The following is a 57,671-nucleotide window of genomic DNA, read 5'->3' on the forward strand; positions in this document are numbered from 1 at the left end:
ACGCGGCCGCTGACACGGGCCGCCGCGGCGACGCGAGCGTCCACCTCAGAGATAGGGCCGCTGGTCACGCTTGGCCTCGTCGTAGCGCTCGCGCGCGGCGCGCGCCTCGGCGATCCCGGACACCTCGGCCACCGGCACGTCCCACCACGCCTCGGCGGCGGGTGCGGGACCGGGGACCGTCTCGACGTGGACCACGGTCGTGCGGAAAGACGCGACCGCCTTGGCGAGAGCGGCCCGCAGGGTCCGCGGGTCGGCCGCCGTCAGGACGTCGGCGCCGAGGCTGGCCGCGTTGGCGGCGAGGTCCACCGGGAGCCGCTCCCCGTCGAGCCGGCCGCCGGGGCCGCGCCTCCGGTAGGCGGTGCCGAGCCGGAGCGCGCCGACCGACTCGCTCAGCGCGCCGATCGAGGCGAAGCCATGGTTGTCCACCAGGACGATGACGAGCTTGACGCCCTCCTGCACGGCGGTGGCGATCTCCTGGGCCATCATCAGGTAGGAACCGTCGCCGACGAGCACGAACACCTCGCGCTCGGGGGCGGCGAGCTTCGCCCCCAGGCCCCCGGCGATCTCGTAGCCCATGCAGGAGTAGCCGTACTCGACGTGGTACTGCCCGGGGTCGGAGGCCCGCCAGAGCCGGTGCAGGTCGCCCGGCATCGACCCGGCGGCGTTGACCACCACCCCGCCCGCAGCGACCTCGTTCAGCACGCCCAGCACGACCGGCTGGGTCAGCTCGGTCCCGCCGTAGAACCGGTCGATCTCGGCCTGCCACGCGGCGGCCAGCCCGGCCGCCCGGCCCGTCCAGCCGGGGTCGGCCCGCCAGTCCACGTCGCCGAAGGCCGCGCCGAGCGCCTTCAGGGCCTCCCGCGCGTCGGCGACGAGCGTCTCGGCCGCGTGCTTGGCCGCGTCGAACGCCGCCACGTTGACGTTGAGGAACCCGGCCTGCCGGAACAGCGTCCGCGACGCGGTGGTGAAGTCGCCGAAGCGGGTGCCGATCCCGACGACCAGGTCGGCCTCGCGGGCCAGGGTGTCGGCCGCGCGGGTCCCGGTGTGCCCGATCGCGCCCACCGCGCACGGATGGTCGTACGGCAGCGCGCCCTTGCCGGCCTGCGTCTCGGCCACCGGCACGCCGTGGCGTTCGGCGAAGCGGGCCAGCTCGGCGCAGGCGCCGCTGTACCTGACCCCGCCCCCGGCGACGATCAGCGGGCGGCGCGAGCCGCGCAGCAGTTCGACGGCCCTGGCCAGGGCGGCGGGTTCGGGGACCGGCCGGGCCACGTGCCAGACCCGGCGGGCGAACAGCTCCCCGGGCCAGTCGTACGCCTCGGCCTGCACGTCCTGCGGCAGCGCCAGCGTCACCGCGCCGGTCTCGGCGGGGTCGGTGAGCACCCGCATGGCCCCCAGCAGCGCCGCGGGAAGCTGCTCGGGCCGGTTGACCCGGTCCCAGAAGCGGCTGACGGGCCTGAGGCAGTCGTTGACGCTGACGTCGTACGACCGGGGGTCCTCCAGCTCCTGCAGCACCGGTGAGGCGACCCGGGTGGCGAACAGGTCGCCGGGCAGCAGCAGCACCGGCAGCCGGTTGATCGTGGCCAGCGCGGCCCCGGTGACCATGTTGGTCGCGCCCGGCCCGATCGAGCTGGTGCAGGCGAGCGTGGACAGCCGGTCGGACTGCCGGGCGTAGCCGGCGGCCGTGTGCACCATCGCCTGCTCGTTGCGGGCCGGGTAGTAGGGCAGCGGGTCGCGGGTGCCCGCGCCCTGCTCCGCCAGGGCCTGGCCGATGCCCGCGACGTTGCCGTGCCCGAAGATGCCCATGCACCCGGCGATCAGCCGGTGCTCGACGCCGTCGCGTTCGGTCCACTGCCGCGCGAGGAACCGCACCAGTGCCTGCGCCACCGTGAGCCTCGTCGTGTTCGTCATGCGACACCTCCCAGGCGGGGATCGACGGGCCGGCCGGCCCACGTGTCGCGCCTCAACGCGTGCCCCGGGTCGTCGGAGAAGGCCGAGGACCGCTTGTCCGCCGGTCCGGCCAGGACGTTCAGCGGCGTCCCCCCTTCCCGTCTCTCCATCAGGGGCGTTCCCCGGATCCGAGGGCAGTCCCCGTGCCGGCCTGGACGGCCGCCGTGATCCGCTCGGCCCGGTTGCGTGTCCCGGTCCCCGGTGGCACAGTCGCACGCCGGAGGGGAAGGAGCCGGGGCGTGGGACCTCAGCAGGGACTGTTCACCGAGGCGATGGGGCAGCTCGCCGCGGGCGTGGCGGTCGTGACGGTCAAGGACGACCGCGACGACCTGGGCACGACGGTCGCGACCCTGATGTCGGTGTCGCTCGACCCGCCGCTCGTGCTGATCAGCCTGGACTCGGCCGGATACCTCGCCGAGGTGCTGCTGCGCAGGGATCGCTGGGCCGCGAGCGTCCTCGCGGACGGCCAGCAGGCGGTCGCCTCCAGGTTCGCCGCGGCCGGACGGCCGGGCGCCCGGCTCCTGCTGGCCGGGGTCGCCCATCATCGCGGCGCGCGCAGCGAGGCGCTCGTCGTGGAGCGCGGGGTGGCGGCGATCGAGGCCGAGACGACCCGGGTCGTCCCGGCCGGCGATCACACCCTGTTCATCGGGGAGGTCCTCAGGGTCGACTACGTCGACGCGTCCAAGGCCCCGCTCGTACGGCTGCGCTCCCGCTACCGTCCGGTCATCTGATCGTCCACCAGCCCGGCAGCACCAGCGGGCCGTACGCCGGGAGGCCGAGCTGCCCGGCCATCCGGGCGAGCGGCCCCCACGCCTCCAGGCGCACCCGGGCGAGCGCGGCCGACTTGTCCTCGCTGGACTCCGGCGGGCGCAGCCGCTCCAGGGGGTGCATGCGGGGATAGGTCCGCACGGGGGCGTCGCCGGGCAGCCCGGCCCGGCGGCGGGCCAGGGCGAGGGCCTCCTCCAGGCCGCCGAGCTCGTCGGCGAGACCGGCCTGCCTGGCGTCGGCGCCGGTCCACACGCGGCCCCTGGCCAGCTCGTGCGCCCGCTCCTCGGTCAGGCCGCGGCCCTGCGCCACCTTGCCCACGAAGTCGCCGTAGATGCGGTCGAGCCAGGCGTTCACCCGCTCCCACTGCTCGTCGGAGAACGCGGTGGACGGCGAGAACATCCCGGCGTTGGCGCCCTCGGAGACCGACTCGGTCACCACGCCGAGCTTGCCGAGCAGCTCGCCGACCACGGGCTTGCCGCCGAACACTCCGATCGAGCCGGTCAGCGTGCCCGGCTGGGCCACGATCACGTCGGCGGCCATCGACACGAAGTAGCCGCCGGAGGCCGCCAGGTCGCCCATCGACACGATGACCGGCTTGCCCGCCCGGCGCGCCAGCACGACCTCCCGCCAGATCGCGTCGGAGGCGACGTACGATCCGCCGGGGCTGTCCACGCGGAACACGATGGCCTTGACCTTCTCGTCCCGGCGGGCCGAGCGCAGGGCGGCGCAGATGGTGTCGGAGCCCATGGCGCCCCCGCCGCCCAGGGGCGAGCGGCCGCTGCGCCCGAGACGGATCATGCCGGTGCCGTGGACCAGGGCCACCGTGGCCGCGCCGGGGTGGGGGACCCTGCGGGACAGCGCGCTCTTGGCGTACCGCGACACGTAGAGGAGGTGCGCGCCCTCGTCGACGGTCTCGGCGTAGACCTCGTCGCGATACTTCAACCCGTCCACGAGCCCGGCCTCGACGGCCTCCGGCCCGATGAACGGCCCTTGGTCGATCAGCTCGCGCACCCGCTTGGGGTCGAGGCCGCGCCCCTCGGCGACGCCCGCGACGACCTGCTCGGTGACCGACTCGGCGATGCGCCCGGCGGACTCGCGGTGGGCGTCGGTCATGTGGTTCTGGGTGAAGGTGTTGGCCGCGGTCTTGTACTCGTGCCGCTGGCCGAGCTGATACTCCACCCCGGCCTTGGCGAGCGCGTCGCGCAGGAACCGCTGCTCCAGCGCCACCCCGGTCAGGCCCACGTCGCCGGAGGGCTGGAGGTAGACCCGTTCGAAGGCGCTGGCCAGGTAGTAGGGGACGGTGCCCGCGCCGAACTCGCCGAAGGTCTCGGCGAACGCGACGGTCCGCTTGCCCGCGGCCCGCAGCTTCACCACGGCCGTGCGCAGCTCCTGCACCATGCCGAGGCCGAGAGGGTTACCACCGATCTTGACGATCAGCGCGGTGACACGAGGGTCCTTGCGGGCGCGGCGCAGGCCCGACAGCACCTCGGCGAGGCGCGCCTTGCGCATGGACAGCAGAGCGGTGATGGGGTCGGCGGGCGGGCCTTCCGACAGCCCCTCGGTCAGGTCCAGTTCCAGCACGAGCGGCGCGGTGCGGCGCTGCCGCAGCTTGCCGACCGTTTCTACGATCGTCCTCGTCGCGTCCATGAATGCCACCATAAGCGAAGGTTTCGGCAGGGTGGTCGGACGATCAGGGCCCCCGCACGAGACGTGCGAGGGCCCGTATCGGTACGAAGCGGTTACTTCAGTCCGGTGGGCCGCGTCACCTGAGGCCGCCGGCCATGGCCGTGATCAGCTCGCCGTTGGAGGTGTCGCCGCTGAACTCCCAGAAGAACGCTCCGCCGAGACCCTGGTTCTTGGCGTAGGTCATCTTGCCGCCGATGGTGGCGGGGGTGTCGTAGCTCCACCAGTTCGAGCCGCACTTGGCGTAGGCGGTGCCGGCGACCGTGCCGGTGGCCGGGCAGCTGGTCTTGAGGACCTTGTAGTCCTCGATGCCCGCCTCGTACGTGCCGGGCGCGGCGCCGGTGGCGGTGCCGCCGGGCGCGGCCTGGGTGACGCCGGTCCAGCCGCGGCCGTAGAAGCCGATGCCCAGCAGGAGCTTGCTCGCCGGGACGCCCTTGCTCTTGAGCTTCTGGATGGCCGCGTCGGAGTAGAACCCGGCGGTGGGGATGCCGGAGTAGGAGGTGAGCGGCGAGTGCGGCGCTGTCGGGCCCTGCGCGGCCCAGGCGCCGAAGTAGTCGTAGGTCATCACGTTGTACCAGTCGACGTACTGCGCCGCGCCGCCGTAGTCGGCGGCGTCGATCTTGCCGCCGTTCGTGCCGTCCGCGGTGATCGCGGCGGTGACGAGGTAGCTGGGGCCGAACTTGGCCCGCAGGGCCGCCATCAGGTTCTTGAACGCCGCCGCACCGCTGGTGTCACAGCTCAGGCCGCAGGCGTTCGGGTACTCCCAGTCGATGTCGATGCCGTCGAACACGTCGGCCCAGCGCGGGTCCTTCAGCAGGTTGTAACAGGAGTTCGCGAACGCGGCGGGGTTGGCCGCCGCCTGCCCGAAGCCGCCCGACCAGGTCCACCCGCCGAAGGAGTAGAGGACCTTGATGTTCGGGTACATCGCCTTGAGCTTGCGCAGCTGGTTGAACGCGCCGCGCAGCGCGTTGGGGTTGTCCCAGGTGTCGGCCTTGCCGTCCACGCTGTTGGCCGCGGTGTAGGCCATGTCGTAGTCGGCGTAGGAGTCGCCGATCGCGCACTGGCCGTTGGTCACGTTGCCGAAGGCGTAGTTGATGTGGGTGAGCTTGGCGGCCGAGCCGCTGCTCACGATGTTCTTCACGAAGTACTGCCGGCCGTAGACGCCCCAGTCGGCGAAGTAGCCCAGCACCTTCTTGCCGCCGGGCGGCGGGGGCGTGCTCGGGCTCGCCGAGGGCGATGCGGAGGGCGACGCCGAGGGGGACGCGGACGGCGAGGCCGAGGGCGAGGCGGACGGGCTGGGGCTCGGGCTCTTGCTCGGGCTGGCCGAGGGGGAGCTGCCCGACAGGAGCCTCCACAGGGCCGGGACGTTCGGCGGCTCCCACCCGGTCAGGGACGTGTGCGCCTGGATGGCCTCGTAGTCCTTGCCGGAGTACGTGACCCGGGCGCCTACGGCGTACCAGGTGTTGGGAGCCCAGGCCGTGTATGCCAGGACGGCCGACTGGCTCTGGGGGGCGGTGGCGGAGGTGGCGGCGGTCGCGGTCCCGATCGCGAGCGGCACGAGTAACGCCGCGCCGGCGATCACGGACCCGAGGAGGATCTTTCGCAACGGAGCTCCTGCTCTTGGGGGGTAAAGGACAGGAAAGTTTCCTATTAGTTAGGAGAGTAAGCACAGACAGGGAGAGGGTCAACGCCCTCGTCGCCCTCTAAGTGTCGTTTAAGCCTGCGCTAAGGTCGGCCCGGCCCGGGGGCGACAGGACAGTCTCCACACGGGGGCGGCGCGGCGGGCGCCGGCTCTCGTACCATGATTCGGTGCACGGCTTCGTCCGCTCCGTGTGGTCCGAGCCCCGTCCCCCCGATCCACCCGTACGCGTGTGGCGGGACTGGGCGCTCGTCGGGGTGCTCGTGCCGCTCGCGGTGCTCGAAGGCGTGCTGCGGCCGGACCTTCCGTGGCGGCTCTTCGAGGTCGCCGTCACCGCCGGGCTGGTCCCCATCCTGCTGTGGCGGCGGACCCGGCCGCTGGCGATGCTCGCGATCTGCTTCGTCGCGACGGATGTGATCCCGGTCCTCGTGACCGGCGCGACCCTCGACATGTACACGCTGGGATACATGCTGATCCTGCCGTACGCCATGTTCCGGTGGGGGTCGGGCAGGGAGATCGCGGCCGGCCTGGGGCTCATGCTGGCCGCCGCCGGTCTGTCCGTGCTCGTCGACCACGCCGCTCTGCCCGACGTGATCGGGCCGTTCGCCGTCATGCTCGCGACCACCAGCCTGGGCGGCGCGTTCCGCTATCGGGCCGGGGCGCGGATGCGCGAGCTCGACCAGGTCAAGCTGCTGATGCGCGAGCAGCTCGCGCGCGACCTGCACGACACCGTCGCACACCACGTCTCCGCCATGGCCATCCGCGCACAGGCCGGGCTCGCCACGGCGGCGTCGCGTCCGGACGCCGCGGCCGACGCGCTCCGCGTGATCGAGGCCGAGGCGGCACGGGCCCTCGACGAGATGCGCGCCATCGTCCGCGTCCTGCGCCGGGACCGGCCGGCGGAGCTGACTCCCGGCCGGCGCATCGCCGAGCTCGAACGGCTCGCCAGCCGGGGCGGCTCCCACCACCCGGCGGTCGAGGTGGAGATAGCGGGTGACCTGGACGGCCTGTCGCCGTCGGTCGAGTCCGCCGTCTACCGCATCGCCCAGGAGGCGGTGACCAACGCCGTACGGCACGCGCGCCGCGCCACCCGGGTCGAGGTGCGCGTCGCCGCGGACGAGACGGCGGTGCGCCTGTGCGTGCGCGACGACGGCGACGGGAGCTCCGGCCGTCCGGCCGTGCCGCCGGGATACGGGATCATCGGCATGGGCGAGCGGGCGAACCTGCTCGGCGGCACGTGCGTGGCCGGCCCGGACCACGATGGGGGGTGGACGGTGACCGCGGTGCTTCCCCGGGCCGGGGCCGCGACATGAGCGAGCGAGCCGATGGGCACGGCGTCCGGGTGCTGATCGCCGACGACCAGGAGATCGTCCGCACCGGGCTATCGATGATCCTCGACGCCCAGCCGGACATCGAGGTCGTCGGCACGGCCCCCGACGGGCGGCGGGCCGTCGAGCTCGCGCGACGGCTGCGCCCCGACGTGTGCCTGTTCGACATCCGCATGCCGGGGACCGACGGCATCGAGGCGACCCGGTCCCTCGCCGGGCCGGACGTCGCCGACCCCCTCGCCGTCGTCGTGATCACCACGTTCGACCTCGACGAGTACGTCTACGCCGCGCTGAGAGCGGGGGCCCGCGGTTTCCTGCTGAAGAACGCCGGCGCCGACATGCTCGCACAGGCCGTGCACGCCGCCGCCGGCGGAGACGCGCTGATCGCCCCCAGCGTCACCGCGCGGCTGCTCGGGACCTTCGCCCGCACCGGTCCCGCCGCCTCACCCGCGCAGCCTATCGAGGCGCTCACCTACCGGGAGGAGGAGATCCTCGCCGCGGTGGCGCGCGGCCGGACCAACGGCGAGATCTCCGCCGAGCTGCACATCTCGCTCAGCACGGTCAAGACGCACGTCGCCAGCCTGATGGCCAAGCTCGGCGCCCGCAACCGCGTGGAGATCGCCATCTGGGCCTACGAGACCGGCCGCGTCAGGAGCTGACCGGGGGCCGGGCTCGGGGCTGCGGCGTTCAGCGGGGGATCGCCCACCGCGGCGTCCAGGTCCCGGCCGCGTCGCGGCCCGTCGTGGCGGCGGCGAGATGGGCGCGGAGGGTGGCCAGCGCGGGGTGGGGGTCGTCGCGGCGCCACAGGAGCGAGTGCGGATAGACGGGCACGGGGTCGGTCACCGGGATCCGGCGCAGGTCGTATCCGGCGGGCCAGACGAGGCGGGTGTGCCCGCCCATGAAGGTGGCCAGGGCCGGGGTGTCGGCGATGGTGTCGAGGAGCGCGTCGGAGCCGAAGTTGGGGCCGGTCGCCTCGATCGTGAGGCCGAACTCGGCGACGAGGTCGTCATAGTAGGCGGCCCACTCGGTGCCGGGGACGATGCCGGGCATCCAGATGCGGTGCCCGGCGAGCCGGGCGACCGTCACCGACCGGGCGCCCGCCAGCGCGTGGGCGGGGCCGGTGAGGAGCTGGAGCGGCTCGTCGAGCACCCGGACGGCCTCGATGTCCTCGGGCAGGGGCCGGCCGGGCATGGCGACGGCGCGGAAGGACGCGTCGATGGCGCCGGACCGGATGGCGGCGACGGCCTTCTCGATGTCGAACAGCATCACCACGTCGAGGTCGATGTCGGGGTGCGCGCGGTGGAAGCCGCGCATCAGGCCCGAGGCCGCGCTGCGCGAGGCGATCATGTCGACGCGTAGCGGGCGGCGGCCGGTGCGCACGGACGCGACCGCGCGCTCCGCGCCGCGCAGCAGCTCACGGGCGTGGGGCAGGAACGCTTGCCCGTCGATGGTGAGCTCGGCGCCGCGCGGCGTGCGGGTGAACAGCCGAACGCCGAGGTCGCGCTCCAGCGCGGCGATGCGCTTGGAGACGGCCTGCTGGGTGACCGCCAGATCGGCGGCGGCCTCCTGGAACTGCCCCGCGTCGGCGGCGGCGACGAAGGTCCGGACGGTCTCGATGTCCATGCGGACACCCTAGGGATACAACCGCCGGTTGTGGCCCGGTGGCTCTGCCGTTGTTTGATCCCCGGTCATGGTGCTCGATTTGATGCTTCCCGTCGCGGATCGGTTGTGCGGGTGAGTGACGGGGGTCGGACATGCGGAACGGGCACCGGCTGGGGCGGCGGTTCGGGTGGCTCTGGGCAGCGTACGGGACCAGCGCGCTCGGCACCTGGCTCGCCTTCGGCGCGTTCCCGCTGATCGCGATCCAGGTGCTGCACGCCGGCCCGGCAGAGGTTGCGGCGCTGTCGTCCGTCGGGGCGGCGGTGGGCGCGGCCGTGGCGGTGCCGCTGGGCCCGTGGGTGGAGTTCCGCCGCAAGCGGCCGGTGCTGATCGGGATGGACCTGGCGCGGTTCGCGGCGCTGCTGACGATCCCCGCCGCGTTCGCGCTCGGCGTGCTCTCCTTCGTCCAGCTCCTGCTGGTCTCGGTCGTCGCCGCCGCGGCCGACATCACCTTCCGCGCCGCCTCCGGCGCGTACCTGAAGACGCTGGTGCCGGCCGGGGACCTGCTCGTCGCCAACGCCCGGTTCGAGTCCACGGCCTGGACGACCACGATCATCGGACCTCCGCTGGGCGGTGCCCTGATCGGGCTCCTCGGCCCGGTCGCGACGGTGGTGGCCGACGCGGTCAGCTACCTGCTCTCGGCCCTGGGCATCCGGGCGACGGGCGGCGGGGAGCCGCGGCCCGAGCGCCGGGAGGCCACGCGCCCGCGGGCCGGGGACCTGCTCGACGGGTGGCGGTACATCCTCGCCGATCCGGCGCTGCGGCCCCTGTTCTTCAACACCGCCGTGTTCAACGGCCTGGTGATGGCCACCAGCCCGCTGCTGGCCGTCCTGATGCTCGGCCCGCTCGGATTCGCGCCGTGGCAGTACGGCCTCGCCTTCGCCGCGCCCTCGATCGGCGGGCTGCTGGGTGCGCGGCTGGCCCGGCCGCTCGTCACCCGGTTCGGGCAGCACCGGGTCCTGGTCGTGTCCGGGGTGCTGCGCGCGCTCTGGCCCGTCGGCCTGGCCTTCGTGGGAGCGGGCACCGGAGGGCTGCTGCTGGTGATGGGCGTCGAGCTCGGGCTCATCTTCTGCTGCGGCGTCTTCAACCCCGTCTACGCCACCTACCGCCTCGATCGCACCGCGACCGGCCGGGTCACCCGCACCCTGTCCGCCTGGGCCGTGACGACCAAGGCCTCGACCGCGCTCCTGACGGCGGTCTGGGGCGTGCTGGGCGGCCTGCTCGGCCCGCGTACGGCCATCGGCCTGGCCGGCGTGCTCCTGCTGGCGACCCCGCTGCTGCTTCCCCGGCGCGCCGCGGCGAGTATGAGCCGCCTACCTCGCCCTGCGGGACGGAGCCGGGAGCCGGGGGCCTCTGCGGACGGCCCACTCGGCGACGACGAGGTTGATCACCCATCCGGCGCCCATCAGCAGCGCCCGGGGGAGCGGGCCGGGCTCGCCGGCCAGCGCCATCCACGGACCGACGGTCAGCAACTGGGTGCCCGCTCCCATGCCGATCGCGTAGCCCCGCGTCATCCACGCGCGGTGACGGGCGACGTTCCGGCGCCGGATCGCCGCGAAGCCGAGGACGAGAGACACGATCATGAGGGTGCCGAACACCAGTCGCAGGCCCACGAGGAGGGCGCTGTCGTTCTGCAACGGGGGATAGAACAGCGTCATCCACAGACCTGAGAACGCGCTGACGAGCCCGGACGGAACCACGAGCCGGCCGGCGGCGCGATGCCAGGCGGGCCTGCGCCGGCGCAGTCCGTGGGCGAACTGGAGGGCCCCCAGGACGCTGAACAGTGTGACGGAGACGATGTGCGCGACGACGGGCGCGGGCGTCGCGAAATAGCGGACGCTGTCGTGGGTGATCGGCCCGCCGCCGGCCAGTTGCCCCAGCCGGGTGGAACCGGCGATCACCGGGACGGCGCTGAGCGCGATCAGCGCGGCGGGCACGAGCCATCCCGCCCTGCGATTCCCGCCTGCTGCGGTGCTCCGGGCGAGTGCGGGCCGTTCCATCGATTCGGTCATGCGCCGATCGTGGTCCGCGAGGGGGCTGCGGTTCATCGGCGCAACGGCCTGATCTGTGCCGTCCGATCGGCCGCCGATCGGGCGTACTTTCGGCTGATACGCCCTGCGCGCGGCGCTTCTTACGCTGGCACTCCCCACCGCCGAGGTGATGAGGAGAATCCCATGAAGGCCTACGTCCTGCGCTCGTACGGTCCCCCCGACGTCCTGGAGCTCACCGACGTCGGCACGCCCGTGCCCGGCCCCGGTGAGGTGCTGGTCCGGGTGCGCGCCACCTCCGTCCAGCCGTACGACTGGCACCACATGCGAGGCGAGCCGTACGCCGCGCGGCTGATGGGCGGCACGCTCGGCCCTCGCGGGCCGCGAATCGGCATCCTGGGCGCCGACGTGGCGGGACAGGTCGAGGCTATCGGCGCGGGCGTCACGGGGTTCCGCCCGGGCGACGAGGTGTTCGCGCTGCTCACCCAGGGCGGCTTCGCCGAGTACGTGTGCGTGCCGGAGAGCGCGCTGGCCCGCAAGCCGGAGACCCTGTCGTTCGAGCAGGCGGCCGCGGTGCCGCTGGCGGCCGTCACCGCGCTGATGGCACTCGACCAGGGAGGGGTCCAGGCGGGCCACGCCGTTCTCGTGAACGGGGCCTCGGGCGGCGTCGGGACGTTCGCCGTGCAGCTCGCCAAGGCGTTCGGCGCCGAGGTCACCGGGGTGTGCAGCGGGCGGAACGCCGAGCTGGTGCGGTCGATCGGCGCGGACGAGGTCGTCGACTACACGAAGGAGGACTTCACCCGGCGCGGGCCGCGCCACGACGTGCTGCTCGACATCGCGGGCACCCGCTCGCTGCGGGCCTGCGCGCGGGTGCTGAAGCCCCGGGGGACGCACGTCGTCGTCGGCGGGCCGGCCGGACGGTGGCTGCAACCCGTCGGCCACACTCTCGCGACGCTCGCGGTGTCGCCGTTCGTGTCCCAGCGCGTGGTCATGACCCAGGTGGTCGGCGCCCGGAACATCCGGGGCGACCTGATGCGGCTGACCGAACTCATCGAGGACGGCAAGGTCACCCCGGTGGTCCACCGCAGCTACCCGTTCGGCGAGATCCCGGCGGCCATCGCGTACGTGGAGCAGGGGCACGCCCCCGGAAAGGTCGTCGTCACGGTATGAGCCGCCCGTCACTTCGCGGGGGCGAGGGCGGCGAAGGTCTCCTTCGCCGCGAGGCGCATCTGCGGAACGAACTGCTGGAGCGGCTCGGGCAGCCGGGACAACAGGATCTCGACCTCCTCCGCGGTGCCGACCTGGTCAAGGAAGCCGACCATGAGGTGGGCGCCGACGGGCGGCGTGGTGGCGATCACCTGCTCGGAGAACGAGTCCCAGGTCTCGGGGGACAGCTCGCGCAGCGCCGGGAACAGGAGGGGCTCCTCATGGGCGAGGTGGCGATCAACGATGTCACGCACCGCGATCGCGGCCTTCGCCAGGGCGTCCCGGCCGGCGCCGTCCTCGACCGGCATGGAACCGAGGGCGTCGAGGGCCGCGTCGAGCTCCTCGTGCTCGGTGCTGAGCGCGGCCAGTCCCGCGGCGCGCTCCGAGGAGGCGGCGATGACCAGGGGCCACAGCTCCCGGTCTTCGCTCTCGTGGTGGTGGTGCAGGTTGGCCACCAGGAAGTCGCGCAACTCGGTGAGGGCCGCGCCGGGGACCGAGGGCCGCTTCGCGGCGTCGGCCAACAGTGCCGAGGCGGCGCGGTGGGTGTCGTGGGCGAGGCGGGTTTCGATGACCGCTACGGGCTCATTAGTTGAATTTTGCACGAGCGGCACACTATTGATTAGAGACACATCTAGTCAACAGACACTTCTACTATTGCCGGGTGAACAGGTATCACTCTCCGCGTCGCGCCGACGCCGCCGCCGACACCCGCCGTGCCATCATCGGCGCCGCCCGCGAGCTCTTCACCGCGCACGGGTACACCGCCGTGACGGTGTCGCAGATCGCCAAAGCGGCGCAGGTGGCGGTGCAGACGGTGTACAGCAGCGCGGGCGGCAAGGCGGCCATCCTGGCGGAGATCCTGGCCCCGGCGGTACACGACCGGCGCGTTACCGAGACCCTCAAGGCGGCGGTCGCGGCGACGGATCCCCGTGAGATCGTCGACATCACCGCGGCCGGCACCCGCGCCACCCACGAACGGCACTGGGACGTCCTGTTCCGGCTGCTCCACGGCGGTCTGGGAGAGGCGTCCGGCGTCGAGGTGACCGAGGAGGCCAACGGCGAATATCTGAACGCGCTCGCCGTGGTGGCCGACCGGCTGGTGACGCTGGACGCTCTGCGTCCTGAACTGGACCGCGCCTCGGCCCTCGACGTCCTCTGGTTCTACCTGGGGCAGCGCTCCTGGTTCCTTCTCGTCGGCGAACGCGGCTGGGACTTCGAACGCGCGGAGAGATGGCTCGCCGCCTCGGCCAAGGAGGCGCTGCTGAAAGAGCCGTGAGCCTCACCTCCGGCCGTGCGAACGGCCGCTCGGCCCGCGAATTGGCGGTGGTCAGCACGGTCTGACCGGCCTTTCCCGGGCCCGCCTTGTCCACTGCGGCCGGGCGTCAGAGCTCGGCGACCAGGCCCTCGGGCTCGATGTCCGTTCGCTCGGTGTCCGCCGCCTCGGTGGCCGTCTCCTCCATCTCCGGGCTCACGGCCGTCGGGCTCTCCACCGGGCGCAGCCACACGACGCCGAGCGGCGGCAGGCTCAGCCGGGTCGAGCACGGCAGCCCGTGCCACGGCGCCTCCACCGACTCGACCGCGCCCATGTTGCCGACGCCGCTCCCGGCGTACTCGTACGCGTCGGTGTTGAGGATCTCCTCCCACCGCCCGGGAGTGGGCAGGCCGAGGTGGTAGTCCTCGTGCGGGCTGCCGGAGAAGTTGGCGACGCAGGCCAGCACCGAGCCGTCCGCGCCATAGCGCAGGAACGACAGCACGTTGCCCGAGGCGTCGTCGGCGTCGATCCAGCGGAAGCCCTCGTGGGTGTTGTCGCGCGAGTACAGCGCGGGCGACTCCCGGTAGACGCGGTTCAGGTCCTTCACCAGGCGGCGTACGCCCTGGTGGTAGTCGAAGTCCAGCACCCACCAGTCGAGGCCGTTCGCCTCCGACCACTCGGCCCCCTGGCCGAACTCGCCGCCCATGAACAGCAGCTGCTTGCCGGGGTGGGCCCACATGAAGCCGTACAGCGCGCGGAGGTTGGCGAAGCGCTGCCACTCGTCGCCCGGCATCTTGCCCAGCAGCGACCCCTTGAGGTGGACGACCTCGTCGTGCGACAGCGGCAGCACGAAGTTCTCCGAGAAGGCGTACATCAGGGAGAACGTCATCTGGTGGTGGTGATACTGCCGGTAGATCGGCTCGCGGGACATGTAGTTGAGCGAGTCGTGCATCCAGCCCATGTTCCACTTGAAGCCGAAGCCGAGTCCGCCGAGGTGGACGGGCCGCGACACGCCGGGCCAGGCGGTCGACTCCTCCGCGATCGTCACGATTCCCGGTTCCTCGCGGTAGACGACGGCGTTCATCTCCTTGAGGAACTCGATCGCGTCGAGGTTCTCCCTGCCGCCGTACTCGTTGGGCGTCCACTCGCCCTCACGCCGCGAGTAGTCGAGGTAGAGCATCGAGGCCACGGCGTCGACCCGCAGACCGTCGATGTGGAACTCCTTGAGCCAGTAGAGCGCGTTGGCCACGAGGAAGTTGCGCACCTCGTTGCGGCCGAAGTCGAAGACGTACGTGCCCCAGTCGGGGTGGGTGCCGCGGTCGGGGTCGGCGTGCTCGTAGAGCGGCGTGCCGTCGAAGCGGGCCAGCGCCCACTCGTCCATCGGGAAGTGGGCGGGGACCCAGTCCACGATCACGCCGACGCCGGCCCGGTGCAGCTCGTCGACCAGGTGGCGGAAGTCGTCGGGGGAGCCGAATCGCGAGGTCGGGGCGTAGTAGGAGGTCACCTGGTAGCCCCACGAGCCGCCGAACGGGTGCTCGGCGACCGGCAGGAACTCCACGTGGGTGAAGCCCATGTCCGTGACGTACGCGACCAGCTCGCGGGCGAGGTCGCGGTAGGACAGACCGGGCCGCCAGGAGCCCAGGTGCACCTCGTAGGTGCTCATCGGCTCGGCGAGGGCGTCGTGCGACGGCCGGGCCGTCATCCACTCCTCGTCGCGCCACTCGTAGGCGGACCTCTCGACGATGCTGGCCGTCGCCGGGGGCACCTCGGTGCGGCGGGCCATCGGGTCGGCCTTCTCCCGCCAGATCCCGTCGAGGCCGAGGATCTGGAACTTGTAGCGCGTGCCCTCGCCGATCTCCGGGAGGAACAGCTCCCACACGCCCGACCGGCCGAGCGAGCGCATGGGGTGGGCGGCGCCGTTCCAGTGGTTGAAGTCGCCGATCACCCGCACGCCCTGGGCGTTGGGCGCCCAGACCGAGAAGGCCGTCCCGTCCACGTCCTCGTGACGTATCACGCGCGCCCCGAGCACCTCCCACAGCCGCTCGTGCCGGCCCTCACCGATCAGGTGGAGGTCCAGCTCGCCCAGCGTCGGCCAGTGCCGGTAGGGGTCGTCCGTCTCGTACGGCGGGGCGTCGGGATAGGTGATGCGCAGGTGATAGTCGGGGACCTTGTCGACGCCGGGCAGCGTCACCTCGAACACCCCGAACGCGAGATGGCTCATCGCGTGCGCCGACCCGTCGGCCAGCACCTCGACCCTCTCCGCGAAGGGGCGCAGGGCCCTGATCGTGACGCCGTCGGGCCCGGGATGGGCCCCCAAGATGGAGTGGGGGTCGTGATGCGCGCCACCCGCCAGCCGGTCCAAGTCCATGTCGCCCAACCTGCCCTAGATATATCCCTCCGAACACCCCGATCTTGTCAGCGAAAGGCCGCGAGCGGGATGGGCAGCCACGAGGGGCGGTTGCGCGCCTCGTAGACCACCTCGTAGACCGCCTTGCTCAGTTCGAGCGCGCGCAGCAGCACCGCGTCGTCGCCGCGGATGCGCCCGCCGCCCTCGGAGTAGCCGGCCAGGAACGCGGCCCGGTTGCGCTCGGACCACTCCCTGGCCCGGCCCTCCAGCGCGGCGGCGTTGGGATGCCCGGCCAACAGGTGCCGTGCGGCGTACTCGAAGGAGCGCAGCATGCCCGCCACGTCGCGCAACGGCGAGTCGAGCGCCCGCCGTTCCGCCAGCGGCTGACCCGGCTCGCCCTCGAAGTCGAGCACCACCCAGTCGGTCATCGTGCGCATGACCTGGCCGAGGTGGTAGTCGCCGTGCACCCGTTGCACCGGGATCTCGTGACCGAGGTCGGCCAGCCGGTCGAACGCCTCGGCGGCCACGTCGGCGTGCTCGCCGAGGCGCGGCACCTCGGAGACCGCCTTGTCCACGCGGCGGCGGAACCGCTCGGTCATCCGCTTGATCTCGGGCGGCTCGATCGTCCCCGTGGGGAAGGCCCGTGCGAGCTCCCGGTGCACCTGCGCGGTGGCCACCCCGAGTCGCTGCGCCTCGGCGGCGAAGTCGCCTCCGGCGTCCTCCGCCGGCATGTCCTCCGGGCACGCGTAGAGGTCGCGCACGCTGGTCAGCGCCATCGACCAGCCCTCGTTGGCGTTCTGCAGGTACTCCTGCATGATCGCCAAGGTGGTGGGCTCGCCCTGGAGCTCGGTCTCGATCCAGCCGTACGGCTTGGCCACGTGGGCCGAGCCCGCGTCCGCCAGCGCCGTGATGATCTCCAGCTCGGGGTTGACCCCCGGGTTGAGCTGGCGGAACAGCTTGAAAATGTACGTGTCGCCGTACACCAGCGAGGTGTTCGACTGCTCGGCGGTCAGCACCAGGCTGCGTTGCGAGGTGTCGATCTCCACCCCGTGCGCGGGGTGGAAGCCGAGGCCGTCGAACCGGCGGTCGGCGGCCATCCCCTCCAGCAGATGCCCCGTCAGGGCGGAGTCGTGCAGCGCGTCGTACACCTCGACCTCGCGGCCGTCGTCGCGGCGCCAGGTGCCGATCCGGACGTGCCCGAGCCGGTCGGGCAGGTGCTCGCGCAGCCCGACCGGGATCTGGTAGCGCGTGCGGCGCTCCCCCTGCCGCACACACGCGATCAGATGGAGCAACGCCGGGTCGCCGGAGGCGATCTCGATCTCGGAGTCGATGGACAGGTCGTCGATGGCGCGCCCCTTGCCGGCGAACCACCGTTGTCCGGTGATCCAGCCGGCCAGGAGTCCCTGAAGTGAAGTCGTCACTCCTCCTTCGTGCCGGCCGTCCTATGCGTGACGGGCAGTGTGAACCAATAGAACCCATGCCCGGGGAGCGTCAAAAGATACGGAAGCTCGCCGATCGGAGGGAAGGGAACTCCGCCCATGCACTCGACCGGCGTGGATCCCTCGAACCTGCGCAGGTCGAGCTCGACCGGCTGGGGGAAGCGCGACAGGTTGTTGACGCACAGGACCCGGTCGTCGCCCAGCTCGCGCACGAACGCGAGCACGCTCGGGTTGGACGAGTTGAGCTCGGTGAACTCGCCGAGGCCGAACACCGGGTGACGCTTGCGGATCTCGATCATCCGCTTGGTGAAGTGGAGCAGCGAGCTGGCGCTCTTCTGCTGCGCCTCGACGTTGATCGCCTGGTATCCGTAGATCGGGTCCATGATCACCGGCAGGTAGAGCCGGCCGGGGTCGCAGCTGGAGAAGCCCGCGTTGCGGTCGGGCGTCCACTGCATGGGCGTGCGGACGCCGTCCCGGTCGCCGAGCCAGATGTTGTCGCCCATGCCGATCTCGTCGCCGTAGTACATGACCGGCGAGCCGGGCAGGCTGAGCAGCAGCGCGGTGAACAGCTCGATCTGGTTGCGGTCGTTGTCCAGCAGCGTCGCCAGCCGGCGGCGGATGCCGACGTTGGCCCGCATGCGGGGGTCCTTGGCGTACTCGGAGTACATGTAGTCGCGCTCTTCGTCGGTGACCATCTCGAGCGTGAGCTCGTCGTGGTTGCGCAGGAAGATGCCCCACTGGCAGTTCTCGGGGATCTTCGGCGTCTGGGCCAGGATCTCCGAGATCGGGTAGCGCGACTCCCGCCGCACCGCCATGAAGATGCGCGGCATCAGCGGGAAGTGGAAGGCCATGTGGCACTCGTCGCCGCCGGTGACCGGGTCGCCGAAATACTCCACCACGTCGGCGGGCCACTGGTTGGCCTCGGCCAGCAGCACCCGGTCGGGGTAGAGGCGGTCCACATCGGCCCGCACCCGCTTCAGGTACGCGTGGGTCGCGGGCAGGTTCTCGCAGTTGGTGTCCTCCTGCTCGAACAGGTAGGGGATCGCGTCGAGCCGGAACCCGTCGATGCCCAGGTCGAGCCAGAAGCGGATGACCTCCAGCATCGCGTCCTGCACGTCCGGGTTCTCGAAGTTGAGGTCCGGCTGGTGGTGGAAGAACCGGTGCCAGTAGTACTGCCCGCGGACCGGGTCGAAGGTCCAGTTGGACGCCTCGGTGTCGATGAAGATGATCCGGGCGTCCTTGTACTGCTCGTCGGTGTCGCTCCAGACGTAGAAGTCGCCGTACGGGCCCTCGGGGTCGTGGCGGGACGCCTGGAACCACGGGTGCTGGTCGCTGGTGTGGTTCATGACCAGGTCGGCGATGACCCGGATGCCCCGTTTGTGGGCTTCGTCCACAAGCCTGATGAAGTCTCCCAGATCACCGAAGTCCGGGAGGATCTTCATGTAGTCCGAGATGTCGTACCCGCCGTCCTTGAGGGGGGACTCGTACAGCGGGAGCAGCCAAAGACAGTCGATGCCGAGCCACTGGAGATAGTCCAGCTTCTCGATGAGGCCACGGATGTCGCCGGTGCCGTCGCCGTTCGAGTCGGCGAAGCCCCGGATCAGCACCTCGTAGAAGACAGCCCGCTTGTACCAGTACTTGTCCCGTGGCTCCTCCTCGGTGAAGGTGTTGGGGACCGGTTGCGTGTGGCTGGGCTGGGTGTGACTGGGCTGAGGTGTCGTCGAGCTCACCTTTTGACTCCCCGGATGTGCCGAGCTGCGCTCACGGGCGGTGCGCTGACCCGTGGCGGAGCGTGAGAATGTGTGCGGGATGGACGTGCGGGTCGAGGCGCACGTAGTTCGCCTGCCCCCAGCGGTACGACTCGCCCGACAGTTGGTCGTCCACGACGAACTCGGCATGCCAGTCGAGACCGAGGGCCGGCATGTCGAGCCAGACCGTCGCCTCGTGTGTGTTGTGTGGATCCAGATTGACGACGGCCAGCACGACATCGCCTAGTCCGTGCCGTCGTGAGGCCGTGTCATAGGCGCCGGGCAGCCGCTTGGAGAAGCAGATCACGTTCGGCTGGTCGACGTTGTGAAACCGTAGGTTACGCAATTCCTGGAGTGCCGGGTGCGCTCTTCGCAACAAATTGAGCTGGGTAATGAGCGGGGCAAGGCTGCGGCCCTCACGCTCCGCTTCGGCCCAGTCACGCGGCCTGTACTGGTACTTCTCGCTGTCGAGGTACTCCTCGCTGCCCGGACGGACCGGGACGTTCTCGGCCAGCTCGTACCCGGAGTACACACCCCACGTAGGCGCCATCAACGCGGCCAGAACGGCGCGGATCTTGAACGCCGGAAGGCCTCCGTGCTGGAGGTACTCATGCAGGATGTCGGGCGTGTTGACGAACAGGTTCGGCCGCAGGTAGTGCGAGGTCTCGTGGGACAGCTCCCGCAGGTACTCCTCCACCTCGGGCTTGGAGTTGCGCCAGGTGAAGTACGTGTACGACTGGTGGAACCCGACCTTGGCGAGCGTGCGCAGCATCGCCGGGCGGGTGAACGCCTCGGCGAGGAACAGCACGTCGGGGTCGGTCGCGCCGATGTCGGACAGCAGCCGCTCCCAGAACCGGACCGGCTTGGTGTGCGGGTTGTCCACCCGGAAGATCCGCACGCCGTGGTCCATCCAGTGCCGGACCACCCGCTTGATCTCCGCGTAGATCCCCTCGGGGTCCTTGTCGAAGTTCAGGGGGTAGATGTCCTGGTATTTCTTCGGCGGGTTCTCGGCGTACGCGATCGAGCCGTCGGCCCGGATATTGAACCATTCCGGGTGTTCCTTTACCCAGGGATGGTCGGGGGAGCATTGGAGCGCGAGGTCGAGGGCGACCTCCATGCCCAGCTCGCGCGCCTTGGCGACGAACTCGTCGAAGTCCTCGATCGTGCCCAGGTCGGAGTGGATCGCGTCGTGCCCGCCCTCCTGTGAGCCGATGGCCCAGGGCGACCCGGGATCGTACTGGTCGGGGGTCAGGGTGTTGTTGCGGCCCTTGCGGAACTGCGTCCCGATCGGGTGGATCGGCGGCAGGTAGACCACGTCGAAGCCCATCTGGGCGATCGCGGGGAGCCGCTTGGCCGCCGTCCTGAACGTGCCCGGCTTGGGCGCGACGTCCTCCTGCCCCACCATGGCGCCCTCGGACCGGGGGAAGAACTCGTACCAGGAGCCGAACAGCGCCCGCCGCCGGTCCACCCGTACGCGGTTGCGGCCCGACCGGGTGAGCAGGTCGCGCAGCGGGTGCGCGGCGATCAGCGCGGCCGTCTCGGGCAGCTGGGTCACCGCGAAGCGCGCCCTGGGGTCCACCGCCTCGTCCCGCAGGCGGGCCGCGAGGGCCAGCAGGGCGGCGCGGTGACCGCAGGTGCCGCCCGCCTCCGCCGCCGTGCAGTCCGCCGCCCGCACGCCCTTGGCCGCCCGCTCGAACAGCCGGGCGCCCTCCTCGCACATGAGGTCGGCGTCCAGGTCACGCGGGATCTTGATGCCCGCGTCGTGCATCCACGTGGCGATCGGATCACTCCACGCCTCCACCCGGAACTGCCACAGGCCCTCGGTGGGCAGCGTCACCTCGACGCTCCACCGGTCGGTGCCGGGCGCGACCTCGCGCATGGGCAGCATCCGGCCCGGCGTGCCGCTCGGGTCGGTGAGCACCACGCCGGCGGCGACCGCGTCGTGTCCTTCGCGGAACACCGTCGCACTGATCTCGAAGGTCTCTCCCGCGGCGGCCTTGGCGGGCCACTGGCCGCAGTCGACGACGGGCTGGATGTCCTGGATGGGAATGCGTCCGATCATCGTCACTTCGTACTCGGGGGCGGCACACCGGGTGCCGCCGGGGTTTGCGGGGCGGGAACAGCTGTGGTCGGGCGGCAGCGCGAGAGATCGGAGCCGCTGGCCGCGGTCCTTCCTCGTCATACAGGGGTTGCCCTAATAGTCCACTCTTACCCCTGCCGAACGAAAGACCGTTCCCCGTGTTTGGGACGGCGCCGCGGGGAGATCGATCATTGCGTGCCGGCCACCGCCGTCCGGCGCGGACATCACCAGCTCAAGGGTACTTTGGTGAGGTTTGAACCGGTTTGATGGTGGTGAGAGCCTTCGAGAAGTGGCATCGCAGGACGACAAGTTTGATTCGGTCGCGCTTCGTGGCGCTGAGTAACTAGGGTCTGGCCCCGTGAGAGCTATCCGCAGGTTCACTGTCCGAACCGTTCTTCCCTCACAGCTCGCACCCCTGGGCGAGTTGGTCCAAAATCTCCGATGGTCGTGGCACCCCGAGACCATGGACCTGTTCGCCGAGGTGGATCCCGAGGTCTGGGAGCGTGTCGATCACGACCCCGTCGCGCTGCTCGGCGCGGTCGAGGCCGAAAGGCTGCACGAGCTCGCCCAGGACCGGCGCTTCCTGCGCCGTCTGGCCGACGCCGCCGACGACCTGCGCGAGTACATGACCGCCCCCCGGTGGTACCAGTCGCTGGAGGGCGCGGCGAAGGCGATCGGCTACTTCTCGCCCGAGTACGGCATCTCCGCCGCCCTGCCGCAGTACTCCGGCGGCCTCGGCATCCTCGCCGGCGACCACCTGAAGGCCGCCAGCGACCTCGGTGTGCCGATCCTCGGCGTCGGCCTGCTCTACCGGCACGGCTACTTCACCCAGTCCCTGTCCGCCGAGGGCTGGCAGCTCGAGCACTACCCCTCCCTCGACCCCGGCGGCCTGCCGCTGACCCTCCTCAAGGAGGAGGACGGCGCGCCGGCCCGCATCAAGATCGGCCTCCCCGAGGGGCGGGTCATGCACGCCCAGATCTGGGTGGCCCAGGTCGGCCGGGTGCCGCTGCTCCTGCTCGACTCCGACGTCGCCGAGAACGACACGGTCGCCAGGGACGTGACCGACCGCCTGTACGGCGGGGGCGGCGACCACCGCCTGATGCAGGAGTTGCTGCTCGGCATCGGCGGCGTGCGGGCCATCCGGGCCTACTGCCGGATCACCGGCCGTCCCGAGCCCGAGGTGTTCCACACCAACGAGGGCCACGCCGGCTTCCTCGGCCTGGAGCGCATCCGCGAGCTCACCGAGGCGCGGCTGTCGTTCGAGGAGGCCCTGGAGGCCGTACGCGCCGGGACGGTGTTCACCACCCACACGCCGGTCCCCGCGGGCATCGACCGGTTCCCCGCCGAGATGATCGCCCGGCAGTTCGGCGGTTCGAACGCCTGGCCGACGGTGTCGGTCGACCGCATCCTGGCGCTCGGCGCGGAGCCGGAGGGCCCCGACGCCGACCCGTCGGTGTTCAACATGGCGGTCATGGGCATGCGGCTGGCCCAGCGGGTCAACGGCGTGTCCGAGCTGCACGGCCACGTCAGCCGGGAGATGTTCCAGGGCCTGTGGCCGGGCTTCGACGTGGACGAGGTGCCGATCGGCTCGATCACCAACGGCGTCCACGCCCCGACGTGGGTCGGCCGGGAGATGATGGAGCTCGCCGGCGAGGAGCTGCCCTCGCTGATCGACAAGGCGCAGGGCTGGGAGGGCGTGCACAAGCTCTCCGAGGCCGACATCTGGGGCATCCGGGGCACGCTGCGCGCCCGCCTGGTCGTGGAGGCGCGGCGGCGGCTGCGCAAGTCGTGGCGCCAGCGCGGCGCCAGCGAGGCCGAGCTGGGCTGGGTGGACGAGGCGCTCGACCCGGACGTGCTGACGATCGGCTTCGCCCGGCGGGTGCCCTCCTACAAGCGGCTGACCCTCATGCTCAGCCAGCCCGACCGGCTCCGCAGGCTGCTGCTCGATCCGGACAAGCCCGTGCAGATCGTCATCGCGGGCAAGGCCCACCCGGCCGACGAGGGCGGTAAGAAGCTGATCCAGCAGATCGTCCGCTTCGCCGACTCCGAGGACGTGCGGCACCGCATCGTCTTCCTGCCCGACTACGACATGGCGCTCGGGCAGCTCATGGTGACGGGCTCCGACGTGTGGATGAACAACCCGCTGCGCCCGCTGGAGGCGTGCGGCACGTCCGGCATGAAGGCGGCACTCAACGGCGGCCTCAACCTGTCCATCCGCGACGGATGGTGGGACGAGTGGTACGACGGCAACAACGGCTGGGCGATCCCCAGCGCCGACGGCGTGGACGACCCCGCGCGCCGCGACGACCTGGAGGCCACGGCGCTGTACGACCTCATCGAGCGTGAGGTCGCCGACCGCTTCTACGACCGGGCCGCCGACGGCCTGCCGCGGCGCTGGCTGGAAATGGTCAAGCACACGCTGAGCTCGCTCGGGCCGAAGGTGCTGGCCGGGCGCATGCTGCGGGACTACGTCACCGACCTGTACACCCCGGCGGCCGCCTCCGCCCGCACGCTCGCGGCCGACGGCTACGGCGACGCCCGGCTGTTCGCGGCCTGGAAGCTGCGCGTGGCCAAGGCATGGCCGGGCGTGCGCGTCGAGCACGTCGAGGCGACCGGCGTGGGGGACACCCCCGAGCTGGGGGCCCGGCTGGAGTTGCGGGCCACGATCGCCCTGGGCGAGCTGTCGCCGGAGGACGTCCAGGTCCAGGCCGCCTACGGCCGGGTGGGCGCGCACGACGAGCTGCTCTCGCCCGGCTACGTCACGCTGAAGGTCGATTCGGTGGGCGACGACGGCCGTGCGTACTACACCGGCGTCGTGCCGCTGGACCGGACCGGCGCGTTCGGCTACAGCGTGCGCGTGGTCCCGTTCCACCCGCTGATGGCGTCCGCGGCGGAGCTCGGCCTCATCGCCGTGCCGGAGGAGCCGGTCGGCATGACCAACGGCACCCTGCGCTAGGTCGCGTCCGGTCCCTGTCACCTCTCTCGCCTGCTTCCCTCGCAGGTGAGAGGGGTAGACCAGCACCATGGCACAGGCCCTGCACATCGGGATGGTCGCTCCGCCGTGGTATGACGTGCCGCCTCGCACGTACGGCGGCATCGAGGCGGTGACCGCCGCGCTCGTCCGCGGTCTGCGGGCGCGCGGGCACCGGGTCACCGTCATCGGGGCCGGCCGCGAGGTGGATCTGCGGACCTACGACGAGCCGCCCTCGGACCGGATCGGCGAGTCCTTCCCCGAAGTGGTGCACGCGGCCGAGGCGGCCCGCCTCCTGCAGGGCCTGGACGTGGACATCGTCCACGACCACTCGCTGGCCGGTCCGCTCACCGCCGCAGGGCGGCTCGTGCCGACGGTCGTCACCTGCCACAACGATGTGAGCGGGGAGCTCGGCGACTACTACCGGAGCCTCGGCGGGGACGTGTCCCTGGTGGCCATCTCCGCGGCTCAGCGCGCCCACGCGCCCGACCTGAACTGGGTGGGGCGGGTGCACAACGCGCTGGACGTCGCCGCGTGGCCGTTCCGGGAGCGCAAGGACGACTGGGTGCTGTGGCTGGGGCGGCTCAGCCCCGACAAGGGGGCCCACCTCGCGATCGAGGCGGCACGGGCGGCGGGCCGCCGCATCCTGCTGGTCGGCAGGCGTGCCGAGCGGGCGGAGCACGCCTACTTCCGCGAGCGGGTGGAGCCGCTGCTCGGGCCCGGCGTCGAATACCTGGGGGAGGCGGACGGCGCGCTCAAGAACGACCTGTTCTCCCGGGCCCGCTGCCTGGTGCTCCCGCTGCTCTGGGACGAGCCCTTCGGCATGGTCATGATCGAGGCGATGGCCTGCGGCACCCCGGTGGTGGCGCTGCGGCGGGGCGCGGCGCCCGAGATCGTGGTGGACGGGGTGACCGGCTACGTCCGCGACACGCCCGGCGAGCTTCCCGCCGCGATCGAGGCGGTCTCCGCGCTGGACCCGCACGCGGTGCGCGACCGCGTGGTCCGGCACTTCGACGTGCCCGTGATGGTCGGGGGATACGAGCGCGTCTACCACGGCGTCGTGGCGGCGAGGGCGGCCGCGGCCCGGCGGCCCCTCCCGCTCGGCCGCTGATCTCCCCTTTATGGTGGGGGCCATGGGTGAATTCGTCAGGGTGGAGATCTCCGAGCACATCGCGACGATCCGGCTCGACCGGCCGAAGATGAACGCGCTGAACCGGCAGGTCCAGGAGGAGATCGCGGAGGCCGCGCGCCTCGTGGACGCCGATCCGAACACGCACGCGGTCATCGTCTACGGCGGCGAGCGCGTCTTCGCGGCCGGCGCCGACATCAAGGAGATGGCGGTCATGTCCTACGCCGACATGGCCGTGCACTCACGCACTCTGCAGGACTGCTTCACCGCGGTCGCGCGGATCGGCAAGCCGGTGATCGCGGCGATCACCGGGTACGCCCTGGGCGGCGGCTGCGAGCTCGCGCTGTGCGCCGACTTCCGGGTGGCCGGACAGAGCGCGAAGCTCGGCCAGCCGGAGATCACCCTCGGGATCATCCCCGGCGCGGGCGGGACCCAGCGCCTGCCCCGGCTGGTCGGGCCCGCCAAAGCCAAGGAGCTGATCTTCACCGGGCGGCACGTGGACGCCGCCGAGGCCCTCGCCATCGGCCTGGTCGACCGCGTGGTGCCCGACGGCGAGGTCTATACGGCGGCGCTCGAACTCGCCGCGACGTTCGCCGGAGGGCCGGTCACCGCGGTGCGCGCGGCCAAGCTCGCGATCGACCACGGCCTGGAGGCCGACCTCGACACCGGCCTGGAGATCGAGCGCCTCCAGTTCTCCGGGCTGTTCGCGACCCAGGACGCCCGGGAGGGCATGACGGCCTTCGCCGAGAAGCGCCGCCCCAAATTCACCGGCCACTAACCCCCCTCCCCCACCCCCCGTGATCTTGTAGTTTGTCGCAGCCGTCCCCGCTGACCTGCGGCGACCATCCCCGTGATCTTGCAGTGACTTGCCGGGCGCCCTCGCTGACCTGGGCAGACCACGTTCGCGATCATGCAGAGTGCAAGGGCGCCTGTCGTGTCGCAGGCGCGCCGTGGGCAGGTCGTGCCGCAGGCACGCGGTGGGCGGGGTCGTGCCGAAGGCGCGCAATGGGGAAGCGTGCCGGAGGTGCGCCATGGGAAGCGTGCCGAAGGCGCGCAATGGGGAAGCGGGCCGGAGGGTCAGGACGTGTGGGCGAGGACGGCGCCGGCGAGTTCCTCGTGCACCTCGGGCGGCAGGGTGTGGCCCATGCCCTGGACCGTCATCAGGCGGGCGCCGGGGATCCCCTCGGCGATGAGGGCGCCGTGGCCCGGCTTGGCCGGCTCGTGCGTGCCCTCGACGACCAGGGTGGGAGCCGTGATCCGGTGCAGGACGCCCACCGGCTCGAAATCCGGCTTCGCCGCCGCGGCCAGCCGGTGGTTGGCCGCCGAGTCGAGGTCCCGCGCCCGGTCGTACAGGCGTTCGGCGAGCCTGCGCGAGGCGTCCTCGTCGAACGGAAGGCCGCCGCCGTGCAGCACGCGGTCCTCCGCGATCATGCGCTCGATCCGCTCGCGCCGGTCGCGCGGCGGCGGCGCGGCGATCACTTCGCGGTAGAACGCGACGAACTCCGGCGTCGGCTCGGGCAGGCTGCCCTCGGGCTGCGGCTCACCCATCAGCGCCCGCATGAGCACCGCGCCCTCACCGCCGCCGAGCGGCGACGAGCCGATGACGGTGAGCGTCCGCACGCGCTCCGGCCGCTCCACCGCGATCAGCTGCCCGAGCAGCCCGCCCGCCGAGTGGCAGACCAGATGCGCGCCGTCCAGCCCGTGCGCGTCCATCACCCGCAGCACGTCGTCCTTGATGTCGTCCCACGTGTACGGATCCTTCTCGAAGTCGATGATGTCGGACATCCCGGTGTCGCGGTGGTCGTAGCGGATCACGCGCCGGCCGCCGGCGGCGAGCCGGCCCACGAACTCGTCGGGCCACAGGATCCCCTGCGACATCGAACCCATCACCAGCACGATCGGCGCGTCGGCCGCGGCCCCGAACTCTTCACTCCAGATGTTTGGCATGGGCTAAAGCATGCTGTGCCGGGCCGCCGGCGCCTTCCGTAGAACTACTAGCCGCGCCAGCTCAGTACGTGAGGTGATGCCGAGCTTCGGATAGATCTTGTACAGGTGGTATTCGACCGTGCGCGGGCTGAGGAACAGCCGGGCGGCGATCTCCTTGCTGGTCGCGCCGTCCGCCACCAGGGTGGCGATGCGCAGCTCCTGCGGGGTGAGCGCGTCCAGCGCCATGCCCCGCACGTCCGGCGCCACCTCGGGAGCCGGCGGCGCGTCCTTCCCGGCGTGGACGCTCTCGCCCGCCGCGCGCAGCTCGCCGTACGCACGCCGTGCCCAGGGCGCGACGCCCGCGCGCTGGAACGTCTCGAACGCCGCGCGCAGGTGCGCCCTGGCCTCTCCCGGCCGGTGCGTACGGCGCAGCCGCTCGCCCAGCAGCAGCCCCGTCCTGGCCGCCTCGAACGGGTTGGCGTGCAGTCGTGAGGCCTCGCCGAGCGCCTCGACCGCCTGGTCGTCCGGCAGGACCAGGCCGCGGCACCGGGCGAGCAGCGCCCTGGACTCGGCCGTCCCCGCGTGGGCCGACCAGCGCTCGTACGCCTCCAGGGCCGCCCGGGCGGTATCGCCGTCGCCCGCGCCGGCGGCGGCCTCGATCCGGTCGGGCGTGCTCCGCCAGACCACGGTCGGATGACCGGCTCCCGGGCCGGCGGCGACGATCGCGGTGAACCGGTCGTGCGCGGCGGCGAACCGGCCGAGGCAGAGGTCGAGCATGGCCAGGGCGTACGCCGCGAGCCCGGCGCGCAGGCCCACCCGGTGGGGGACGGCGATGGCCAGCGCCTCCCCGGCATACCGGGCGCAGGCCTCCTCCTCGCCGCGCAGGGCCGCCACGGCCGCGAGGTTGGCCAGGTGCGCGGCCACGGTGTTGGCGTATCCGGCCTCGCGAGCCAGCTCCAGGCCCTCCTCGGAGACGGCCCGGCTCTCGGCGAGGCGCCCGCCGAGCCGTTCCGCGGTGGCGACGAACTCCAGCACCACGGGGAGCTGCCCGGTCATCCCGGAGACCCTGGCCACGCGGCCGGCCCGCTCGGCCAGCTCGGAGGACAGGTCCACCTCGCCCAGGTAGCTGGCCGCCGCCGTCGCCCACAGGAACTCGGCCGCCTCGCGCAGCTCACCCGTACGGCCGAGCGCCCGCCTGAGCAGGTCGTGCCCGCCGCCGCCCGCGAGCGTCGCGCCGATGCCGGCGACCACGTCGCGCAGGAACCCTTCGGGGAAGGCCGCCGCCCGCCGCCCGATCTCGACCATGGCCGCCGTGTCGCCCACGTACGACGCCGCCTCCGAGGCGTCGGCCAGCATGTCCAGGGTGTCGCCCGCCGCGAGGATCCGTACGGCCTCGGCGGCGTTGCCCGAGTTCAGCTCGAACCGTCCGCGTAGCCGGGCGATCTCCATGGTCAGCGCGGTGTCCGCCCCGGCGAGCTCGCGCGCCTCGGCCAGCAGGGACTCCGCCTGGCCGGGACGGCCGCCGAGCCACGCGGCCACGGCGGCGTCCTTGAGCCGCCCGGCGCGCACGAGCGGTTCTGGGGTCAGTTCGGCGGCCCTGGTCAGGGCGGTGGCGGCGGCGCCGTACCCGCCTCGGTCGCGGGCCCGTTCGGCGGCCAGCGCGAGCGCGGCGGCGACCGGTTCGTCCTGGCCGAGCGCGGCCCCGGCCAGATGCCAGGCCCGCCGGTCCCCGCCGGACATCTCGGCAAGCGCCGCGTGCGCCTCGCGGCGTGCGGCGGGGGAGGCCGCCTCGTACACCGCAGACCGGATCAGCGGATGGCGGAACCGCACGTGCGTCCCGGACACGCCCGCGAGCCCGGCGGACTCGAGCTCGGGCAGCGCCGCATCGCCCGCGCCCAGCCGCTCGGCGGCCCGCAGCACCAGGCCGAGATCGCTCTCGACCGCCGCGAGCAGGGCGGTCAGCCGCGCCCCCGGGGACAGCGCGGCCACCTGGTCGCCGAAGAGCCTGCTCCCGCCGGGAAGGGGGTCGGGCAACGGTTCCCGCCCGGCCCGCTGGGCGGCGGTGAGCAGCCGTGCCGTCTCGTGCAGCGCCAGCGGATTGCCCCCGGTCAGCGCCACGAGGTCGCGCCTGACGGGCGCGGCGAGCGCGAAGCCGGCGTCGAGCAGTTCGGCGGCCGCCGGTTCGGCCAGCCCGGCGATCTCCAGCGAGGGCAGGCCCTTCACCGGCGTGTCGCCGCGTACGGCCAGCGGCATCGCGATCGGCTCGGTGCGCAGCCGCCTGGCGGCGAACAGCAGGGCGTCGGCCGACGGCCGGTCCACCCACTGGAGGTCGTCGACCACGCAGATCAGCCCGTTCGGCGCGGCGGCCTCGGCCAGCAGCGACAGCACCCCGGCCGCCAGCAGGAACCGGTCGCCGGAACCGGCGGGGGCCAGCCCGAGCGCACCGCGTACGGCCTCGGCCTGTGGTTCCGGCAGCGCGTCGAGCAGCCCGGCCACCGGCAGCAGCAACTGGTGCAGGGCGGCGAACGCCAGGTCGGCCTCCGCCTCGACCCCCGTGGTCCGCAGCACGCGCATGGGACCGCCGCGGGAGGCCGCCAGGTCGAGCAGCGCCGTCTTGCCGGCACCCGCCTCGCCGCGCAGCACGAGCGCGCCGCCGTGACCTTTTCCGGCCCGGTCGATCAGGTCGTCGATCGCGGCCGTTTCCGCCGATCTGCCGTAAAGCACAACCGCAGACTGTATTGCCCGGTGCAGGACAGCGGATTCCCAGCCACTTCTGAGCGACTCCGCATTTTGTATCAAGAAACGATCCAAAATGCCGCTATCGTGGCGGCCCATGATGCGGTTGCGAGTGCTGGGCCTGTCACGGCTGCGCCGGGCGCTGCTGTCCCGGCTCGACTCTCGGTACGTCACCAAGCCCGATCACCGGCAGGACCTGAAGGACGCCCTCTGGGAGGTCCAGATGCTCCGCCGGGAGGTCGTGGGGCTGCGTGACGAGGTCGACCGGCTGCGGCGGGTCGCCACGGCGCCCGTGAAGCCGGCCACGGCGCCCAAGCCGGCCTCGGACCTCAAGGCGGCCGAGGCGCACCGGCTGGCCACCGAGACCGCCGCGGCGGTGGACACGCTGCTGCAGAGCGAGATGCGGATCTGGCAGGCGATCGACGACCTGTCGGCGCGGGTGGGCGCTCCCGGACGGGCGGGGTGACCGGTCGTGCGGGTGCGGTGGACACGTGACGAGGACGTCTGGCGGCTGGTCTTCCTGCTCGACGCGGAGGACGAGACCACGGGGGCCTGCACCGACGGCCACCCCATCGAACTGCGGACCAACTCCTGCCACGTGCGGACCGGCGCCGCCGGCGCGTCCCCGCATCCCGACCTGCTCGCGGTCGCCGCATGGACCGTCGTCGCACCGTGGACCAGGCGGCGGGTGACCTTCGACAGGCCGATCTCCGCCGGGCTCGCCGAGGCGCTGCGCACGGGGTGGGGCGTGGACGCCGGGCCGGTCGGGTCGGAGCCGCGTACCGGCGCCCGGCTGGCGATCTCCTACAGCGGGGGCGCGGACTCGATGGCGGTTGCCACGATGTTCCCCGACGCGCCGTTCGTGCACTTCCAGCGGGTGAGTCACCCCCGGGTGCCCAACCGGTGGACGCACTACCGCGCCGAGGTGCTGGCGCGGCTCGTCCGCAAGACCGGGCGAGAGGTGCACGTCGTCCAGTCGGACCTCGAGTTCGTGCTGAGCCGGCCCCGGCCCGGCTTTCCGGAGCACCAGGCGGTGACGGCGGGCGCGCTGCTGCTGGCCGACGACCTCGACCTCGGCGGCGTCGCCTTCGGCCACGAGCTGGGGTCGCGCTGGCTGGGCGGCGAGCGGTACACCCACCGCTACAGCCCGGACAACCCGATGTGGGCGGCCGGCGGCCCGTGGGGCCGTCTGTACGCTGCGGCGGGGCTCGCGATGGTCCTCCCGGTCGGCGGCCTGAGCGAGCCGGTGACCATGCGGATGGCGATGGAGTCCGACCTCGCGCATCTGGTCCGCTGGTGCCTGCGCGGCGACCTGGACGGTCCCTGCGCGACGTGCTCCAAGTGCCTGCGCAAGGAGCTGATCCTGGCGGCCGTTGAGCGGCGGCCGCTGAACACGCCTATCACCGCCGCGATGCCCGCCGCGCGCAAGTGGCAGGAGCCGCCGCCGTACGGTGGCCAGGAGACGATCGAATACGGGTGCGCGCACGTCCCGGGCATCGAGGAGACCCCCTTCGCCAAGGCCGCGGAGTTCCTCCAGGCGACCCCGGAGTCCGTACGGTGGCTGGAGCACTGTTATCCGCCCGCGCTGCGGGAGATACCGGAGCCCTGGCGTGCCCGGGTCGAGGCGTACGTCGGTGAGAACATCGGGCTGATGACGGAGGACGAGGCGCGCCGGGTGGAGACGTGGGGGGAACGATGAGGATCTACCTGTCGGTGGACATGGAGGGGGTCACCGGGCTGACCGATCCCGAGGAGATGCACGACGGGGGCCGCGGGTACGAGCGCGGCTGCGAGCTGATGACCGGGGACGCCAACGCGGTCGTCCAGGGCGCCTTCGACGCGGGCGCGGCGTCCGTGCTGGTCAACGACGCGCACGGGTCCACCAAGAACCTCAGGATCGACCTGCTGGACGAGCGGGCCTCGCTGATCAGGGGGCCGGGCAAGCCGCACCGCATGGGGCAGGGCCTCACCCCGGACATGACCGCCGCCTGCTTCGCGGGCTACCACGCGCGCGCGGGCGTGCCACACGGGGTGCTCAACCACACGTGGATGGGCAAGGAGATCCAGAACGTCTACCTGAACGGCGAGATCTGCGGCGAGACCCGGCTCGTCGCGGGCTTCGCGGGCTCGATGGGCGTGCCGGTCGCGCTCGTGACCGGCGACGAGGCGGTGTGCGAGGAGGCCGGAGAACTGCTCGGCGACGTCGAGACGGTGGCCGTGAAGAAGGGCATCGACAGGTTCTCCGCCGAGCTGCTGCCTCCGGCGGTCGCCTGGCGCCGCATCCGCGAGGCCACGGCGCGCGCGCTGGGCCGGCTGCCGGACTTCCGGCCCTACGTGGTCGAGCCGCCGTACACCCTCGGCGTGGAGTGGAACTCCACCGCCATCGCCGCGGCCTGCTCGATCGTGCCGGGAGTGCGGCTCGCCGGGCCCCGGCACACCGAGTTCACCACGGACGACTACCACGAGATCATGGCGTTGTTCGGTATCTTCTCCATGATCGGCGGTCAGGTGGCCTGCGGCAGCGGCCGGTACGGCTGACGCCGGGTCCCCCCCGACCCGGTTTCCCCCCCGAAGAAAGAGCAGGCAGAGTGGGCAGCGACGGCGTGACCCGTGAGCGTACGGGTGCGCTGACGCGGCGCGCCTTCCTGGTGGGCGTCGGCGCGGCCGGAGGCGCCGGGGCGATGTACGCGGCGATGGGGGCGCTCGGGCTCGCGCCCGAAGACCAGCAGAAGGACTACACGCCGCCGAGCCGCTCCGACTTCGCGCTCAGCGGGAGGGGCGCCGGCTCCGTGGTGATCCTCGGGGCGGGGATCGCGGGCCTGGCCGCGGCGTACGAACTGGGCAAGGGGGGGTACGACTGCACGATCCTGGAGGCGCGCGACCGGGTCGGCGGGCGCAGCCTCACGCTGCGCGGCGGCGACCGGCTGCCCGAGCTCCCCGGTCCTCACCAGGAAGGTGCGACGCAGGAGGCGCGGTTCGGGGAGGGCGTCTACTTCAACGCCGGACCGGCCCGCATCGCCCAGTGGATGGTCACCCTGGACTACTGCCGTGAGCTGGGCGTGCCCATCGAGTTGTTCGTCAACGAGAACTCCGGGGCGTACGTCTACAACCACGGGATGAAGGCCCCGGTGCGGGCCCGTACGGCGCGTGCCGACACCTACGGCTACATCAGCGAGCTGCTGGCCAAGGCCACCAGGACCGGCGCGCTGGACCGGCGGCTGACGGCGGCGGACAAGGACCGTCTGCTCCACTTTCTGTCGGAGTTCGGCGACATCGGCAAGCGCTACGTCTACACGGGGTCGGAGCGCAGGGGCTTCGCGACGTACCCCGGCACGGGAGCCGGGGTGCCGTTCGACGGCCCGCCGGCCCTGTCGGAGGTGCTCGGCTACGGGCTCGGCCGGTCGATCGCGTTCCCGTTCGGTTTCGAGCAGGCCATGCCGATGTTCCAGCCGGTGGGCGGCATGGACGCGATCGCGGTCAAGCTCGCCGACACGGTGGGGCGTGACCGCATCCGCACCTCCGTCGAGGTCAAGAAGATCACCAACCTGCCCGACGGCGTGGAGGTCGAGCACACGGGCGGCTCGGCCAGAGCGGACTTCTGCATCGCGGCACTGCCGCCGCACGTGCTCGCGCGCATTCCCGGCAACCTGGACGCGCGGGTCGTCGCGGCCCTGAGGACGCCCACCCCGGTGTCGGCCGGGAAGATCGGGCTGGAGTACCGCCGCCGCTGGTGGGAGACCGACGAGCGGATCTACGGCGGCATCACCGAGACCGACCTGGACATCGCGCACATCTGGTATCCCTCGTACGGTTTCCACGGCACGCGCGGGCTGGTGGTCGGCTACTACAACCTCGACGAGGACGCCGAGGCGTACGGCCGCCTCACCCACGCGGAGCGGCAGCGGCGGGCGCTCACCCAGGGCAAGAAGATCCACGGCGAGAAGTACCGGTCGGAACTGCTGTCGAGTGTCTCGATCGCCTGGCATCGGCAGCCGTTCATCGAGGGCGCGTGGGTCGCCTGGCCCTCCTACGAGGGTGCCTTCACGCTCCTGCAGCGACCGGCCGGCCGGGTGTATTTCGCGGGCGACTGGCTCACCCACCTCATCGCCTGGCAGGCGGGGGCGCTGGAGTCGGCCCGTAAGGTGGTCACCCAACTGCACCAGCGCGTCGTCAAGGAGGGCTGAATGCCGCTCGAATGGGTTCCCGCGTCCGACCGGCCGGACCTGCTCGCCGATCCCGTCGCCAAGGCCGTGGCCTCGCTCGGCATCACGGTGGAGGTCGCCGAGATCGATCCCGCGCTCTCCGACACCGCCGCGTTCTGCGAGCGGTACGGCGTGGCGATGGAGGACTCGGCCAACTGCGTCATCGTCGCGGCCAAGCGGGGCGGGGAGACGCGGTACGCCGCCGTCATGGTGCTCGCCACCGAGCGGGCCGACGTCAACGGAATCGTGCGCCGCCATCTGGACGCGCGGAAGGCGTCCTTCGCTCCGCAGGCGGAGGCCGTCGAACTGACCGCCATGGAGTTCGGCGGGATCACTCCGATCGGCCTTCCCGAGGGCTGGCCGGTGCTCGTTGACGAAAACGTGACCCGGCGGCCGTTCGTGGTGATCGGCAGCGGCGTCCGCCGCTCCAAGCTGGCGCTTTCCGGTGAGGCGCTGGTCGCGGCGACGCGGGGGGAGGTCCTCGCGCTCACCATTTGACCGTTTGCCGGGAAACCGATCGCGTCTTTTCTCCGTTGTGCTGAGCGGAGATGTGGCGCGATGGTTCACTCATGGGCGTTCTTTTAGTCGGTATGGTGCTTAGGCAATGAATCAGGACGACCGACTGGGGCCGTACCGGCTGCTGAGGCGGCTCGGTGAGGGCGGCATGGGCGTGGTTCACCTCGCCCTCGACCCGCAGGGCAGACAGCTGGCCGTCAAGGTCCTGCGCTCGGAGGTGGCGGGCGACGACGTGGCGCGCAGGCGCCTGTCGCGCGAGGTCGAGACCATGCGGCGGGTGCGCGGGCCGAACATCGCGGAGGTCGTCGACGCCGACGTCACGGGGCGCAGGCCGTACATCGTCACCCGCTACGTGCCGGGACGGCCGCTCGACGAGATCGTCAAGAACGACGGCGCGCTGCCCCTCGACGCCCTGCTCAAGGTCGCCGTCGGGGTGGCCGAGGCGCTCGCCGCCGTGCACGCGGCCGGGGTCATCCATCGCGATCTGAAGCCGGGCAACGTGCTGATGCTGGACGGCCAGCCGGTGCTGATCGACTTCGGCATCGCCCAGGCGGTCGACGCCACCCGGCTCACCCAGACCGGCATGTTCATCGGCACGCCCGGCTACCTCGCCCCCGAGATCATCGAGGGGCACGAGGCCGGGCCGCAGGTGGACGTGCACGCCTGGGCGGGCACCGTGCTCTACGCCGCCACCGGCCAGCCGCCGTTCGGCAAGGGCACGCTGGAGATGATCTTCTTCAACATCACCTCCGGCCGGGCCAACGTCGAGGCCGCCCCCGCGCCGATCCAGCCGATGCTGCGCGCCGCGTTCAACCGCGACCCGGCCCGGCGGCCGACCGCTGCCGAGCTCGTACGGCAGCTCGCGCGGCTCCTGCCCCCGTCGCCGGGCACCAGGCTCCGCGTGCCCGACGAGATCACGACGGTGCCCAACGTCGACGACACCGGCGGTCAGCAGGCGCCCGGCCGGGCGGGCGGACCCGTCGCGGGCCCGCCGCCGACCGGGTCGCCGGTGCCGCCGATCACTCCGCCGGTCGCGCCCGTGGCGACGCCGCCGGTCACGCCGTCCCAGCCGGGCGGCCGGGCCGAGGAGTTCGTCTCGCTGCTGCGCGAGACGCCGGCGGCGGGCCAGGGCGGCGACCCCTTCCCGACCGTGCGCGTGACCGGAGAGGACCTGCGCCGGGCGGGCCTCGGGCCGGGCGGCCCGGCTGACGGCCCTGCGAACGGCCCTGCGAACGGCCCGGCGGACGGTCCGGTGGAGATCCAGAGCCCGGTGGAGGGCGACATCCCCACGCGGATGGCTCCGCCCCGCACCCCGCCGACCGGCGCGTCCGGTCTTTCCGGCCAGTCAGGTCCGTCTGGTCCCTCCGGTCCCTCCGGTCCTTCGGGCCGGCCCGGTCCGCCCGCGTTCCCTGGCGCGCCCGTGGCGGGCCCGGCTCCCACGACCGGTGGGCCGTCCGCACCGCCGCGTGGCCGGGCGGACGAGTGGCCCACGCCGATGCTGCGCCCCGAGGGCGACATCCCGACCCGGCGGGTGACCTCAGAGGAGGTGCGCCAAGCCGTCGGCGGCGACCCCGCGGGACCACGCGCGGCGTCCCCTGGATCCGCGTCCCCCGGATCCGCCCAGCACGGGTCCGCCCAGCACGGGTCCTACGAGCAGGGAGACGTGGCGGCGCGCGACCACGCGCTCTTCGGCCACGCCCCCGAGATCTACGAGCGGACTCCGCACGTCCACCAGCCGAACCCCACGCCGTTCATGCCGACGGTGCGGGTGCCGCCGCCGGCCCCGCCGCCCATGCCGTTTCCGTCCGGGGGGCTGTTCCAGCGCAACAAGGCGTACGGGGTGGCGAGCGCGCTGCTGCTCGTCGTGATGACGTCGCTCGCGGTCGTGGCGCCGCTGCTGGTGTGCCTGGTGGCCGTGCCGGCCGTGGTGCTGCTGCGGGCCGCCGACCTGGCGCAGCCGCACCTCAACTCCCGCCGTCCCGCGGGCGCCGCGGCGGCCGACGTGCTGCGGGTGCTGAGCCGTCCGGCGGAGCTCGTGAAGTCGATCGGCGTAACGATCGCGCTCGTGCCGTACGCGCTGATCCTGGGGCTGCCGGTGACGCTGCTGCTCACCATCCTCCTCGGTGACACGTCCGCGCTCCGGCTCGCGGCGCTGAGCTGGGGGGTCGCGACGGCGCTGTGGACGATCTGCGCGGGGCCCGGAGTGGTGGGCCCGGGCAGGCAGATGCGGCGGACGCTGGCCTCGCTGGCGCCCGGCGAGGGAGCGGCGAAGGCGCTCGCCTGGGGGATCGGCGCCTTGGCGGTGCTGACGGCGGGGATCGCGCTCTCCAGCCTCCTGGGTAAACAGACAGCAGGGCACTTCTGGGGCCCAATCGACGTTGTGTCAGTACTGGAACGACTGAAAGACCTGCGTAACCAGGCGGGGAACGGGTGACGGGGGACGAGATGTCGGCTACTGAGGCTCCAGAGAGGATCGGGCCCTACCGGCTGCTGAGGCAGCTCGGCGAGGGCGGCATGGGGGTGGTCCATCTCGGCCTGGACGCGGAGGGGCGCGAGGTCGCGGTCAAGGTCCTGCACCCGCACGTCGCCACCGACCTCAAGGCGCGCGACCGGCTCACTCGCGAGGTCGAGACCATGCGGCGGGTGCGCAGCAAGCGGGTCGCCGAGGTTCTCGACGCCGACCTGACCGGCGCCGCGCCCTACATCGTGACGCGGTACGCCCCCGGGCGGACCTTAGAGCAGACGGTGCTGGAGGACGGGCCGCTCACCGACGACGGCGTGATCCGGCTCGCGGTGGGCCTGTGCGAGGCCCTGGTCGCCATCCACGCGGCCGACGTCATCCACCGCGACCTCAAGCCGGCCAACGTGATGCTCGTGGACGGCGAGCCGCTCGTGATCGACTTCGGCATCGCCCACCTGGTCAACGCCACCCGGCTGACCCAGACGGGGATGTTCGTCGGCACGCCCGGCTACCTCGCCCCGGAGATCATCCGGGACACCGAGATCACGCAGGCCGCCGACGTGCACGCGCTGGCGGCCACGGTCTTCTTCGCGGCCACCAGTAAGGCGCCGTTCGGCTCGGGCACGTTCGAGTCGATCTGTTACAACATCCTCGAAGGCAAGGCGCAGGTGGACCTCGCCCCGGCCTGGATGCGGAACTGGCTTCGCCTCGCGCTGGCGTCCGAGGCCACCTCGCGCCCCACGGCCGCGTCGCTGCTCAGGCTCACCCGTTCGCTCGACCCCTCGGTCACCGTGCTCAGGGAGACCGCCCACGAGCCGCCGCGCGACGGCGGGACGCGGATCCTGGACGGCACGCGCGTGCTCGACGACTCGGCGCGCAGGACGGGCGGGCCGATGAACGGGGGCGGCACGGTGAACGGCCCCAACGGGAGCCGGACCAGCATGCTCCCGGCCGACGACGACAGCTACTCCGACCTGCTGCCACCCGTGAACTACGTGGAGCCGGAGCGGCCGCGCCGGGAGCCTCGGGATCCGCGGGCGCCCAGGCAGCGCCGCCCCGAGTCCGCGCCGCCTCCGGCGCATCCGCATGCTCCGCCGTACGGGCAGGCGGGCCCTCCGCCCTACCAGCCGCCTGTGTCCCACCCGCCGACGTATCAGCCGTACACCGACCAGCGGGTGGCGGGTTACCCGGAGCCCCAGATCGCGCCGCCGGCTCCCCCCGCGCCGCACCAGCCCGAGCCGAGGCGGGCCCCCTACCGGGCCCCGCATCCGGTGCTCGCGGCCCTGCTGCTGGCCACGCTCGTGGCGCTGGCCTGCCTGCTGCCGGTCGTGGTGAGCCTGTTCGCCGTCGTGGCGGCGCTGTGCCTGCGGGTGGGGCAGTACCTGCTCGGCGACCTCGCCGACCGCCGGGCCACACGGGGCAGCAGCGGGGCCGACCCGCTTCTCGCGGTGCTCGGGACGCCGTGGGCGCTGATCAAGGCCGGGCTGGCGACCGTGGTGCAGGTGCCGCTGGCCCTGATGTTCGCGATGTGCGTCTGGGGCGGGTTCCACTATCTCGGCGGGGTCAGGCCCGACCCCGCCGCGGCGTACGCCGCGGGCGCCTTCGTGGCCGGGCTGTTCCTCCTCCCCGGCGGCAAGGCCCCCCGCAAGGCGGTGTCCCGGACGCTGAGCGTGGTGATCCGGAGCCCCGGAGCGGGAATGATCGTGACGATCGCGGTCGGCACGGTCGCGCTGTTCGCGATCATGACGGCGCTGTCCGCGGACGCCTCGTGGGTCCCCTGGCGGCCGCCGTCGGTGGCGGTGGACCACATCGTCGCGGACCTCAAGCAGAAGGGTCAGGACACGGTCGTCAACCTGATCGGCGGCGTGATCGGGGACATCATGGACAGGATCGGCCTGGGCTTCCTGACCTTCTGGACCTGACCGCCCCGGTCCCACGGGGAACCGGGAGGCCCCAAGCGAAGCGGAGGCCCCGAGCGAAGCGGGAGACACAGTTTGGGAACGCCGGAACAGCTTGGTCCCTACCGTCTGGTCTCCGCCCTCGGCTCCGGGGGGTTCGGTGAGGTCCACCTCGCGCTGGACCCCGGCGGGCGCACGGTGGCGGTGAAGGTCCTGCATCCCCATGTCGCCTCCGACGGCTTCGCCATCACCCGCCTCGCCCGCGAGGTGGAGACCATGCGCCGGGTCCGCGGGGCCCATGTCGCCGAGGTGCTGGACGCCTCCCTGTCGGGGGAGCGGCCCTATATCGTCACGCGGTACGTCCAGGGCAGGCCGCTCAGCACGGTCGTGGCCAACGACGGGCCGGTCGCGGGGGCCGACCTGCTGCGGCTCGCCCTGGGGCTGGCGGAGGCGCTGGAGTCCGTCCACGCGGCCGGGGTCGTCCACCGCGACCTCAAGCCGGCCAACGTGATCGTCTCCGAGCGCGAGCCGTATGTGATCGACTTCGGCATCGCGTGCGCACTGGAGTCGGCCTCGGTCACCGCCTCGGGCGCGGTCGTCGGCACGCCCGGCTACCTGGCCCCGGAGGTGCTGGAAGGCCGGGAGGCCGGGCCGGAGGCCGACGTGTTCGCCTGGGGGGCGACGCTGGCCTTCGCCGCCTCGGGGCGGCAGCCGTACGGGACCGGGCCGGCCGCGGCGATCGCCTACCGGGTGGTCCACCGCGAGCCCGACCTGTCGGGCGTGCCGTCCTGGCTCGTCCCGATCGTGGAGCGGTGCCTGAGCGCCGATCCGGCGGACCGCCCGGCGACGGCCGAGCTGGCCGGGCTCCTCAAGGAGGCCGCGCCGGTGCTGGACGGGATCGAGCCGGCGCGGCCCGCGCTGTCGGAGGCGCCCACCCAGCAGTGGCGGCCCGGCGATCGGCGGCAGGGCCGGCCCTCGCGCGGGAGCCGCCGGGGAGAGGCCGACGACCTGCGCGCCGCGCACCGGGAGAAGCTGCACCGCCGCTGGGTGATCGGCTCCGCGGTGGTGGTCGGCTTGTTCGCCGCCGCGGCGCGCGCCAACCTGCCCGAGGTGTCGCTTCTGCTGCTGGTGCTCTACGGCATCGCGCTGCTCGTGGACGCGGGGTTCGGGCTGCTGGGGAAGTCGAGGCGGCGGCTCGTGGTGGATCTCGCGGGCGGCGTCGGGGCGGTCGCGGTGTGGGCGCTGCTGAGCACGCTGTTCAGCACGGTGACGCTCCTCATGGCCGTCGGCACCGTCCTGTTCCTGCTCGTCATGCTCGTGTTCGCGAGCTGATCTTCGCCAGGAAGGCGGTCTAGGAGAACCAGTCGGCGCCGAGCTCCCGGATGGTTTTGCCGCCCCGGGGCACCAGCAGCGCCTCGCTGAGCACCTGGTTGACGTGCTTGGGGTTGTTGACCATGCCGAACAGGAAGAACGAGCCGCCGTCCGCCGTGCGGAAGCCGAAGATCGACCCGTGCCCCTCGAACGCGACGTACGCCCCCTTGTACACGGCGGGGAACGCCTTGCGGCTGTAGCTGTCCTTGGCCAGGCGATAGCCGGAGGCGCCTTCCTTCTTCTCGTTGTTCCAGAAGTTCTGGTACTCCCGGGCCACGGCGCGCGCCACCTCGGTGTCCATGTCGGTGATGTAGCCGTCGGCGTCGAGCCGCGGCTTCGGCATCCGCTCGCCCCAGTGGACGGGGGCCGCGACGGCCAGTTTGAAGGGCTGCCCGGCGGAGCTGAGGAACGCGAGCACATGGGGGCGGGCATGACCCTTGGTGGCTCACCCACTCCCGCAGTGCCTGCCTCGCCTGAGAGAGCGTCAGCCCCGTCTCGGCGGCGGGGGGAGTGGGCGCGGCGGTCGGCGTCGTCCGTGGCGACGAGGCCGGGCTCGGCGCGTCGGCGCGGTGCGCCACCAGGTCGGTGACCGCGCCGCAGCCGGACAGGCTCACGACGAGAGCCACGATCAGCTCCGTCCCACGCACCCGGCAAGGACCCCCGAGATCGACCGTAGAAATACTTATCGGACACCCGAGTGCGGTGAGTCTCGGCCACGGGGGCCTCCGCGACGCCTCCGGAACATAGTTCGGTAGGGTGGCAGTGGCGTGGCCGGGTTCTGGGTAATTCCTCAACCGAAGGACGCGGCCGTAAAAACCTGGAGGTTTGCACCTAAGCTACCGATGGGTAACATACGCCTTGGGGGACCAGGGTCAGCTCGACACCCGGGCCACCTGCACAGGCACGCCTGCGAGCACCTGGCAGTCTTGCATCACGTGCGCGTCCCCGCGCCACGTACCGAGAACCGCGGCGTCAGCCGTACGGAAAGGGGAGGTCGGCCACCGGCCATGAACATCGTCGTCTGCGTGAAGCAGGTCCCCGACACGGCGACCGAGCGCAAGCTGAGGTCCGATGACAAGACGCTCGACCGCGACGCCGCCGACGGCGTCGTGAACGAGCTCGACGAGTACGCGGTCGAGGAGGCGCTGCGGCTCAAGGAGGCCCATGGAGGCGAGGTCACCGTCCTCAGCATGGGCCCCGCCAAGGCGACCGAGACCATCCGCAAGGCCCTGGCGATGGGCGCCGACAAGGCGGTGCACCTGCACGACGACGCGCTGCACGGGTCGGACGCCCTGGGCACCTCCTACGCCATCTCACAGACCCTGAAGAAGATCGGCTTCGACCTGGTGATCCTCGGCTCGGAGTCGACCGACGCCCGCACCGGCATGCTCGCCGCGATGCTGGCCGAGCGGCTCGGCGCCCCGCAGCTCACGCTCGCCGGCAGGGTAGAGATCGAGGGCACGGCCATCCGGGTCGAGCGGATCACCGACTACGGCTACGACAAGGTCGAGGCGTCGCTGCCCGCGGTCGTGTCGGTGGTCGAGAAGATCAACGAGCCGCGTTACCCGTCGTTCAAGGGCATCATGGCCGCCAAGAAGAAGCCGGTCGAGACGCTCGGGGTCGCCGACGCGGAGATCGCGGCCGACCAGGTGGGCCTGGCGAACGCCTGGAGTGAGGTCGTGGACTTCGCCGCCGCCCCGCCGCGTGCCGCGGGCACCGTGATCAAGGATGAGGGCGACGGCGGAGCCAAGGCCGCCGAGTTCCTCGCGTCGAAGAAGTTCATCTGAGGGGCTTGGGATGAGTGAGATTCTGGTTCTCGTCGAGCACGTCGACGGTGACGTCAAGAAGGTCACCCTCGAACTGCTGACCCTGGCCCGGTCGCTGGGCACGCCGGCCGCCGTCTGGGCCGGCCCCGGCTACTCCGACGCCGCGAAGGCCAGGCTCGCGGAGTACGGCGCGGAGAAGATCTACGTGGCGACCGCCGACGAGATCGGCGACTACGTGGTGGCCCCCAAGGCCGAGGTGCTGGCGCACCTGGTGGCCGAGCGATCCCCGGCCGCGGTCTTCGTCGCCGCGACCGGCGAGGGCAAGGAGATCGCCGGCCGCCTGGCGGTCAAGACGGACTCCGGTGTGATCTCGGATGCGGTGGGCGTCGGCGAGGGCTTCGTCGCCGAGCAGTCCATCTTCGGCGGCGGCGTCAACGTCCACAGCCGCGTGACCAAGGGCACGCCGATCATCACGGTCCGCCCGAACAGCACCGCCCCCGTCGCCGCGGCGGCGGCCGGTGCCGAGGAGAAGGTGGAGGTCGCGCTGTCGGACGCCGCCCGCGCGGCCAGGATCGTCGAGCGGGTCGTCCAGGAGAAGGGCGCCCGTCCGGAGCTGACCGAGGCCGCGATCGTGGTCTCCGGCGGCCGGGGCGTGGGCTCGGGCGAGAACTTCTCGATCATCGAGAAGCTCGCCGACGCCCTCGGCGCGGCCGTGGGCGCCTCGCGGGCCGCGACCGACGCCGGCTGGTATCCGCACCAGTTCCAGGTCGGGCAGACGGGCAAGACCGTCTCCCCGCAGCTCTACATCGCGGCCGGCATCTCCGGAGCCATCCAGCACCGGGCCGGCATGCAGACCTCCAAGACCATCGTCGTGATCAACAAGGACGCCGAGGCGCCCCTGTTCGAGATCGCCGACTTCGGTGTCGTGGGCGACCTGTTCCAGGTCGTCCCGCAGCTCACCGAGGAGGTCGAGAAGCGGAAGTGACGCGCCCGGCCCGTGCCGCGTGACCACGCGGCACGGGCCGGGAGGCGGGCGAACCGCTCGCCGGCCCCTGGCGGCCGCGTCGGCGGCTCTCAGGGGCGCAGCAGAACCTTGACGGCGCCGCGCTCGTCCATGGCCCGGTAGCCCTCGGCGGCCTCCTCCAGCGGCAGTTCGAGGTCGAAGACCTTGCCAGGGTTGATCGTGCGGTCCCAGATCAGCTCGATGAGGCCGGGCAGGAAGCGGCGCACCGGGGCCGGGCCGCCGTGCAGGTGCACGATGGAGTAGAACAGCTCTCTGCCGGGCAGCTCGACGTCGTGGGCGACCCCGACGTAGCCGACGTGCCCGCCGGGGCGGGCGGAGCGGATGGCCTGCATCATCGACTCCTGGGTGCCGACCGCTTCGATGACCGAGTGCGCGCCCAGACCGCCGGTCAGCTCCTTGATCCTGGCCACGCCCTCGTCGCCGCGTTCGGTGACGATGTCGGTGGCGCCGAACTCGACGGCGAGCTCCTGCCGGTCGGCGTGCCGGCTGAAGGCGACGATCCGCTCCGCGCCGAGCTGCTTGGCGGCCAGCACGCCGAGCAGGCCGACGGCGCCGTCGCCGACGACCGCGACGGTCTTGCCGGGTCCGGCCTCCGCTGCGACCGCGGCGAACCAGCCGGTGCCCAGCACGTCGGAGGCGGCCAGCAGATCCGGGATCAGGTCCGCCTCGGGCATGGCGGGGGTGGCGACCAGGGTGCCGTCGGCCAGCGGAACGCGGGCCCGCTGCGCCTGGGTGCCGATGGCGGCCATCGGCACGGCGTGCACGCAGCGGGACTGGTAGCCGGCCCGGCAGATCTCGCAGGTGTTGTCGGAGGCGAAGAACGAGCCGACCACGAACTGGCCGGGCTCGACCGACGTGACCTCGCCGCCGACCTCCTCGACGACGCCGACGTACTCGTGGCCCATCGGGACAGGACCGTCGTGCTCGTCCAGGCCGCGGTAGGGCCACAGGTCCGAGCCACAGACGCAGGTCGCGGACAGCCGGATGATCGCATCGGTCGGGGCCAGGATCTTCGGATCCTCGCGCTGCTCCACCCGGACGTCCCCGGGGGCGTACATCACTACGGCTCGCATCTCATGTGCTCCTTGCGGGTGTTCTCCCAGCGGCCTCGCGCCTTCCGGCGGCGCGGAAAAGGCTCCCTGGCATCCCCAGTGCCCCCAGGGCCGGCGGCACGGCCGCCATCCGGGTAAAACACCGGCCAGGTGCGGGAGGCCGCGGGCGTCAGGCCGCCGTGCGGAGGCGGGCCTCCTCGTCCACCGGCCGGACCGGCAGCGGGATGATCTCCGTACGCGACGTGGGCAGCAGGCGTGCGGCGATGACGATCACGACGCCGAGGACGACCGCCACGCCCATCGCGACCCGCAGCGAGGCCGCGGTGGACAGGAAGCCGATGACCACGGGACCGAGCAGCAGGCCCGCGTAGCCCATCGCGCTCGCCTGCGCGATCGCCGGACCGGGCTCGCGCATCGCGGTCCCCGCCAGGGACAGCGCCATCGGCGAGATCGTCGCCACCGACAGCCCGATGAAGAACAGCCCGGCCACGGCGGCCACGGTCACCGGCGCGGCGATGACCGCGAGGAACGCGAGCGCGGTGGCGCCGCCGGAGAACATGATCAGCCCGCGGGCGCCGTAGCGGCCGCGCAGCCGGTCGCCGGCCAGCCGGGCGAGCAGCATGCCCGCCTCGAACACCGGGTAGCCGAGCGCGGCGACCGCCTCGGAGGCGTGCAGCGTGCCGATCAGGTAAAGGCCGTTCCAGTCGGCGACGACGCCCTCCACCATGAACGCGGCGAAGGTGACCGCGCCGAGCAGGTAGACGACCCCGGGCAGCCTGCGCCGGGCACGGGCCGAGGCCCGGCCCGCCTCGTCCGCCTCAGGCGCCGGGTCGGGCAGGTGCATACGGCTGAGGGCCAGCGCCGCCGGCACGGAAACCAGGGCGACGACCAGGATGTGGGCGGTGAGGGACAGGCCCAGGGCGATCGCCGCCGTGCCGAGCAGGCCCGCCGAGATCGCGCCGACGCACCATCCCGCGTGCATGCCGCTCATGATCGGCCGGCCGTACGCGCGCTCGACGGCCGAGCCCTGGGCGTTCATGCCGACGTCGACGGCGCCGAAGGCCATGCCGAACAGCGCGGCGGCCAGAGCCAGCACGGGGAGGGACGGCGCGAACGCCACGAGGACCAGTGATGCCGCGCACAGGGGAGCGGCCGCGCGCAGGACGCCACGGCTGCCGATCCTGGCCAGGATGACGCGCATGAGCTGCATGGTGAGCAGCGCGCCGATCCCCCAGCTGAGCAGGGTGAGCCCGACCGACGACTCCGGCAGGTGGAGCCGGTCGGCCAGGGCGGGGAGGCGCACGGTGAAGGTTCCGCACATCAGGCCGGCCAGGACGAAGGTGAGGACTGCCCCGTGGCGGGCCTTCCTCAAAGCGCGGGTCATCACAGCTTCCTTTCCAGGTGAGTCAAGTGGGTTTCCGGGCCCGGATTTACGGGCAGACACCAGCAGGTCGCCCTTTCACGGCAGAGCCGGAAGGAAGGGCGACCACCAGGTGTAGGTCAGGGGTTCACAAGCAGCGCGCTACAACAGGGCGAGCAGCCTGGCGCGGATCGCGGTGTAGTCGATGATCCCCACACAGTGGGTGGCGACCTCCCAGAGGCCCTCACAGGCCAGCCGTACGACCTGAGAGGTAGGGGGGTCGGGCTCGTCGTCCAGGCCCTGCCGCATCCAGCGGTCCATCGCCCCGCGCAGCGGCGCGAGCAGCTCGGGGTCGCCGGCCGCACCCGTGACCACGGCCCATCGTCGCAGCCGGCCGGTCTCCACGGCCTCGAACGTCGCGGCGACGTACGCCCGGGTGTAGGTGCTCTCCGACTGCGCCTCGATCAGCGCGTCGAAGTCGGCGATCAGGCGCTCGATCATGCCGTTGACGAGCGCGTCCTTGCTCGCGAAGTGATAGAGGAGACCGCCCTTGCTGACACCGGCGCGCTCGGCCACCGCCGCCAGGGTCAGGGCCTGGGCGCCCTGATCCTGCAGCAGGCCCTCGGCCGCGTCCAGCAGTTCGTCTCTCCTCATGCCGTTTACTGTACCGTCTGGACGGTTAAGTTGCGACACATGCCCGTGTTCTCCGCCCGCCCGGATACGCTTGGTGGGCTGAATACGTGTCTGGGAGGGGTCATGGGAGCTGCTTATCTGGACCATGCCTCGACCACACCGATGCTGCCTGAGGCGATCGAGGCGATGACCGCCCAGCTCGGACAGGTCGGCAACCCCTCGTCCCTGCACGCGGCGGGCCGCCGGGCTCGCCGGGTCGTCGAGGAGTCGCGCGAGACGATCGCCTGCGCGCTCGGCGCCCGCCCCAGCGAGGTCGTGTTCACGGCCGGCGGCACCGAGGCCGACAACCTCGCGATCAAGGGCCTGTTCTGGGCGAGGAGGCGGCCCAGGATCCTGATCAGCTCGGTCGAGCACCACGCCGCTCTCGACCCCGCCCACTGGCTCGGCGACAACCACGGCGCCCGGGTCGAGCTGCTGGACGTGGACGAGCGGGGCCGGGTGCATCCGGAGACGCTGCGCGAGGCCATCGCCCGCGACCCCGACGACGTCGCGCTGGTGAGCGTCATGTGGGCCAACAACGAGGTGGGAACCGTGCAGCCGGTGCGCGTGCTGGCCGGCATCGCGCACGAATACGGCATCCCCTTCCACACCGACGCGGTGCAGGCGGTCGGCCAGCTCCCGGTGTCGTTCGCCGAGTCCGGCGTGGACGCCATGACCGTCTCCGGCCACAAGGTCGGCGGTCCCGTGGGCGTCGGGGCGCTGCTGCTGGCCCGGGGCGTCGACCCGGTGCCGGTCCTGCACGGCGGCGGGCAGGAGCGCGACATCCGCTCCGGCACCCTGGACGCGCCGGCCATCGCCGGGTTCGCGGCGGCGGTCGAGACGGCGGTCGCGCGACAGCCCGCCACGGCCGAGCGGCTGTCGGCGCTGCGCGACGACCTGATCGAGCGCGTACGGCTGGCCGTGCCCGACGTCGTGCTGAACGGCGACCCGGTGAACCGGCTGCCCGGCAACGCCCACTTCTCGTTCCCCGGATGCGAGGGGGACGCCCTGCTCATGCTCCTCGACGCCAAGGGTGTCGAGTGCTCCACGGGCTCGGCCTGCTCGGCCGGGGTCGCCCAGCCGTCCCACGTGCTGCTCGCCATGGGCCAGGACGGCGCGCGCGCCCGCGGCTCGCTGCGTTTCTCCCTCGGCCACACCTCGGTGGAGGAGGACGTCGACCGGGTCGCGGAGGTCATCGGGCACGTCGTCGAGCGCGCTCGGCGTGCCGGTCTGTCGTAACCCGCCCTGTTTGTCCCTCTGCCTGTTTGTCCCTCTGTTTGTCCCTCGGTGTGTTTACCCTCTAGGGCGCGGCCGATCGGGCCGTACGGCGCAGCAGCGCCCGCTGCAGGCGGAGGAGCGTCCGGAAGCGCCGCGACGAGCGCAGCCGCCTCAGGCGGGCCTGGAGCCGGTCGCCCAGGTCGAGGAGCAGCTCCTCGTCGGCGAAGCGCTCGATCTCGGGGAACATATGCTGCTCCTCGTCCAGGTGGGCGTGCGACCTCAGCACGTCCCGCAACACCCCCAGCTCCCGGTCGAACCGCTCCGTGTGCGGGCCGGCGCACGTCAGCGCCGCGAGCTGGTCGCTGAGCTGGCGGTGCTCCGACCAGGCCGCCGCGATGGCCGGAGTGATGTCCCGCACGGCGGGATAGAAGATCTCCTCTTCGATCCGCTCGTGCATCCACAGCTCGTCGAACAGCTCGTCGGCGAGCGCGCGCCGCCGTCCGGGCTCCGAGCGCGGCGTCTCCGTCAGCTTCCGCATGAGGTCGCGCAGCACCTCGTGGTGCTCCACGAGCACCCGCGTCGCCTTCTTCGGCTCCTGCCGGGCGGGCGCCTCCCGCACGTGGGTGAGCGCCGGTGGTCTTCTCCTCATGGCCGCACCTCCTGCTGGCGCACCAGCGCGCTCCCGGGAGGCGCGGTGGCCGCGACGGGCGCGCGGCGCACCTCGATCCATCCGTCGCGTACGCGGGTCTGGAAACACGGCACCGGTGCGGTGGCCGGGCCGTTCAGACTCTCCCCGCTGGACAGCTCGAACCGGGAGCCGTGCCAGGGGCAGGTGAGGGCGCCGTCCCGGAGCCAGCCGTCGGACAGCGGGCCGCGCAGGTGCGGGCAGGCGTTCTCCAGCGCGTGGATGCGGCCGTCCGCGCGGACCAGGACGACGTCCACGTCGCCCGCCCGGACGCGACGGGGGCGGTCGTCGGTCAGGTCGCGATCGGCCAGCACGGGGGTGAAGCCGAGTGGTTCGTGCTGCCTGCCGCTCTGGTCGACCCCGATCCGGTGGCGGAAGACGAGCGTGCCGCCCAGGAAGCCGCTTGCCATGATCACGGGATAGCCGAGCAGGGCGGCGAGCCGTCCCCGCAGGTGGTGTCCCCGGCCCCGCTGCAGCCACGACCAGCCGTACAGGCCGAGGGCGAGCGTGTTGAGCGTGCCGTGGACCATGCCGATGCGCCGGGCGTTGTCATGCGTGTGCTGCCAGTCGTGCAGGCCGGTCGCCGCCGCGGCCAGCGCGCCGGCGATGCCGACTCCCACGGCCGTGCGCGCCGCCCGCCTCTGCCCGGTGAGGTCCAGGACCAGCGCCGCCGTCCAGGAGCCGATCGGGAGGTCGGTGAGCACCGGGTGGAGAGGGTGCCCCAGCCAGACGCCGTGCAGGAGGCCGCGGGCGCGGCCCCGGGTGACCCCGAGGAGGTTCTCGGCGAAGGCGAGGCCCTTTTCGAGCCGATGACCGGGCCGGTCGAGGCGACCGTCGCCTTCGATCGCGTTCAGCAACCGGTCCAGTGTGCGCTGAGCCATGTCCGACCCCAATCCCATCGCCGGATCGGCCCCGCAGCCTGCGGGAATGGGCGGAACGGCGGGTGCTCGCCCGCGTGTTGCTCCTGCGACGTGCCCGTTTCGTATGTCGTGAAACGCGCCGAATATCCGGTTCAGGTCAGGAAGGGGGCCACCGCACTCCACGAGGGGTCCTCGGCCACCTCGACGCGGGCGCGCCCCTCCTGCCACCCGTCGGCGACCTCCTCGACCACGGGCGGCACGGCCGCCGCGGGGTCGGCGTAGACGTGCAGCACCCGGCTGCGGTCGGCGCTCAGGTGGGCCACCAGGACGGCCGGGCCGAGCGCGGCCAGCCGGTCGTTCAGCCGCTCCTCGAAGTCGCGCAGCGCGTCCAGGGAGCCCCCCGTGGGCAGCCCGTCGCCGTCGGCCTCCCGGTAGGGCAGCGTGACGGCGATGTGCTGGTCGAACAGCGGGAAGTCCACCGGCCTGAGGGGATAGCGTGCGGCGGCGGTCAGCCGGCCGCCGGTGGCGGTGTGGCCTTCGAGGAGCGCCCACTGCTCCTCCTTGAACTCCTCCGCCACCTCGGCGACGACCGAGGGCAGGTGGATCGCGGGGAGCGCGTCGATCGGCTCGAACTCGGCGGCCACGATCTCGCCGACCCAGCGGGCCACCTCGTCCTCGCCCAGCAGCCAGTCGAGCGCGAGGAAGGCCGCCTCCGTCCGCGTGTCGTCGTCGACGTCGGGGAAGATCGGATGGAAGGCGGTGACGTCCACGCGCGGCGAGCCGGGCGGCACGCGCAACGCCACCACCAGCCGGTCGAGCCCGAACTCCCGCCCTCCGACGTCGACCGCCAGATCCGCGGCCTGCGGGTTCGCCTGCCGCGACGGATAGAACTCCCACATCGCGTCCGCCGGCGGCGCGGCCAGGGCCCACCTGTGGGCGAACGTCCGCAGCTCCGGATCGTTCGACGCGCTGACGACCAGGGCGTTCACGGCCATGCGGCCGGGAGCGATCTCCCACACGAGGGACGGATGGAGGGCGGTGACGGCGGGGCCGATCATCTCGAGCAGGGCCTCGGGGTCCTCCGCCTCGACGTGCGCGTCGATCTGGGGACGCGCCTCGTCCCACCAGGTCCAGAATGCCGCGATGGCCTCGGCGGGGTCGGCGGACTCGCTCTTGCGCCCGAACAGTCGCATGACCCCGCATCCTCCCAGCACGCCCGCCCCGATGCCAACGCGGGCGCGGCCCGGCGGGCGGTAACCTCGAACTGTTATGGGTCCCACACGAAAGCTTCGCGTCCTCGCCGCCATGTCCGGCGGGGTCGACTCCGCGGTGGCCGCCGCCCGTATCGCCGAGGCGGGGCACGACGTGACCGGCGTCCATCTGGCGCTGTCGTCCAACCCGCAGTCCTACCGCACCGGCGCACGCGGGTGCTGCACGCTTGAGGACGCCCGCGACGCGCGCCGCGCGGCCGACGTCATCGGCATCCCCTTCTACGTGTGGGACATGGCGGAACGGTTCCATCGTGACGTGGTCGAGGACTTCGTCAGCGAGTACGCCGCGGGGCGCACCCCCAACCCCTGCCTGCGCTGCAACGAGAAGATCAAGTTCGAGGCGGTGCTCGACCGGGCGCTCGCGCTCGGCTTCGACGCCGTCGCCACCGGCCACCACGCGCGGCTGGAGGACGGCGTGCTGCGGCGCAGCGTCGACGACGCCAAGGACCAGTCGTACGTGCTGGGCGTGCTCACCCGCGAGCAGCTCGCGCACGCGATCTTCCCGCTGGGCGGCTCGACCAAGGCGCAGGTGCGCGAGGAGGCGGCGCGGCGCGGGCTGACCGTCGCCGACAAGCCCGACAGCCACGACATCTGCTTCATCGCCGACGGCGACACCCGGGCGTTCCTCGCCGATCGGCTCGGCGCGTCCGAGGGGCCGATCGTCGACGCGCTCACCGGCCAGGTCGTGGGCAGCCACCAGGGGGCGTACGGCTACACGGTCGGGCAGCGCAAGGGCCTGCACATCGACCGGCCGGCCTCCGACGGCAGGCCGCGCTACGTGCTGTCGATCGAGCCGGTGTCCAACACGGTCACGGTCGGTCCCCGCGCCTCCCTGGAGGTCCGCAGCATCGTGGGGGAGCGGCCGGTGTGGAACGGGCCGCGGCCCGAGCCGTACGAGCCGATCACCTGCACGGTCCAGCTGCGTGCCCACGGCGAGGTGTACGGCTGCCGCGCCCAGGTGTCCGGCGGCGAGCTGCACATCGAGCTCGACCGCCCGGCGACCGGCGTCGCGGCGGGCCAGGGCGCCGTCCTGTACGACGGCGACGTCGTCATCGGCTCCGCCACGATCGCCTCGGCCGTCTGAGGTCAGACCTCGACCGACTCGCCGACGGGGATCCGGCGGAAGTCGGCCTTCTGCTTCCCGGCCTCCATGCCGAGCCAGTTGTCGATCAGCGTCGCGCCGATGTCGTTGACCAGCCCGTCGTGGGTCGAGTACGCCCGCGCGGGCCGGACGTAGCGCAGGTACATGATCATCTCCGCGCCCTTGAGCCACGGCGCGTTGGTCGGCACCAGCAGCGTGGGCACGTCGCGCCCGGGCGGAGTGAGGGCGTCACCGGGGTAGAACACCTCGTCGTCCACGAAGAAGCCGACGTTCTGCACCGGCGGGACGTCGGGCAGGTTGAGCGCGTGCCACTCGCCGACCGCCCGCACGTCGAAACCGGCGGTGCCGAAGGCGTCCCCGTGGTTGACGACCTGCACCCTCGCCGGGATCTCGCCGAGCTGGTTCGCGACGGCCTGGCAGGTGTAGACCTCCAGGTCCGGGCTCGCGTTCTTGAGCAGATTCGCGTCCACGTGGTCGAAGTGCTCGTGGGTGATGAGCACGGCGTCCGCGCCGTCGAGGAGGCCCTCGCCGCTGAACGCGCCGGGGTCGATGACGAGCGTCCGCCCGTCCTTCTCCAGACGCCAGCACGCGTGACCGAGTTTGGTGAGTTTCATAGTCCATAAGCTAGTCACCGTGAGCGACTATCCGTGGAGCGAGGCCACAGCCACCGGCGTGGGGTCCTACCCGGGCGAGGACCATCTGGAGGCGGTCAGGACTGCCTTCGGCGAACTGCCCATGCCCTACCTGCCCGAGCTGCCCGCCCGGGGGGTGGGCGCCGACATGATCGGCCGTACGGCGTCGCTGCTGGTCGAGCTGCCCGTGGAGGTGCAGCCGTCCGGCTGGCGGCTCGCCGACCGGCCGGGACGGGACTTCAAGCGGGCCAGAGACCATCTCACCCGCGACCTCGACGGCCTGGAGGAGGTCTCCCAGGACTACGCGGGACCGCTCAAGATCCAGGCATGCGGGCCGTGGACGCTCGCCGGGGCCATCGAGCTCCGGCACGGCGACAAGGTGCTCTCCGACGCGGGAGCCGTACGCGACCTGACCGAGTCGCTGGCCGAGGGGCTCGCGCAGCACGTGGCGGAGGTCCGGCGCCGGGTGCCCGGAGCCGACCTCGTCGTCCAGATCGACGAGCCGGGCCTGCCCGGGGTGCTGGCGGGCACGGTGCCGACCGCGTCCGGCTTCGGGCGGCTGCCCGCCGTCGAGTCCCCGATCGCGGCCGAGCGGCTGAAGACCGTGCTGTCCGCGATCGAGCCCGCCTTCCCGGTCGTCCACTGCTGCGCGCCGGGCGTGCCGTACGAGGTGATCCGCACGGCGGGCGCGCGGGGCGCGTCGGTGGACGCGGCGCTGCTGCGCCGCCGCGACGAGGACGAGCTGGGCGAGACGATCGAGAAGGGGCTCGCGCTGTTCCTCGGCGTCGTGCCGGGCACCGACACCCGGCTGCCGGACGTCGGCGTGGTGGCCAAACCGGCGGTCGAGCTGTGGCGGCGCCTCGGCTTCCCGCCCGCCCGGCTCGCCGAGCAGGTCGTGCTCACCCCCGCCTGCGGCCTGGCCGGGGCCTCGCCCAGGTACGCCAGGGCGGCGCTGGCCCGGTGCCGTGAGGCGGCCAGGGTGCTGCGCGAGGACCCCGGCGAGTGAGGCCGTCCGGAGCGAGGCCGTCCGGAGTGAGGCTGTTCTGAGCAAGGCTGCCGGGACGGGGCTGCCGCCGGTGATCCAAGCGGCCTCCCAGCTCATCCTCAAGTGATTCACAAGCCTTGCCGCCTATCTCTTGACGTGCTGGAAGTTCAGACGTTCAGGAGAAAGACCATGCGAAGCGCCGCGCGCGTTCTGCTCCCTCTCGCCGCCGCCGGGCTGTCCGCCGCTCTGGCGGCGGGTCTCGCCGCGGCTCCCGCGGCGGCCTCGGTCTCGTCCGCGTCGCCGGTGGCCTCGGTGGCCTCGGTGGTCTCTGTGGCCTCGGTGGTCTCGCCTGCGTCGGTCGCGTCGGCCGCGGAGACGTGGAAGTGGGGGCCGACGGTGTCCTCCGACACCAAGGGCTGGGCGAACGGGTACGTCCGGTCGGGGTCGTCGGGGCTGCGCATCGTCGGCGACCTCTATGACGCGGGCGGAGCCAGGACCTGCTCGTGGGTGAAGATCAAGTGGCTGACCGACCGCGGGAAGTACCGCACGGCCGCCTACCGCAACTGCTCCCAGTCCACCCCGCGGACGTTCGCCGTGAACGCCGGGTACATGTTGCTGGCCAAGGCCATGGTCTGCCGGGGTGGCACGACCCGGATCACCGGCAAGTGCTCTCGCTGGGAACGGGTCTGGACCCAGGGAGGATGACCCTCGGGCCGGTCCCTCCCCATCCACGGCGACCGGCCCGAGATACACCCGGACAAAAAGGAATGAAAGTGGGCCGCAAGCGGTCTACCGTAATTCTCGATCGCTCCTGAACGAGGGGCCGCGGGGTCTGGAGCGGCCCTCTCGCCGAGCGGTCCGGCGGGAGTCGCCCACGTCCTCGGCGCGGCTCCCGCCCCTGTCCTTCGCGAACTGTCGGTCGCCGGAGATACGGTTGCCCTGGGTGTCTGACGAGGGGAGACGGGCGACGTGACCGACAGGGCTGACGAGGCCGGCGGGCTCGACGGTGCCGTGCCCGGGGACGCGGCGAACGGGCACGCGGAGGCCGTGAGCGAGGTCGAAAGCGTGACGGGCGCCGCAGGGACCGACGGGAGCGCCGCCACCGGAGAAGCCACCGCCGAGGAGGCACAGAGCGCCGGCGGAGGAGTGCAGAGCGCCGGCGGAGGAGTGCAGAGCGCCGGCGGAGGAGTGCAGGGCGCGCCGGCCGAGGCGCGGGAGCGGCACGCCGAGCTCACGGAGCTGCTCGAGGACGCCAACTGGCGCTACTACGTGCTCGACTCGCCCACAGTGAGCGACGCCGAATACGACGGCTGGATGCGGGAGATCCTCGCGCTGGAGGAGGCGCATCCCGACCTGCGCACACCGGACTCGCCCACGCAGAAGGTGGGAGCGCCGATCTCCACGGAGTTCGCCCCAGTCACCCATCTCCAGCGCTTGGAAAGCCTCGACAACGCCTTCAACGACGCCGACCTCGCCGGTTGGCAGACCCGGGCCGAGCGGCTGATCGAGGCCGATCCCGGGCCCTACCTGTGCGAGCTGAAGATCGACGGCCTGGCCGTGGCACTCGTGTACGAGAAGGGCCGCCTCGTCCGGGGCGCGACCCGGGGCGACGGGCGCACCGGAGACGACATCACCCCCAACATCCGCACGCTCGACGACGTGCCGCATCGGCTCGACGGGGACGACGTGCCCGATCTGCTCGAGGTGCGCGGAGAGGTCTTCCTGCCGGTCGAGGGCTTCAAGAAGCTCAACGAGCAGCTCATGGACGCGGGCAAGCCGCCGTTCGCGAATCCGCGCAACTCGGCCGCGGGCTCGCTGCGGCAGAAGGACCCGCGCGTCACCGCGCAGCGGCCGCTGCGGATGATCGTCCACGGTGTCGGCAAATGGGAGGGCGGCGGTCCGCTGCCCGCCACCCAGTCGGCCGTCTACGAGCGGCTGCGTGAGTTCGGACTCCCGGTCAGCGACCGCTACAAGGTGGTCAAGGGCCTCGACAAGATCCGCGAATTCGTCTCCTACTACAACGACCACCGCCACGACCCGGAGTACGAGATCGACGGTGTGGTGGTCAAGGTCGACCGCATCCCGGTGCAGCGGCAGCTCGGCTCGACCAGCCGGGCCCCACGCTGGGCGATCGCGTTCAAGTACCCGCCGGAGGAGGTCACGACCAAGCTCCTCGACATCCAGGTCGGCGTGGGCAGGACGGGCCGGGTCACGCCGTTCGGCGTGATGAAGCCGGTGGTGGTAGCCGGGTCGACCGTGGAGCGCGCGACGCTGCACAACGCCTCCGAGGTGGCGCGCAAGGGCGTGCTCATCGGCGACACCGTGGTGCTGCGCAAGGCGGGCGACGTCATCCCCGAGATCGTCGGTCCGGTGGTGGACCTGCGGCAGGGCGGCGAGCGGGAGTTCGTCATGCCCACGCACTGCCCGGAATGCGGCACCGAACTGGCCTACGAGCGGGAGGGCGACGCCGACCTGCGCTGCCCGAACGCCCGCTCCTGCCCCGCGCAACTGCGTGAGCGCATCTTCTTCGCGGCCGGGCGCAACGCGTTCGACATCGACGGGCTGGGCTACGTCGCGGCGACCGCACTGACCCAGCCACTGCCGCCGCAGGAGCCGCCGCTTCGCACGGAGGCCGACCTGTTCGACCTGACCATCGAGAAGCTGCTGCCGATCAGGTCGGTGGTCCGCGATCCCGAGACCGGCCTGCCGAAGACCGATCCGGAGACCGGCGAACCGAAGGTCGTCTCGTTCTTCGCCAACCTCTCGGGTGAGCCGAGCAAGAACGCCGAGCTGATCCTGCAGCAGTTGAAGGAGAAGAAGGACCAGCCGCTGTGGCGGGTGCTCGTGGCGCTGACGATCCGGCACATCGGGCCGCCCACGGCCCGCGCGCTGGCCGCGGAGTTCCGCTCGATCGACGCCATCGCCAAGGCGTCCGAGGAGGAACTGGCGGCGGTGGAGGGCATCGGCCCCCGGGTCGCCGCGACGATCAAAGAGTGGTTCGCGGTCGACTGGCACCAGGAGATCATCGACAAGTGGCGGGCCGCCGGGGTCCGGATGGCCGACGAGTCGCCCGCCGACGAGGGGCCGCGTCCGCTGGAAGGGCTCACCTTCGTCGTCACCGGGACGCTGACCGACTTCAGCCGCGACGAGGCCGGCGAGGCCATCGGCGCCAGGGGCGGCAAGGTCACCTCGTCGGTGTCGAAGAAGACGAGTTTCCTGGTGGTGGGAGACAACCCGGGTTCGAAGTACGACAAGGCGGTCAAGGCCGGCGTCCCGATTCTCAACGAGGAAGGCTTCCACGTCCTCCTCGACGAGGGCCCCGACGCGGCCCGCGCCGTCGCCGTCACCCCCGAGGAGTGACCCCGGCCGCTCAACCGGCCGGTTCACCCTCACGGCCGACGTAATCGCGGCGTCTCCGGTCCCGTCGGAGCCGGAAAATACGCCGGCGCCAGTCAGTGCCAGGCGGCCAGCAGATCTTCGGGACCCCAGTGCGCGGCGAGCGGCAGGCCGTCGTCGACACCGGAGCGGGAAACGGCCACCAGCGGGGTCCCGGTTTCTGCGCCCGGAACGGCGAGCATGTCGCGCACCAGGCTTTCGTACTCATGGCGGCCGAACGACCCGTTCTCCAGCCACTTAATCGAGCCGAGGAACTGGACGTGCCGCGCGACCGGCTCGCGGTCGGCCCCGACGAGATCGATCTCGGGGTTGTTCTGCCGGTTCCACCATCCGCCGATGGCGCCGGTCTCGGGCCATCGGTCGTCAGGAAGAAGCCGCGACAGTGCCTGACGAACGACAGGCTCGACGGCGCGGCCACGCCAGGAGGTCCAGGAGCGTTCGATGGTGGCCAGGACACGTTCGCCCCGGCCACGCTCGACCAGGGGGATACCGCGGTCGAGGAAGGCGAGCCAGAAGCGCAGATACGGATCGGCGATGCGATAGCGCTTGTTCTTCGTGTCCGGCTTGGTGGACAGCGGGGTGTCGACGGCCAGCACCCGCTTGCCGATAAGGGTGGACAGCAGAGGGGAAAGAGTGCCGGAGGCCAGGGGGGAGGCGCCACCCGCCTCGGTGGCGATGGCGGAAAACGTGCGCTTCCCGCTACCCGCCGCGGACAGGATCGCACGTGAGTGGGAGGTCTCGGGGAACTCCCCGAGCAATGACAGCTCACCGGCCATCAGCAGCGCGGACAGCGGATTACTCAACGACTCCCGCAGGTAGTCGACGCGGTTCATTCCTGGCTGCCATGCCTGGACCACCTCGGGGAAACCCCCGGTGATCAGAAAGGCGTCGATGGCGTCGGCGGCGTCCAGTCCGGTCATGACGGCCACATCCGCGGGGTGGAGCGGCTGGACGGTCATCTTCGCGGCGCGACCGAAGAAGGGGCGGCCATAGGACTGCAACGCCTCCATCACCGACAGATCACTGCCGACCAGGATGAGCAGCACCGGCTTGGCGGACAGATGCCGATCCCAGACCGTCTGCAACGCCCCTTCGAACTCGCGGTCCTGTTCCACCAGCCACGGCACCTCGTCGATGACCGCGATGCTCGGCGTCTGGTCGGGCACGGCCACCGCCAGAGCACGGAGTGCCTGGTTCCAGTCTCCGGCCTGCACCCCGGCGATCAATTCGGCACCCGGCAGCGCGGACTGCGCGAGCATGCCGACGAAGTCGGCACGCTCGGCCACCTGGTTACGGCCTCTGGTGGCCTGGAAGACCACATACGGCACGCCGGCGCGGTCGCAGAACTCCTGAA

At 72.2% G+C, this 57,671-nt stretch carries 44 protein-coding genes and 1 pseudogene (1 of these 45 cut by a window edge); 24 read left to right on the plus strand and 21 right to left on the minus strand.

The window, feature by feature from the left end; genetic code table 11:
• Window positions 1-45: 45 nt before the first annotated feature.
• Entirely contained in the window at window positions 46-1,908 is a 1,863-nt protein-coding gene (iolD, locus tag BXA11_RS20280; RefSeq protein WP_076436794.1) for a 3D-(3,5/4)-trihydroxycyclohexane-1,2-dione acylhydrolase (decyclizing), read from the minus strand.
• A 311-nt stretch (window positions 1,909-2,219) separates the two neighbouring features.
• Between iolD and BXA11_RS20285 the strand changes: the two genes are divergently transcribed.
• Window positions 2,220-2,678, plus strand: coding sequence for a flavin reductase family protein (locus BXA11_RS20285; RefSeq protein ID WP_076436976.1), 459 nt, complete (start codon window positions 2,220-2,222; stop codon window positions 2,676-2,678).
• Here BXA11_RS20285 and sppA read toward each other — a convergent pair.
• Complete coding sequence (sppA, locus tag BXA11_RS20290; protein ID WP_076436977.1) at window positions 2,671-4,362, minus strand: signal peptide peptidase SppA; 1,692 nt, start codon at window positions 4,360-4,362, stop codon at window positions 2,671-2,673. The genes BXA11_RS20285 and sppA overlap by 8 nt on opposite strands.
• Before the next feature lie 115 nt (window positions 4,363-4,477).
• Entirely contained in the window at window positions 4,478-6,004 is a 1,527-nt protein-coding gene (locus tag BXA11_RS20295; protein WP_076436796.1) for a glycosyl hydrolase family 18 protein, read from the minus strand.
• 203 nt (window positions 6,005-6,207) lie between these two features.
• On the opposite strand from BXA11_RS20295, the gene BXA11_RS20300 reads away from it, so the two are divergent.
• Entirely contained in the window at window positions 6,208-7,350 is a 1,143-nt protein-coding gene (locus tag BXA11_RS20300) for a sensor histidine kinase (protein ID WP_076436798.1), read from the plus strand.
• On the plus strand, window positions 7,347-8,024 hold the full coding sequence (locus tag BXA11_RS20305) for a response regulator (protein WP_076436978.1): 678 nt from the start codon (window positions 7,347-7,349) through the stop codon (window positions 8,022-8,024). The genes BXA11_RS20300 and BXA11_RS20305 overlap by 4 nt, the downstream gene beginning before the upstream one ends.
• A 28-nt stretch (window positions 8,025-8,052) precedes the next feature.
• Here the strand turns inward: BXA11_RS20305 and BXA11_RS20310 are convergent, their stop codons facing one another.
• Complete coding sequence (locus tag BXA11_RS20310; RefSeq protein WP_076436800.1) at window positions 8,053-8,988, minus strand: LysR family transcriptional regulator; 936 nt, start codon at window positions 8,986-8,988, stop codon at window positions 8,053-8,055.
• A 131-nt stretch (window positions 8,989-9,119) separates the two neighbouring features.
• On the opposite strand from BXA11_RS20310, the pseudogene BXA11_RS20315 reads away from it, so the two are divergent.
• Window positions 9,120-10,355, plus strand: a pseudogene (locus BXA11_RS20315) (MFS transporter); the annotation flags it as partial.
• On the opposite strand, the gene BXA11_RS20320 reads toward BXA11_RS20315, so the two are convergent.
• Complete coding sequence (locus BXA11_RS20320) at window positions 10,338-11,072, minus strand: DUF2306 domain-containing protein (protein WP_143734415.1); 735 nt, start codon at window positions 11,070-11,072, stop codon at window positions 10,338-10,340. The pseudogene BXA11_RS20315 and the gene BXA11_RS20320 sit on opposite strands and share 18 nt — an antisense overlap.
• Window positions 11,073-11,198: 126 nt before the next feature.
• On the opposite strand from BXA11_RS20320, the gene BXA11_RS20325 reads away from it, so the two are divergent.
• Window positions 11,199-12,182, plus strand: coding sequence for an NAD(P)-dependent alcohol dehydrogenase (locus BXA11_RS20325; RefSeq protein WP_076436806.1), 984 nt, complete (start codon window positions 11,199-11,201; stop codon window positions 12,180-12,182).
• Window positions 12,183-12,190: 8 nt separating this feature from the next.
• Here the strand turns inward: BXA11_RS20325 and BXA11_RS20330 are convergent, their stop codons facing one another.
• Window positions 12,191-12,829, minus strand: a complete 639-nt coding sequence (locus BXA11_RS20330) for a hemerythrin domain-containing protein (RefSeq protein ID WP_204053776.1) — start codon at window positions 12,827-12,829, stop codon at window positions 12,191-12,193.
• 50 nt (window positions 12,830-12,879) lie between these two features.
• Here BXA11_RS20330 and BXA11_RS20335 point away from each other — a divergent pair, with 50 nt between their 5' ends.
• The gene (locus BXA11_RS20335) at window positions 12,880-13,494 is read left to right on the plus strand and encodes a TetR/AcrR family transcriptional regulator (RefSeq protein WP_076436808.1); all 615 of its coding nucleotides are present in this window, start codon (window positions 12,880-12,882) and stop codon (window positions 13,492-13,494) included.
• Window positions 13,495-13,600: 106 nt separating this feature from the next.
• Here the strand turns inward: BXA11_RS20335 and glgB are convergent, their stop codons facing one another.
• From glgB to BXA11_RS20355, 4 genes are read right to left on the minus strand one after another with little or no spacing between them, the layout of a single operon-like run.
• On the minus strand, window positions 13,601-15,838 hold the full coding sequence (gene glgB / locus BXA11_RS20340; RefSeq protein ID WP_083744427.1) for a 1,4-alpha-glucan branching protein GlgB: 2,238 nt from the start codon (window positions 15,836-15,838) through the stop codon (window positions 13,601-13,603).
• A gap of 47 nt (window positions 15,839-15,885) precedes the next feature.
• A complete protein-coding gene (locus tag BXA11_RS20345; protein WP_076436810.1) occupies window positions 15,886-17,238 on the minus strand; it encodes a maltokinase N-terminal cap-like domain-containing protein in 1,353 nt (450 codons plus the stop codon).
• Window positions 17,235-18,986, minus strand: a complete 1,752-nt coding sequence (gene treS, locus BXA11_RS20350; RefSeq protein WP_076436811.1) for a maltose alpha-D-glucosyltransferase — start codon at window positions 18,984-18,986, stop codon at window positions 17,235-17,237. The genes BXA11_RS20345 and treS overlap by 4 nt, the downstream gene beginning before the upstream one ends.
• 31 nt (window positions 18,987-19,017) lie before the next feature.
• Window positions 19,018-21,066, minus strand: a complete 2,049-nt coding sequence (locus BXA11_RS20355; RefSeq protein WP_076436813.1) for an alpha-1,4-glucan--maltose-1-phosphate maltosyltransferase — start codon at window positions 21,064-21,066, stop codon at window positions 19,018-19,020.
• Between the two features lie 376 nt (window positions 21,067-21,442).
• Between BXA11_RS20355 and glgP the strand changes: the two genes are divergently transcribed.
• The 3 genes from glgP to BXA11_RS20370 all read left to right on the plus strand — a co-directional run bounded on the left by glgP (window position 21,443) and on the right by BXA11_RS20370 (window position 25,962).
• Entirely contained in the window at window positions 21,443-24,040 is a 2,598-nt protein-coding gene (gene glgP / locus BXA11_RS20360; RefSeq protein WP_076436815.1) for an alpha-glucan family phosphorylase, read from the plus strand.
• 67 nt (window positions 24,041-24,107) lie between these two features.
• A complete protein-coding gene (locus BXA11_RS20365) occupies window positions 24,108-25,166 on the plus strand; it encodes a glycosyltransferase family 4 protein (RefSeq protein ID WP_076436818.1) in 1,059 nt (352 codons plus the stop codon).
• Window positions 25,167-25,188: 22 nt separating this feature from the next.
• The gene (locus tag BXA11_RS20370; RefSeq protein ID WP_030506138.1) at window positions 25,189-25,962 is read left to right on the plus strand and encodes an enoyl-CoA hydratase/isomerase family protein; all 774 of its coding nucleotides are present in this window, start codon (window positions 25,189-25,191) and stop codon (window positions 25,960-25,962) included.
• Window positions 25,963-26,261: 299 nt separating this feature from the next.
• Here the strand turns inward: BXA11_RS20370 and BXA11_RS20375 are convergent, their stop codons facing one another.
• Together BXA11_RS20375 and BXA11_RS20380 are read right to left on the minus strand one after the other, a co-directional pair.
• The gene (locus BXA11_RS20375; RefSeq protein ID WP_076436820.1) at window positions 26,262-27,131 is read right to left on the minus strand and encodes an alpha/beta fold hydrolase; all 870 of its coding nucleotides are present in this window, start codon (window positions 27,129-27,131) and stop codon (window positions 26,262-26,264) included.
• Between the two features lie 3 nt (window positions 27,132-27,134).
• Window positions 27,135-29,834 (minus strand): helix-turn-helix transcriptional regulator, encoded by a 2,700-nt coding sequence (locus BXA11_RS20380; protein WP_076436822.1) that lies wholly within the window; start codon window positions 29,832-29,834, stop codon window positions 27,135-27,137.
• A gap of 109 nt (window positions 29,835-29,943) precedes the next feature.
• On the opposite strand from BXA11_RS20380, the gene BXA11_RS20385 reads away from it, so the two are divergent.
• The 8 genes from BXA11_RS20385 to BXA11_RS20420 all read left to right on the plus strand — a co-directional run bounded on the left by BXA11_RS20385 (window position 29,944) and on the right by BXA11_RS20420 (window position 40,255).
• A complete protein-coding gene (locus tag BXA11_RS20385) occupies window positions 29,944-30,312 on the plus strand; it encodes a hypothetical protein (RefSeq protein ID WP_239105087.1) in 369 nt (122 codons plus the stop codon).
• Window positions 30,313-30,324: 12 nt separating this feature from the next.
• The gene (locus BXA11_RS20390) at window positions 30,325-31,545 is read left to right on the plus strand and encodes a DUF6395 domain-containing protein (protein ID WP_239105088.1); all 1,221 of its coding nucleotides are present in this window, start codon (window positions 30,325-30,327) and stop codon (window positions 31,543-31,545) included.
• Window positions 31,542-32,384, plus strand: coding sequence for a M55 family metallopeptidase (locus BXA11_RS20395; protein WP_076436828.1), 843 nt, complete (start codon window positions 31,542-31,544; stop codon window positions 32,382-32,384). Before BXA11_RS20390 ends, BXA11_RS20395 begins: the two co-directional genes overlap by 4 nt.
• A 50-nt stretch (window positions 32,385-32,434) precedes the next feature.
• Window positions 32,435-34,030 (plus strand): flavin monoamine oxidase family protein, encoded by a 1,596-nt coding sequence (locus BXA11_RS20400; protein WP_308441067.1) that lies wholly within the window; start codon window positions 32,435-32,437, stop codon window positions 34,028-34,030.
• Window positions 34,031-34,546: a YbaK/EbsC family protein gene (locus BXA11_RS20405; RefSeq protein ID WP_076436830.1), complete on the plus strand. Its 516-nt coding sequence runs from the start codon at window positions 34,031-34,033 to the stop codon at window positions 34,544-34,546.
• A 106-nt stretch (window positions 34,547-34,652) separates the two neighbouring features.
• The gene (locus tag BXA11_RS44675) at window positions 34,653-36,998 is read left to right on the plus strand and encodes a serine/threonine-protein kinase (RefSeq protein ID WP_076436833.1); all 2,346 of its coding nucleotides are present in this window, start codon (window positions 34,653-34,655) and stop codon (window positions 36,996-36,998) included.
• An 11-nt stretch (window positions 36,999-37,009) separates the two neighbouring features.
• Window positions 37,010-38,947 (plus strand): serine/threonine-protein kinase, encoded by a 1,938-nt coding sequence (locus BXA11_RS20415; RefSeq protein WP_030506129.1) that lies wholly within the window; start codon window positions 37,010-37,012, stop codon window positions 38,945-38,947.
• Between the two features lie 72 nt (window positions 38,948-39,019).
• Window positions 39,020-40,255, plus strand: a complete 1,236-nt coding sequence (locus tag BXA11_RS20420) for a serine/threonine-protein kinase (RefSeq protein WP_076436835.1) — start codon at window positions 39,020-39,022, stop codon at window positions 40,253-40,255.
• Between the two features lie 19 nt (window positions 40,256-40,274).
• Here BXA11_RS20420 and BXA11_RS20425 read toward each other — a convergent pair whose 3' ends face one another.
• Window positions 40,275-40,712, minus strand: coding sequence for a hypothetical protein (locus BXA11_RS20425; RefSeq protein WP_076436837.1), 438 nt, complete (start codon window positions 40,710-40,712; stop codon window positions 40,275-40,277).
• 589 nt (window positions 40,713-41,301) lie between these two features.
• Between BXA11_RS20425 and BXA11_RS20430 the strand changes: the two genes are divergently transcribed.
• Together BXA11_RS20430 and BXA11_RS20435 are read left to right on the plus strand one after the other, a co-directional pair.
• Window positions 41,302-42,081, plus strand: coding sequence for an electron transfer flavoprotein subunit beta/FixA family protein (locus BXA11_RS20430; protein ID WP_076436839.1), 780 nt, complete (start codon window positions 41,302-41,304; stop codon window positions 42,079-42,081).
• A 10-nt stretch (window positions 42,082-42,091) separates the two neighbouring features.
• Entirely contained in the window at window positions 42,092-43,045 is a 954-nt protein-coding gene (locus BXA11_RS20435; protein ID WP_076436842.1) for an electron transfer flavoprotein subunit alpha/FixB family protein, read from the plus strand.
• Window positions 43,046-43,134: 89 nt separating this feature from the next.
• Here the strand turns inward: BXA11_RS20435 and BXA11_RS20440 are convergent, their stop codons facing one another.
• The 3 genes from BXA11_RS20440 to BXA11_RS20450 form a co-directional block, all read right to left on the minus strand.
• Window positions 43,135-44,157 (minus strand): zinc-dependent alcohol dehydrogenase family protein, encoded by a 1,023-nt coding sequence (locus tag BXA11_RS20440; protein WP_076436844.1) that lies wholly within the window; start codon window positions 44,155-44,157, stop codon window positions 43,135-43,137.
• A gap of 148 nt (window positions 44,158-44,305) precedes the next feature.
• Complete coding sequence (locus tag BXA11_RS20445; protein ID WP_076436846.1) at window positions 44,306-45,520, minus strand: MFS transporter; 1,215 nt, start codon at window positions 45,518-45,520, stop codon at window positions 44,306-44,308.
• Between the two features lie 138 nt (window positions 45,521-45,658).
• Window positions 45,659-46,150 (minus strand): TetR/AcrR family transcriptional regulator, encoded by a 492-nt coding sequence (locus tag BXA11_RS20450; RefSeq protein WP_076436848.1) that lies wholly within the window; start codon window positions 46,148-46,150, stop codon window positions 45,659-45,661.
• Window positions 46,151-46,252: 102 nt separating this feature from the next.
• Between BXA11_RS20450 and BXA11_RS20455 the strand changes: the two genes are divergently transcribed.
• Complete coding sequence (locus tag BXA11_RS20455; RefSeq protein WP_030506121.1) at window positions 46,253-47,407, plus strand: cysteine desulfurase family protein; 1,155 nt, start codon at window positions 46,253-46,255, stop codon at window positions 47,405-47,407.
• A 61-nt stretch (window positions 47,408-47,468) separates the two neighbouring features.
• Here the strand turns inward: BXA11_RS20455 and BXA11_RS20460 are convergent, their stop codons facing one another.
• The 3 genes from BXA11_RS20460 to BXA11_RS20470 all read right to left on the minus strand — a co-directional run bounded on the left by BXA11_RS20460 (window position 47,469) and on the right by BXA11_RS20470 (window position 50,124).
• The gene (locus BXA11_RS20460; protein WP_159454815.1) at window positions 47,469-48,035 is read right to left on the minus strand and encodes a hemerythrin domain-containing protein; all 567 of its coding nucleotides are present in this window, start codon (window positions 48,033-48,035) and stop codon (window positions 47,469-47,471) included.
• Window positions 48,032-48,952 (minus strand): Rieske (2Fe-2S) protein, encoded by a 921-nt coding sequence (locus tag BXA11_RS20465; RefSeq protein ID WP_076436850.1) that lies wholly within the window; start codon window positions 48,950-48,952, stop codon window positions 48,032-48,034. Before BXA11_RS20465 ends, BXA11_RS20460 begins: the two co-directional genes overlap by 4 nt.
• A 131-nt stretch (window positions 48,953-49,083) precedes the next feature.
• Window positions 49,084-50,124 (minus strand): DUF695 domain-containing protein, encoded by a 1,041-nt coding sequence (locus BXA11_RS20470; protein WP_076436852.1) that lies wholly within the window; start codon window positions 50,122-50,124, stop codon window positions 49,084-49,086.
• Window positions 50,125-50,200: 76 nt separating this feature from the next.
• On the opposite strand from BXA11_RS20470, the gene mnmA reads away from it, so the two are divergent.
• The gene (mnmA, locus tag BXA11_RS20475) at window positions 50,201-51,286 is read left to right on the plus strand and encodes a tRNA 2-thiouridine(34) synthase MnmA (RefSeq protein WP_030506117.1); all 1,086 of its coding nucleotides are present in this window, start codon (window positions 50,201-50,203) and stop codon (window positions 51,284-51,286) included.
• A gap of 2 nt (window positions 51,287-51,288) precedes the next feature.
• Here the strand turns inward: mnmA and BXA11_RS20480 are convergent, their stop codons facing one another.
• Window positions 51,289-51,918 carry an MBL fold metallo-hydrolase gene (locus BXA11_RS20480; protein ID WP_076436854.1) on the minus strand — a complete coding sequence of 210 codons (630 nt, stop codon included), beginning with the start codon at window positions 51,916-51,918 and terminating at the stop codon, window positions 51,289-51,291.
• 19 nt (window positions 51,919-51,937) lie between these two features.
• On the opposite strand from BXA11_RS20480, the gene BXA11_RS20485 reads away from it, so the two are divergent.
• From BXA11_RS20485 to ligA, 3 genes are all read left to right on the plus strand, one after another.
• On the plus strand, window positions 51,938-52,942 hold the full coding sequence (locus tag BXA11_RS20485) for a methionine synthase (RefSeq protein ID WP_030506115.1): 1,005 nt from the start codon (window positions 51,938-51,940) through the stop codon (window positions 52,940-52,942).
• 168 nt (window positions 52,943-53,110) lie between these two features.
• A complete protein-coding gene (locus BXA11_RS20490; RefSeq protein WP_076436856.1) occupies window positions 53,111-53,626 on the plus strand; it encodes a hypothetical protein in 516 nt (171 codons plus the stop codon).
• Between the two features lie 462 nt (window positions 53,627-54,088).
• The gene (gene ligA / locus BXA11_RS20495) at window positions 54,089-56,281 is read left to right on the plus strand and encodes an NAD-dependent DNA ligase LigA (RefSeq protein ID WP_076436987.1); all 2,193 of its coding nucleotides are present in this window, start codon (window positions 54,089-54,091) and stop codon (window positions 56,279-56,281) included.
• A 92-nt stretch (window positions 56,282-56,373) separates the two neighbouring features.
• Here the strand turns inward: ligA and BXA11_RS20500 are convergent, their stop codons facing one another.
• Window positions 56,374-57,671: the 3' portion of an ATP-binding protein gene (locus BXA11_RS20500; protein ID WP_076436858.1), read on the minus strand. Its footprint extends 136 nt past the window's final position; only the last 1,298 of its 1,434 coding nucleotides appear in the window; its start codon lies beyond the right edge, outside the window — the gene reads right to left on this strand; the stop codon is at window positions 56,374-56,376.

The organism is Microbispora rosea, assembly GCF_900156315.1.
GTDB lineage: Bacteria > Actinomycetota > Actinomycetes > Streptosporangiales > Streptosporangiaceae > Microbispora > Microbispora rosea.

Coding starts and splice junctions, on each gene's coding strand:
- mnmA (WP_030506117.1), top strand. CDS start 50,201: ATGGGTCCCACACGAAAGCTTCGCGTCCTCGCCGCCATGTCCGGCGGG.
- BXA11_RS20355 (WP_076436813.1), bottom strand. CDS start 21,066: ATGATCGGACGCATTCCCATCCAGGACATCCAGCCCGTCGTCGACTGC.
- BXA11_RS20490 (WP_076436856.1), top strand. CDS start 53,111: ATGCGAAGCGCCGCGCGCGTTCTGCTCCCTCTCGCCGCCGCCGGGCTG.
- BXA11_RS20450 (WP_076436848.1), bottom strand. CDS start 46,150: ATGAGGAGAGACGAACTGCTGGACGCGGCCGAGGGCCTGCTGCAGGAT.
- BXA11_RS20470 (WP_076436852.1), bottom strand. CDS start 50,124: ATGCGACTGTTCGGGCGCAAGAGCGAGTCCGCCGACCCCGCCGAGGCC.
- iolD (WP_076436794.1), bottom strand. CDS start 1,908: ATGACGAACACGACGAGGCTCACGGTGGCGCAGGCACTGGTGCGGTTC.
- BXA11_RS20435 (WP_076436842.1), top strand. CDS start 42,092: ATGAGTGAGATTCTGGTTCTCGTCGAGCACGTCGACGGTGACGTCAAG.
- BXA11_RS20440 (WP_076436844.1), bottom strand. CDS start 44,157: ATGCGAGCCGTAGTGATGTACGCCCCCGGGGACGTCCGGGTGGAGCAG.
- BXA11_RS20460 (WP_159454815.1), bottom strand. CDS start 48,035: ATGAGGAGAAGACCACCGGCGCTCACCCACGTGCGGGAGGCGCCCGCC.
- BXA11_RS20310 (WP_076436800.1), bottom strand. CDS start 8,988: ATGGACATCGAGACCGTCCGGACCTTCGTCGCCGCCGCCGACGCGGGG.
- BXA11_RS20375 (WP_076436820.1), bottom strand. CDS start 27,131: ATGCCAAACATCTGGAGTGAAGAGTTCGGGGCCGCGGCCGACGCGCCG.
- glgB (WP_083744427.1), bottom strand. CDS start 15,838: ATGGACTTGGACCGGCTGGCGGGTGGCGCGCATCACGACCCCCACTCC.
- BXA11_RS20480 (WP_076436854.1), bottom strand. CDS start 51,918: ATGAAACTCACCAAACTCGGTCACGCGTGCTGGCGTCTGGAGAAGGAC.
- BXA11_RS20415 (WP_030506129.1), top strand. CDS start 37,010: ATGTCGGCTACTGAGGCTCCAGAGAGGATCGGGCCCTACCGGCTGCTG.
- BXA11_RS20465 (WP_076436850.1), bottom strand. CDS start 48,952: ATGGCTCAGCGCACACTGGACCGGTTGCTGAACGCGATCGAAGGCGAC.
- sppA (WP_076436977.1), bottom strand. CDS start 4,362: ATGGACGCGACGAGGACGATCGTAGAAACGGTCGGCAAGCTGCGGCAG.
- BXA11_RS20320 (WP_143734415.1), bottom strand. CDS start 11,072: ATGAACCGCAGCCCCCTCGCGGACCACGATCGGCGCATGACCGAATCG.
- BXA11_RS20385 (WP_239105087.1), top strand. CDS start 29,944: ATGATGCGGTTGCGAGTGCTGGGCCTGTCACGGCTGCGCCGGGCGCTG.
- BXA11_RS20305 (WP_076436978.1), top strand. CDS start 7,347: ATGAGCGAGCGAGCCGATGGGCACGGCGTCCGGGTGCTGATCGCCGAC.
- BXA11_RS20405 (WP_076436830.1), top strand. CDS start 34,031: ATGCCGCTCGAATGGGTTCCCGCGTCCGACCGGCCGGACCTGCTCGCC.
- BXA11_RS20430 (WP_076436839.1), top strand. CDS start 41,302: ATGAACATCGTCGTCTGCGTGAAGCAGGTCCCCGACACGGCGACCGAG.
- BXA11_RS20365 (WP_076436818.1), top strand. CDS start 24,108: ATGGCACAGGCCCTGCACATCGGGATGGTCGCTCCGCCGTGGTATGAC.
- BXA11_RS20370 (WP_030506138.1), top strand. CDS start 25,189: ATGGGTGAATTCGTCAGGGTGGAGATCTCCGAGCACATCGCGACGATC.
- BXA11_RS20455 (WP_030506121.1), top strand. CDS start 46,253: ATGGGAGCTGCTTATCTGGACCATGCCTCGACCACACCGATGCTGCCT.
- BXA11_RS44675 (WP_076436833.1), top strand. CDS start 34,653: ATGAATCAGGACGACCGACTGGGGCCGTACCGGCTGCTGAGGCGGCTC.
- BXA11_RS20325 (WP_076436806.1), top strand. CDS start 11,199: ATGAAGGCCTACGTCCTGCGCTCGTACGGTCCCCCCGACGTCCTGGAG.
- BXA11_RS20285 (WP_076436976.1), top strand. CDS start 2,220: ATGGGGCAGCTCGCCGCGGGCGTGGCGGTCGTGACGGTCAAGGACGAC.
- BXA11_RS20395 (WP_076436828.1), top strand. CDS start 31,542: ATGAGGATCTACCTGTCGGTGGACATGGAGGGGGTCACCGGGCTGACC.
- BXA11_RS20445 (WP_076436846.1), bottom strand. CDS start 45,520: ATGACCCGCGCTTTGAGGAAGGCCCGCCACGGGGCAGTCCTCACCTTC.